A 57,539-nucleotide genomic window follows, 5' to 3' on the forward strand; every position below is an offset into this window, starting at 1 on the left:
AAGCCGCACGTACGGATCTGTGAGGGGCTAAGATTGAGAGGTCTTAGTCTACTCGACTGGAGAATTGAAAAAACGGAATTTACCTATTAAGACATATAAACTGTTGACAATAAAGCTCCTATATAGTATGTTTTAATAAACTACTATATAGGAGCTTTTGTATGGAAATGAATGGAGGATTTCTTGTTACCAAAATAAAACAGCTTGGAGACCGGATTTTCGAGAAGATTCTCAGTGAAAAGAATATTGATGCGTTTAATGGAGCCCAAGGGCGTATTCTTTATGTGCTGTGGCAGAAGGATGGTATTTCAATCAGGTCACTCTCGACTAAATGCGGATTAGCGATAACATCTCTTACTACGATGCTGGAAAGAATGGAAAATCAAGGGCTGATAAGCCGTGTTCAGTCTGAAACGGACAAAAGGAAAACACTCCTGTTTCTGACTGAGAAAGCACATGCCTTAAAGGGCGAGTACGATTCTGTATCTGATGAGATGGGCAGTATTTACTACAAAGGTTTTTCAGAGGAAGAAATTACCCGGTTTGAGGAATGTCTCGACCGCATCAGAAAGAATCTTGAGGAGTGGCAGAAGTCATGAGTATTTGTATCAAAGATCAGATTCAGAACATGAATATCGTCATTGGCTGCACAGTGGGGTGTACATATTGCTATGCCCGCAACAACGTGAAACGCTGGCATGTGATTGATGACTTCGCTGACCCTGAATTCTTTCCGGGTAAGCTCAAGATGATGGAAAAGAAACGTCCGCAGAACTTTCTTCTTACCGGCATGAGCGATCTCTCCGGATGGAAGCTGGAATGGGCATGGTCTCTGACGGACCAGGCACATAAGCTCGGCATTCCGGTGTTTATGAAGGAAGACCTTGTCCCTATCATAGGGGATGAAAATATGATTCAGGAAATGCCGGAAGAATTTAATAAAGTGTTAGAGGTACAGAAATCATGGCAGAAGTAATAAATGGAATCCTCATTCGTGAGGTGGAAACAAAGAACATCATGACTAAGTCTAGTCTGCCGGTAGGCGGTTACTCGGTCAATCCCTATGTGGGCTGTACACATGCCTGCAAGTATTGCTATGCTTCTTTTATGAAGCGCTTTACCGGGCACAAGGAGGAATGGGGTACTTTCCTTGATGTGAAGCATTGGCCGGAAATTAAAAATCCGAAGAAATATGCCGGACAGCGGGTGGTCATCGGTTCTGTGACAGATGGCTACAATCCACAGGAGGAGCAATTCGGGAATACCAGAAAACTTCTGGAACAGCTGATCGGCAGTGACGCAGATATTCTGATCTGCACAAAGTCGGATCTTGTGGTACGGGATATTGATCTGCTGAAGAAGCTTGGACATGTAACCGTTTCATGGTCGATTAACACACTAGATGAAAATTTCAAGAACGATATGGATTCTGCTTCGAGCATTGAGCACCGTATCTCTGCTATGAAGCAGGTATATGAAGCAGGTATCCGTACAGTCTGTTTCGTATCCCCGGTATTCCCCGGTATCACGGATTTTGAAGCAATCTTTGAGCGGGTAAAGGATCAGTGCGATCTGTTCTGGCTCGAAAATCTCAATCTTCGAGGCGGTTTCAAAAAGACAATTATGGATTATATCGCCGGAAAATATCCTGATCTTGTACCACTTTACGACGAGATCTATAACAAGCATAACCGCAGCTACTTTGAAGCACTTGAAGTAAAAGCTGAGAAAATGGCTAAGAAGTATGATTGTGCCTTTGTGGATAATGAAATGCCTTATGGCAGAGTCCCGCAGGGACATCCGGTGATCGTAGATTATTTCTATCATGAGGAAATCCGTGGGACAGAGAATACCGGAAAAAGAAATCGCTAACTTCAAGTTGTATATTTCATCAAAAGTTGCATATTTAAATAAACAAGGGGAGATGATAAAATGAAAGCTCATGAATATTGGTTCAGTCACTATGGTGTCAGGAGAAATCCGGGCATCTTTTTTATGTTTTTTTGCACTTCAAAAAATAATTTCTAAAATCATGTCCGATTTTGTCTCTCCCAATACAGAGTATATGCAGCTTTTTCTTTTCATTCTTCGGCGAGTTTTTCTTTGAGATTTTCTTCACGCTTATCGTCGAATACAACGGCTGCATTATTCAAAAATTCTTTCTTCCATACTGATTTTAGTATATCAGATTCATTATAATCCGTCCGAAAAAGTGTCTAAATTTATGAGACCATTATAGGAGAGTAAAGATAAAAAAAGGTGGTTTATTAGTCTGATAATCGGTATAATAATGATTACAGGGGTTGTTTTGGATATTTGCAATATGAGCATGACATAGATGTGTATGGTTCAGCTATGATCAGTCGGTTCCGAATGCATTATATATGACTGTGTATGCATCAAAGTGGCAGACGAAAAAAGGAACACAGCTAATGATACACAATACTATTATGATGTGAAAAACGAAAAAGTACTCATGATTTTTGACGGTATGGTTGATGGTGAAGATAATCCAGAGCTTATTGAAAAAATCGAAAATGCAATTCAAAATTATTTTTGGAGTGGAGCAGGTATGATAGAAGTAAGAAAATATTTGACATAGTTATCCTGCTCTCGGCATCATAAATATGGATACAAAATCAAGTGTACAGAATTTGTGGGGAGATACGCATGAAATTTCAGGAGGAACAATGAAAAGTAAAAAGATTGGGATGCAGGCACTAAAAATTGCGATAGGAAGCAGTCTGGCGATTTACATAGCCAATCTGTGTGGACTGAAGTATTCACTGGCTGCAGGAAGTGTTGCACTTCTTACAATGGTGACTACAAAGTGGAAAACTGTCAAATTATCGGTAGCGAGGGTTGTAACATTTATAATTTCAGTACTTATGGCACTTATTATATTCTCAGCAGTAAAATCAGAATGGATGGCATATGGTATTTATGTGTTTTTTGTGGTTATTATCGCAGAGATGCTTGGATGGGGAGCAACGATTTCCGTAAATGCACTGATCGGAATGCATTTTCTGGAAGTCAGAGATTTTGAATTTGATTTTATTGCAAATGAATTTATGCTGGTATTGATCGGAATTACGATGGCACTGGTCCTGAACTTGTTTTATGATTATGGAAGTCAGCGCAAGGCGTTGGTCGAAAATATGCGATATACGGAAGAGCGTCTGCAGATGATACTTGGAGAGATTTCGGCATATCTGGCGAATAAGGAAATGCAGAGAAATGTATGGGATGATATCTGTGCGTTGGAAAAAGAGGTTCAGGGCTTTATCCAGGATGCCTATGAATATCAGGATAATACGTTTCACTCACATCCGGGATACTATATCGATTATTTTGAAATGCGTATGAAGCAGTGCAACGTGATCCATAACTTACATTATGAGATGAAGAAAATCAGGCATATGCCAGATGAGGCAATGATCATTTCGAGTTATGTGTTTGATATGCTGGTATGTGTGAAGGAACATACAGTTCCGACAGCTCAGTTGGATGAACTACATGAACTTTTTGCGATTATCAGAAAAAATCCACTTCCAAAGACCAGAGAGGAATTTGAGAGCCGTGCGATGCTGTACCATATCCTGATGGATCTGGAAGAATTCCTTGTATTTAAAAGAAGGTTTGTGGATGGACTGGATGATAAAAAGCGAAAATTATACTGGGATAATTAAGCTCTCATTTGTCAAAAAGAATGTGTTATGGCACATTCTTTTTGACACTTTCAGATCATCAAATTCCTGATAATAAAAAATCAGGAACCGGATGGGATACGGATAATAAGTTTTTCACCGTCTTTTGTAACAGAAGTAAGAACCGGGATATGCTTTTTGCGAAGCTGATGCACGACCGGGTAAAGAGAAAACATATCTCCATCGACATAGACAGCTTCCGGTTTCGTTTTCAGCATATCTTTTACCAGATCTTTGATATATTTTTTCCACTCTGTTTTTTCCATTTCTACCTCAGCATAAATTCCATTGATATCTAAAGCAGGGAGATCAGGCAGAGGTTTGTGGATAATTTTTACATGCGTGAGTTCTGGCAGCTTCATTAAAAGTGTGTTTGTAGAAGTGTCGGAACTGAGATTTACAAGGGTAATCTCGTCAGTAAAGGTATCCAGACTGATCTGACATGCTTTTCGTGCATCTTCTAAAGTAGCTGTAGTCATTAAAAAGCCGCCCTTGTGACAGAAAGAAGCACTCGAAAGACCGGTTTCTTTCTGGAGTTCTTCATTTTCCAGACCGAGCCATTCAGATGGAAAACTGCATTTATAATTCAGGGAATATTCTTTTTTCTGAGGCTGGATACAGTAACCACCGCGGTTGGATGGAAAAATAACGAAAGCGATATCTGTTTCGGAAAGACGTTTCTGGCATGGAATGAATTCAGGAAGGACCAGAATACGGGAATCAGCTTCAGGATTTTGTACTTCGAGAATTTCTTCGATCCGCTTGTCAGCACGTTCATTTCCAAGGTAACGGGCAAATTTATTGTCAAGGATCATTCCGGCAACACTGACTGCACGGAAAAAGGCTTCATCGGTTCCGCCATCTTCGTCCCAGGAAGGATTGAAGCTTCCAATCAGTGAAGCCAGTTCATTTTTTTCACCGGTATTATCATTATTATCCAGTGGCTGGACAAAAGCTTCGTCAAACTTAGCAGCAAGCTCTTCCCCCAGGATTTCGGTACCAAGTTCTTCCCAGAGAAGGCCGAATGCCGCGTAAGGGATGCCATTTTCACGGATGCGGCTGTCTTTCTGGTGATGGTCATATCTGCCGCGCCCAATGTCGAATATGATGCCGTCAAAGTCTTCGGGTACTTTATTACCACGAAGGATTGTAATTTCCGGATTTAAATATAATAACAATGCAGAGGAAAATACATCATCTGCGTGGAATTTTCCACTATGTGTAAATGCAGAAGCATCTTTTAGGCGGATCTTTTTTAATAATTCATTCATCTTAATCTCTCCAAATAAAAATAGTTTTGCTAATGTAATAATGTATAAGCAGAAAAGGAAAATGTCAAGTGTGGAAAATAGTAGAATTCCGGGCTGTTTCGCAGAGAGGATGGGGAGTTTTGTCAGGATGTGATAATAATCCGGATCATAATGTGCCATCACGCTATGAAAAGATTTATGGATTTTTAGAACTCCCGGATACGCCGGAGGAAAAAGTGGGTTCTCTCCGGCATCCGGGGGAAAAGTCACATGGATATGCAGCTGAGGTGATCGTAAGCTATCTGGAAGAACAGCTTATCTGTCAAAAATAGATTCCAGGATTCTGACAAAGTGTTCCAGCCCTTCCTGATCTTCTTCATCAAAACGGGCGAGAACAGGGCTGTCGATATCCAGAACGCCAACGATTTCATTTCCTTTATGAAGCGGAATCACGATCTCGGAATTAGAGGCGCTGTCGCAGGCGATATGTCCCGGGAACTGGTGGACATCCTTTACCAGCATAACCTGATCGTTTGCCACAGCGGTTCCGCAGACACCTTTACCGATTTCAATTTCAATACAGGCAGGTTTGCCCTGGAAAGGACCAAGGACGAGCCTGCCTTCTCTCATCAGATAAAAACCAACCCAGTTGATGTTCAGAAGCGCATCACCGAGAAGGGCCGATGCATTTGCCAGATTTGAGATCTGGTGAGGGATTCCGTCAATCAGACCGCGGAGGCGGATTGAAAGCAGGGAATACAGTGGCTTTTTATCAACTGGCCATTCAAAATTCGAAGTATTCATAAAAAATCTCCTTAAATATTTCCGTTTAACACATCTTCCAATGTAATCTCGTAGAAGAAATCATGTACCATTCCATCAAATTTCTTCCACAGAGGGAGTGTAATGCACTGTTCTTCACGGCTGCAGACCTCGGCACCTGGAACCAGGCAGGCGACTGTAGCAAGATTGCCTTCCGCAAGTTCAAGAATCTCGCCGATAGTGTATTCAGAAGGTTCCCTGGTAAGCTGGTATCCGCCCCCTTTGCCACGGCGTCCTTTTAAGAGTTTCTTCTTTACAAGAATTTTCAGGACAATTTCCAGGTATTTTTCGGAAATTTCCTGGCGGATTGCGATCTCGTTAAGCGGAACATATTCTTCGTCCTTATGCTGGGCGAGATCAATCATCACGCGGAGTGCGTAACGTCCTTTTGTAGAAATCATAATTAGTTTTCCCCCATTTTTTTATATGTACAATAGCAGCACCAGAGAGTTTATGAACCCTGGTGCCTTTTTACCTATTATACCGTAGGGTTATATGTGTTTCAAGGAAAAAACAAAAAAATAAAATAACCTATTGACTTAGTAGGTAATAGATGGTATTATACCAACTAAATTGATAGGAAATAAAGGTTATACAAAATAACAAGTACTGATAAATATGAACGGAGGAAGAAATAATGGAAGAATTTGATTATGAAGTAGTAAATGGAAGAAAGATCCGTGTACGTCCGCAGGAAGTTGTATCGGAGATAGATGAGAATGGATATTTTGTCCGCCAGCCAAATCATTTTACAGAAGGATTTGGAGAAGGCAAAAATCCGGTAGAAAAAGGCAGATACCATCTGGTATGGGCAAAGCTTTGCCACTGGTCTAACAGAGCTTCGATCGTAAGAGAACTTCTTGGACTGGAAGATGCAATCAGTGTCAACATGGTTGATCATGCAAAGCATGAGAAGAATCTTGGATGGGAATTCGTATACGACAAAGATCATATCGATCCGGTCCTTGGAATCCAGTTCTTAAGTGAAGCTTATTACAAAGCAGATGATGATTACACAGGAAGAACAACGGTAACGGCTTTGATCGATACAAAGACAGGAAAAGTTGTAAATAACGATTACACCTGGCTTACCAATTATTTTGAAGTAGATTTTAAACCGTTCCACAAAAAAGGAGCACCGGATCTTTATCCGGAAGAACTCAGAAAAGATATCGATGAGATGAATGACTGGCTCTTTGATAACATTAATAATGGAGTTTATAAAGCAACCTTTGCAAGATCAAAGGAAGCTTACTGGGATGCCTATAATTCTTTTTATGCAGCAATGGATATTCTGGAAAAACGTCTGGAAAATCAGAGATTTCTCTTTGGAGATTATGTGACAGACAGTGATGTGAGACTGTATGTGACGCTGGCGAGACTGGATATTCGTTACACCTGGCAGCTTGGACATACCAAACACCGCCTGATCGATTATCCGAATCTGTGGGGATATGCAAGAGACCTGTATCAGATTCCGGCATTCAGAAATAACACCTACTTTAAGGATTTCGCAAATCCAAACAACAAGAAGGTCGGCGCATTATTTTTTGAATCTTTCAATGCAAGATTTCTGGATGAGATTAATTTTGATGCATACTGGGGTGCACCGCATGACCGTGCACATTTAAGCAGCGATCCGGGCAATAAATTTAAGGCAGAAGAACAGTAGGAGGAACGAATTATGGCAGATTTTGAATATGTAGATGTAAATGGAAGACAGATCAGAGTAAGACCGAGAGAAACCGCACAGGAAATTGATGAATATGGAAATTTCCATCGTCAGCCCAACCGCTTCACGGAAGGTTTTGGAGAAGGGAAAAATCCAGTAGAAAAAGACAGATATATTCTTTTCTGGGCAAAAGGATGCAACTGGTCCAATCGGGCAGCGATCGCAAGAGAGCTTCTCGGACTTGAGGATGCAGTGAAAGTTGAGATCGTAGACTGGACAGACCGGGAAGAGAATCTTGGATGGGAATTTGTAAATTCCCCGGATCATATCAATCCGGAAACGGGCGCACAGTTCTTAAGTGAGCTTTACTACAATGCGGATGAAGAATACACAGGACGTACAACCGTTCCGGCATTTGTAGATTATAAGACAAAGAAAGTGGTAAATAATGATTACCACTGGCTTACAAATCATCTGGAAACAGCGTTCAGACCATTCCACAAAAAGGGAGCGCCGGATCTTTACCCGGAAGAATTAAGACCGGAGATCGATAAGCTGAACAAATGGCTCTTTGAAAATGTAAACAACGCTGTTTATCGAGCGCAGTTCGCTGAATCCTTACAGGCATTTGCCGATGGATATGAGACATTTTTCGCAGGGCTTGATGCAATGGAGGAAAGACTTGCAGACAAGAGATTCTTATTCGGAGATTATGTGACAGACAGTGATATCCGTCTTTATACAACCATCGCAAGACTGGATGTGTCTTATTCAAGAAATATCGGACCTTGCAAACACCGTCTGGTAGATTACCCGAATCTGTGGGGATATGCAAGAGATCTGTATCAGATCCCGGCATTCAGACATAACACATATTTTAAGGATTTTGCGGCATCTGTCGATCTGAATGAAGCAGATGAAGAGTATTGGGAAAATACATACTATGATATCGTGGTGCAGGAAACAGACTGGGATACTATCTGGAAGACACCGACAGGAAGAGAATCACTCAGTAAAGATCCGGCACACAAATTTAAAGCAGAAAAATAACAGACGAAAGACGAGGAAAAATATTATGAAAAAGTTGGCAAGCATTTTAGCAGTTACACTGGCAGCAGGAGTCCTGGCTACAGGATGCGGATCTTCTTCAGGAAGCGCTTCAAAGGACAGCTCTTCAGACAGTGGAAAGACAGTAATCAAAGCAGCAACCGGAGCAAACGCAAAACCATATGTCTATGTAGGCGATGATGGCAAGCCGGCAGGATACGATGTGGATGTACTGAATGCAGTTTTTGATAAACTTCCGGATTATGAACTGGAATATGAAGTGACTGATTTTGGATCTGTACTTTCCGGACTGAACAGTGGAAATTATCAGATCGGAGTTAACAACTTCTCTTACAACGAAGACCGTGGAGCAAGTTATCTTTACTCTTATCCATATGACAAGATTAGCTATGTATTCGTAACAAAGAAAGGTGGAAAAGAGATCAAATCATTTGAAGATGCAGCAGGACTTTCTTTTGAAGGTGGTACAGGAATCAGCGTATCCAATGCAGTAGAAGCATGGAATGAAAAGAATCCGGATAAAGCGATCAATATTACTTACTCGGATGCAGATACATCTGTATTTTTACAGCATGTAGCAGACGGATCGCAGGATTTTACGATCATCGATCTGGCAATGTACAACTCTTACATGGAAGAATTTAACTATGATGTGCAGAAAAATGATATTCCGGAAGATGAAGCAAAAATGATTGCAGAAAACTCTTATGCATATTATATTTTCCCACAGGATCAGAAAGATTTAAGAGAACAGGTAGACAAAGCACTGAAGGAGCTGAAGGAAGACGGAACCCTGACTGAGATCAGTAAAAAATGGTATGGTCAGGATGCCGCACCGGAGGATGATAAGTTCGAGGAGACGATTAACTAATGGGTAAATTATTTGATGGAAAACTGGTATTTACACAGATACCGCTACTTTTAAAATATCTTCCGGTCACAATGGAACTGGCTGTCACGGCAATGATCGCCAGTCTCATCCTGGGACTGCTCCTTGCACTTGTGAAGATTAAAAAGGTACCGGTACTGAAACAGCTGGTAAGTATCTATATCTCGGTCATCCGCGGAACGCCGATCCTGGTTCAGTTATATGTGACCTATTTCGGTATTCCGATGCTCCTGAAATATATCAACTTTAAATGTGGAACCAACTACAATGTCAATGGAGTCGCACCAATCGTATATGCATTCGTTGCTCTGGCACTCAATGAATCTGCATTTAACGCAGAGATCATCCGTGCCTCCCTTGAATCAGTAGATAAAGGACAGGTTGAGGCAGCAAGCGCTTTAGGAATGAATTATTTCCAGGCATTGATAAGGATCATCCTTCCAGAGGCAATCGTGGTAGCACTCCCATCCCTTGGAAATGCATTTATCGGACTGATCAAAGGAACTTCTCTTGCATTTGTCTGTTCCGTAGTGGAGATGACCGCAGAAGGAAAGATTCTTGCGGGAAGAAATTACCGTTACTTTGAAGTGTATATCTCACTGGCAATTATTTACTGGGTAATTACTTTCGTACTTGAGAGAGTGATCAGCTATCTTGAGAAAAAGCTCCGGGTACCGGAAGATGCACCGGCACTTTTAGATATCAGAGATACAGAGGTGGAATAAGGTATGATCGAAATCAAAAATATATCAAAAACATTTAAAAATAATAAGGTTCTTGATGGGATCGACCTTACCATCAATCAGGGAGATGTCGTAGCGATCATCGGACCTTCTGGAACAGGAAAATCCACATTTTTAAGATGTGTGGACAGACTGGAAAAACCGGAAACCGGAACCATAACGATTGACGGTGAGACACAGGATCTTGCACATATTCATGGCAAAGATTTGACAGAGCTTCGGAAAAAGACCGGCATGGTTTTTCAGAATTTCAATCTTTTTTCAAAGAAGACAGCACTTCAGAATGTAATGGAGGGGCTGATCGTGGTAAAGAAGATGAAAAAAGAGGAAGCAGAAAGGATTGCGAGAGAGCAGCTTAAAAATGTAGGTCTTCTGGATCACGCAAACCATTATCCGAGACATATGTCAGGTGGTCAGCAGCAGAGGGTTGCAATCGCAAGAGCACTTGCGATGGAGCCAAAGCTTTTGCTTCTGGATGAGCCGACATCTGCACTGGATCCGGAGCTTGTCGGAGAAGTTCTGGATACGATCAAAAAAGCGGCAAATGAAGGATATACAATGCTTCTGGTGTCCCATGAGATGAGCTTTGTACGAAACGTTGCAACCAGAGTGATCTTCCTGGACGGAGGAAAGATCCTGGAAGACGGAACGCCGAGAGAAGTGTTTGGAAATCCAAAGAACGAACGTGTCAAAGAGTTCTTTACAAAGATCAACCGGATGGAAGAACCGGATTATTCAATTTAAGAGAAAAAACAAAATCGGCTGAGGAATCAGTCGATTTTTTCCAACAGAATAAAAGAAGGGAGCGAAAGCAATGAGTATCAGACTGGTGACAGACAAGGAAAATGTAGATTATCAGGCAGTGGCAGATATTTTAGACCATTTTGGACTGAGTCATTTTGATGCCGCTACAGAAGAAAAAATATTTAAGAACAGCTATGCGACGGCATTTATTTACGATGGAGACCAGGTAGTTGGCTGTGCGAGGGCAATTTCCGATGGCGTGTGTCAGGCTGCAATCTACAATGTGGCACTTCTGGAAGGATACCAGGGGCAGCAGCTGGGACGAAAGCTCATTGATTCGCTTCTGGAACAGGTAAAGGGATGTAATGTTATTTTGTATACACATCCGAAGACGGTATCCATGTATGAAAAAATGGGATTCCGCAGACAGAAGACGGGCATGGCGATTTACAATGGAAATGCAGAAAGTCTGAAGTGGATGGAAGATACCGGATTTCTTCTGGAAGAAGGCTATCGTTTTGGTGACAACTATTATGAGAGAAGGCTTGCAAACCAGAGATACTTATTTGGTGACAGACTGACTGAATCTGATGTGCGTCTTTATGTGACACTGGTACGATTTGACTGTGCATATTATCCGGTATTTCGTCTGAATAAAAAGCTTCTCCGCGATTATCCGAATCTGTGGGCATATGCAAGAGATTTGTATCAGACACCGGGATTTGGCGACACAACGAATTTTGCGGCGATCAAGAAGCATTATCATATCGATTGCTGCCCGTCCAATGAATTTGCAATCGTGCCAAATGGACCGGATGAATCCTTATGGCTGACACCACACGGAAGAGAAAAATTATCCGGAAAATAAAGAAAGCGGGGAATGAATGATGAAAGCAGTCAGAGTGACAGAAGAATGGCAGAGAGCCGGCGTACACTATGTGCGGACACAGGCAATGTGCCTGGGATTTAAGATCCCGCTTGAGGGAGAATTTTCAGATGACACACCGGAAGATGAATATATTCTGGTGATGGACGGAATTTATCCGGTATCCACCTGCAGGCTGCATTATCTGGATGAACATACCGGAAAAATTGAGCGCGTGGCAACACTGGAATCCTATAGGGGAAGACATTACGGACAGGCAGGGATCATTGAGGCGGAAAACTGGATGCGCGAAAAAGGTGTGACAAAAATCTATATCAATTCCAGAAAAGCGGCACTTGGATTCTATGAAAAGCTCGGCTATACCGCAGATTTTTCACAGGTAAGCGGCTCCGGAGAGTTTGAATGTGTGATGACGGAGAAAGAACTTGCGTAAATTTATGAAAAGAAAACTGGATTTTGGCAGAAAGATATTGTACAGTAAATAGCAACATTGATTTATAGAAACAGGAGAGATAGACAAGAATGAAGTACGGAATTGATACACGATGTCAGCATCTGGCTGACGATAATAAGGATGAAATATATGGGGCGATCAGTTATCCAATCTATCAGTCTGCAACATTTGCAAGAGACAGAGTAGGCGGAGGAAGTGGTTATGACTATTCCAGATTACAGAATCCGACGAGAGAACATCTTGAGAAGATCGTAGCATCGCTGGAAGAAGGGATCGATGCACTGGCATTTTCGACAGGAATGGCAGCAATCACAGCTCTGATGGAGATTTTCAAACCGGGCGATCACATCATCATTGATGAGGATCTTTATGGAGGAAGCGTCCGTCTGTTCCACAGCATCAATGTGAAAAATGGACTGACATTTACCAGCGTGGATTTAAGCAGTGTGGATGTAGAGGATTATATTCAGGATAACACAAAAGCAATTTATGCAGAGACACCGACCAATCCGATGATGCGTGTATCCGATCTGGAAGAACTTTCAAAGAAAGCAAAAAAACATGAACTTCTTCTGATCGTGGACAATACCTTTTTATCACCATATTTCCAGAATCCGCTGAAGCTTGGTGCTGACATTGTTGTGCATAGCGGGACAAAATATCTGGGTGGACATAATGACACACTTGCAGGTTTTCTGATAACAAACCGCGAGGACATTCAGGAACAGCTTCGTTTTATCATCAAGACGACAGGAGCAACCCTTGCACCGATGGACAGCTGGCTGATCCTCAGAGGGATCAAGACGCTTGGAGTCCGTATGGAGAGGGCACAGGAAAATGCACTGAAGATCGCACATTTTCTGGAGAAGCAGGAGTATGTGACAAGGGTGCTTTATCCGGGGCTTGAATCACATCCGGGTTACGAACTGATGAAAAAGCAGGCAAGAGGATTTGGTTCGATCCTGACCTTTGAAGTAGATTCCAAAGAGAGAGCATATCACATTCTGGAAAATGTAAAACTGATCCAGTTTGCGGAAAGCCTAGGAGGAACTGAGACTCTGATCACTTATCCGATCACCCAGACGCATGCGGATCTTTCCAAAGAAGAGCTTGACCGGAACGGAATTACAGACAGGATTCTGAGATTGTCTGTTGGAATTGAGGGAGCAGAGGATCTGATCGCAGATCTGGAAGCTGTATTAAAATAAATCAAATAGAATTGTGTATAAAGCGGAAGATATCTGTGACCGAAGGTGTATTAGCGGACAGATAGCCGGCAGATGGAATATGACCGTGCAGATAAGGAAGTGGCAGAAATGAGTAAAATAAAGGTAAATGAACAGCGGGCAGTCGATGAATTTCAGGAACTGACTGCGATCGATGCACCAAGCTTTGGGGAGCGTCAGATGGCAGACCGGCTGATCGTGAAATTAAAAGAACTTGGTTTTGAAGTAGAGGAAGACAATGCCGGAGAACATTTCGGAGGAAATGCCGGAAACTTATATGCATATCTTCCGGGAGATCTTCCGGGAGATCCGGTCCTTTTGTCCGGCCATATGGATACGGTTGAGCCGTCCAAAGGCAAGAAAGGGATCATCGGAGAAGACGGTGTGATCCGTTCCGCAGGAAAAGCAGTTCTTGGAGCTGATGATGTGGCAGGACTTGTGGAGATTCTGGAAGGAATCCGCAGTGTAAAAGAAGCGGGAGTACCACACCGGGATATCGAGATTCTTTTTGCAATTGCAGAAGAGCTTTATATCAAGGGCAGCAGCGTATTTGATTTTTCAAAGGTTCGTGCAAAAGAAGCCTATGTACTGGATATCAGCGGACCGGTTGGAAGCGCGGCATATAAAGCACCGTCTCTGATTTCTTATCAGGTGGTAGTAACCGGGAAGGCATCCCACGCCGGATTTGATCCGGAGCACGGCGTTCATGCGATCGCTATTGCATCCGAAGCGATCACGCAGATCAGTCAGGGACATGTGGATGAAGAGACAACCTGCAATATCGGATTGATCGAAGGTGGGAGCGGAACGAACATTGTTCCGGAAAAATGTATTGTAAAGGGAGAAATCCGGAGCTATTCTCATGAAAAAGCGACTCATTGTGTAGAAGAAGTGGGAAATACCTTCAAAAAGGTGGCTGAAAAACATGGAGCTGAATCAGAACTTACCTGCGAAGTTCATCTGATCGCTTATGAGACAGCAAAAGACAGTGTGCCGGTAAAACGGTTTGAAAGAGTAAGCAAAAAGCTGGGACTTGCAGGAAATCTTGTAGAGACATTTGGCGGAAGTGACAACAACAGCTTTGCGAAGAACGGGATTCCTGGACTGGTGCTGTCAAATGGAATGTACCAGGCACATTCGGTAAATGAATATACGACAATCAAAGATCTTGTGACAGGAGCAGAACTGATCGCCGGGCTGATCACCGATGAGCAGTAGTGGATGTTATTATACAGAAAAGACGCCAAAAGCGTCTTTTTTATATTGATAGAAGAAAAACAGATAAAACATATTGAAATTAAATGTTTTTAAAATAATTCCCTATTAACCTATTGACAAAGTAGGTAAAAGTGGATATAATGCAACTATCAAATTTGAAAGATCACTATAGAGATCACGATACATCAGACAGTAGAAAAGAGAGGTAGAAAAATATGAGCGATTATAAATTTGAAACACTTCAGCTTCACGTAGGACAGGAAGAACCAGATCCGGCATCTGATGCCAGAGCAGTACCGATTTACCAGACAACATCTTATGTATTTAAGAACTCTGCACATGCAGCAGCAAGATTCGGACTCGCAGATGCAGGTAACATTTACGGACGTCTGACAAACTCTACACAGGACGTATTTGAAAAGAGAATCGCAGCACTTGAAGGTGGTGTGGCAGCTCTTGCAACAGCATCCGGAGCAGCTGCAATTACATATACCATCGAAGCACTTGCAGCAGATGGCGGACATATCGTAGCGCAGAAGACAATCTACGGTGGAAGCTTCAACCTTCTTGAACACACACTGACACATTACGGAATCACAACTACATTTGTAGATGCACATAACTTGAAAGAAGTAGAAGATGCAATTCAGGATAACACAAGAGCCATCTATCTTGAAACTCTTGGTAATCCGAACAGTGATATCCCGGATATCGATGCAATCGCTGAAATTGCACACAAGCATGGACTTCCGCTTGTAATCGACAACACATTCGGAACACCATATTTGATCCGTCCGATCGAACACGGAGCAGACATTGTTGTACATTCTGCTACCAAATTCATCGGTGGACACGGAACAACTCTTGGTGGAATCATCGTAGATTCCGGTAAATTTGACTGGAAAGCAAGTGGAAAATACCCGGCAATCGCAGATGCAAACCCAAGCTACCACGGAGTATCTTTCGTAGATGCAGCAGGTCCGGCAGCATTTGTAACTTACATCCGTGCAATCCTTCTTCGTGATATGGGAGCAACAATTTCTCCATTTAACGCATTCCTTCTGCTGCAGGGAACAGAGACACTGTCACTTAGAATTGACCGTCATGTAGAAAATACAAAGAAAGTAGTAGAATACCTCTCTAATCATCCAATGGTAGAGCATGTGAACCATCCGTCACTGCCGAATCATCCGGATCATGCACTTTATGAAAAATATTTCCCGAATGGTGGAGCATCTATTTTCACATTCGAGATCAAAGGCGGACAGGAAGAAGCTCACAAGTTCATCGATAACCTGAAGATCTTTTCACTGCTTGCAAATGTTGCGGATGTTAAGAGCCTTGTTATCCATCCGGCAACAACAACACATTCTCAGCTGACAGAAGAAGAACTGCTTGATCAGGGAATCAAACCGAACACAATCCGTCTTTCTATCGGTACAGAACATATCGATGATATCATCGCAGATCTTGAAGGTGGATTTGCAGCGGTTCAGGGCAAATAAATATTATACATACAGGAATTTTGGACGGAGGTTTTTCGAAACCTTCGTCTTTTTCGATGTGCACAGAAAATTTTAAGGAGAAAACACTATGACAAAGGCACAGATCAGAAAAAATGCTTTTCTGAAATCCATTCCGATCATGTGCAGCTACATTTTCGTAAGCATTGCATATGGGATTATGATGGAAAATGCCGGATTTAGCTGGTACTATTCACTGTTTGTCAGTCTTGCATTTCCGAAAGGAATTGCGGCAGTCAGGAGTGTTGAAAATGCTGTGCGATAAGCGGAAATCCGGTATTTTCGGATGGATCTCCCTTTGACCAGATGAACAGATTATGCTATGATATGTACCGATACACGCGTATTTTTTATTTGACAACAATCCAGATGGAACTTTCTGTTCAATAAAGAGGATTATGTGTCAGGATACATTCTTTTTACAAGGAGAAAATCAATGAGTATAGATATTACGATCGAGGAAATGGAAACGCTTCCTGCAGAGTCCTACGAGCTTTTTGATATCCGTGGCGAGATTGAGCGCGCCCATGGAATCCTGCCGAATTCAGTGGCAAGCTCAGCAGATGCACTGATGGAGAATCCGCCGGAAGATAAGGAAAAGAAGATCATTATCTGCTGCAGCAGAGGACAGATCAGCAGGGATATCGCAGAAGAACTGCAGGATCAGGGATATGAAGCATACAGCCTGAAGGGCGGTTATGTAGGATGGCTGATGGCAGATATGAAGAAAAAGGAAGCAGATGATGTCTGTGAACATGTGGAGCTTAGTATCCGCAAGAAGTTCAAAAAGAAGATCTGGTCCAAATTTACAAAAGCTGTCAGAGAATATGAACTGGTCAAAGAAGGTGACCGGATCGCAGTATGCATTTCCGGTGGAAAAGATTCAATGCTGATGGCAAAGCTTTTCCAGGAATTAAAGCGTCACAACAAATTTAACTTTGAAGTAAAGTTCCTGGTGATGGATCCGGGATACAGTCCGGAGAACCGGAAGGTCATTGAAGAAAATGCAAGGAAGATGAAGATTCCGATCCAGATCTTTGAATCCAATATTTTTGAATCGGTATTTGAGATCGAAAAATCACCGTGTTATATCTGTGCAAGGATGAGACGTGGATATCTTTATAATTTTGCACAGCAGATGGGCTGCAACAAAATCGCACTGGGACATCATTATGATGATGTGATCGAGACGATCCTGATGGGAATGCTCTACAGTGCACAGGTGCAGACTATGATGCCGAAGCTTCACAGTACAAATTTTGAAGGGATGGAACTGATCCGCCCGATGTATCTGATCCGTGAGGATGACATCAAGGCATGGAGAGATTACAATGATCTGCATTTTATCCAGTGTGCATGTAAGTTTACCGATACCTGTACAACCTGCAACAATGAAGAAAATCAGTCAAAGCGTATGGAAATCAAAAAACTGATTGCAGAGCTTAAGAAGACGAACCCGTTTGTGGAGGGCAATATTTTCAAGAGTGTGGAAAATGTCAATCTGGATACGGTTGTCGGTTACAAGGCAAAAGGTGTAAGACACAATTTCCTGGATACTTACGATGATTAAAAATGACTGGATGTGCCGGGGCATATCTGAGATATAAAGAAGAATGAAATTCCCGCCGGACAGGTACAGGATCTGCCCGGCGGGAATTTTGAGATTAAATGACAGGAATATTGACCTGTACCAGAATTCCTGACGTTGATCAGGATAAAACGGTTTCCTGCTGGTTCTTGATATCGTGGTAAATAACAAAACGTCCACGTCCGTTGTGCTTAGCTGTGTACAGAGCATGATCAGCAAGGCGGTATAACTGGCTGAAAGATTCAGCATCCGTTGGAGCAACAGCACAGCCGATACTGCAGGAAAGTTTCCGGCCATTTAGTTCCGGGATATCTACATTTTGAAGATTTGTATAGAGCTTTTGCAAATGCAGATGGATACTGTAATCCAGACGTACATTTTTCATCAGGATCATAAATTCGTCACCACCGACACGACCGATGATATCGGTTGTCCGAAACTGTTCTTTCAGAAATCCGGCAAATATTTTCAGTACCTGGTCACCGGTTGCATGTCCATAAGTATCATTGATCTGCTTGAAATAATCCATGTCGATCATCATTAAAGCCTGTAAATCTTCAAAATCTTTTTCGCGCAGCCATTCGGAAATCGTGTGTTCTGCATAAACTTTGTTCAGAAGTCCGGTCAGAGCATCTGTATGCGCCTGGCGAAGAAGCGAAGTCTGATTCTTCTGGTTGATCTTCCAGAGTGCGAAGATCAGAAGCAGCACAATGCAGATAAAAAAGGCGAACAGAATGATTTCAAAGTTGTTGATAAAAGCAAAGTGCTGACGGGCTTCGACAGCAGGAACGATATAGCAGAGCATCCAGTCGTTGTACTTTAGTGGCTGGTAGGAAATATAGCGTGCATGTGATAAATCTGCTGTAATCTTGCGGCAGTTTGCGTGTCCTTGCTTAAAATCTTCCTGAAGGGTAGCGCCATCTTCCGAGGTCTGAAATACCCAGTCAGAGGAAGAAGTAAAAAAGTTCTCCCGGATTTCGTTGTGAGTAGATTCAATGGAAATAATGTTGCCGTCCGAGTCTGTGATAAATGAGTAGCCGGAACCGGAATACAGATCCTCAAAGAGCATGGTAGTCAGTTTCGCGACATCGATGGAACCTCCAAAAACACCGATAATATTCTGATCTTTGTCATAAACAGGAACTGTGAGGACAACGAGGGTTTCGTTGTCTACGCTACTTGACAGAGGAGAACTAAGGACGCGTCTGCCTTCCAATGTCTTTTGAAAATAGTCCCGTGAACTTGCATCGGTATTCTTTCCATCGCTGGAGTGTCCGATACCGTCTGTAGAAAAAAGCATAAGCCGGTGAAAGGAGCTGGAAGAAGCCAGTTCAGCAAGAAGCTGAAGATTATCGCTACTGAACAGATCGGAAGTTGTTCCGAAGTATGCAGCAGGACTCTCCAGGAATTCATATTCTTTTTCCAGAACCAGTTCCAGGTGATCCTTTTGCTGCAGTGTGTTTTTTTGGATAACGTTCTGTACACTTTTATCAACGCTCTGTTGTACAAACCAGAAAAAAATCAGAAGTGTGAACGTCATTACAATCAGGAACGAAATGACAGCCGTTCCATATTGCATCAGTTCATGACGTGATATTTTTTTCATGTAAGACCCCCCTTATTTTGTACGTTAACAGATGAATTATCATTTTTTTAATTATAGCATGGATTTAACGAAATGTCATTTGAGAAATGTACAAAATGTATAAAACTTAAATAAAAAAAGGAATGAATAATGTAAGATATTAACAAATACATTACATTATTCATTCCAATTCTATTTTGCGAGTCTGTAAATGGCGTCCAGATAAATCTTCATCCAGATATCAAGCTTGTCAAGTTCCAGATATTCATTGGTCTGGTGCATCAGATCCGGCTGATCCGGTAAAAGTGCTCCGAAAGCAACACAGTTATCCAGTGCGCGAGCATATGAGCAGGCTCCGTCAACCAGAGGCATAGCAGATGAATCGCCAACAACGGTACGGTAGGATTCCAACAATGCTTGTACAAGGAAAGAATCTTTTGGGATATGAATCGATTCTGTGGCATTTGGATTTTCAAAACGGAATCCGGAGCCGCTTAAATGCTTCTGGATAAGCTCCTGTACCTGCATGCAGCGGTAAGTGACAGGAACACGATTGTCAATAGAAAAGATGACTTTATAATCCTGTACTTCGACCTTTCCTACATTAAAACTTAATTTACCGGAAATTTCATCGGAAAGATCAATTCCCAGTCCTTTGCCGGTCAGATCAAAACCGATGTACTTCATATAGAAGGCAGCGATTCTGGAAAGCTCATTTTGAAGTGGTAATTCAGAAACAGCTTTCATAAGTCCGCTGATCGCATTGATTCCGGTAGAAGGATGGGCGGCATGTGCGGCAACACCTTCTGCAGTCAGGCGAAGAGACGAGTCCATTCTGTCCAGTCGGAAATGGCAATTCGTCTGTGTCTCCCAGGAGAGAAGACTCTTACGGATCACAGCTTCCATTTCTTCGGGAAGCAGAACAGATGCGTGATCTGCAACTGCATTAAAAGCGTTTCCGCCGGATAGAACAAGCTCTTCCGTGATATCTGTTACAAGTTGATATTGGAAGACACCCTTCTCGGCATAAATAAGTGGAAATACAGCATCCGGTGTAAAAGACATCTGTGGAGCAGGGATTTCCTTTTGATTGAAATAATAATCCATGCATTTCCAGTCGGTTTCTTCATTGGCGCCAACGATGAAGCGAATTCTCTTTTGCAGAGGAAGTCCCATTGCTTTCAGAATCTTTACTGCGTGCAGGCAGGCGAGAAGAGGACCTTTGTCGTCAAGAACACCGCGCCCGTAAAGCTTTCCGTCTATGATTTCCGGTTTGAAAGGATCACAGATCCAGTTTCCGCTGCAGGGAACGACATCTACATGCCCAAGGATTCCCAGAATTTCATCCTGTTCTCCATAATCGGCATGTCCTGCGTAGTTGTCAAAATTTTCAACTGTAAGTCCCATTGAATTTGCTATTTCAAGAAAACAATCGAGAGCCTTTGCAGGACCTGCACCGAAAGGCATTCCTGCCTCCGGTGCTGCTTCCACACTGTTGATCGATACCAGTTTTATGATATCCTGGATCAGACTTTCCCGATCCGCTTTTATTTGTTTTTCAAAATCCATAACTGGCTTCCTCCTGTCTGGATAAGGTATTTATACATATAATTGAATGATTAGCATGATCGCACTGAATACGGTTGTCATACCCATAAGAGGCATGATAAATTTCAGCCATTTGTCATAGGTAACATCAACCATTGCAAGGGATGCAAGGATCAGTCCGGTCGGTGTGATGAAGGAAATCAGTCCAAGACCGTATGCGTATGCTGAAACGATGACGGATCTTGATACCCCAACGGTGTCGGCGAGCGGTGCCATGATCGGAATGGACAGAACCGCAAGACCGGAGGAAGAGGAAATGAAGAATCCAAGTACGATAAATACCAGCATCATAAGGATGATGAACAGGATCGGATTCATGCCGCTGATCGCTTTTGAGAAGAATTCAAGGATCGTATCAGAAATCATACCATCTTCCAGAATGACATTGATACCACGGGCAACACCGACAACCAGGGCAACACTCATCAGATCGGCAGCACCACCGATAAACTGATCCATAAAGTTCTTCTCGCCGATGCCGGAGGTAAAGGCGAGCAGGACCGCGCAGGCAAGGAAGAGAGCGGTCATATTATCAAACCACCATCCCTGTGCGACAAGTCCCCATACAAGTACACCAAAGGATACACCGAATACAAGGAGCGAAAGTTTCATTTTACCTGTAAATTCCGGAACCTCTCCCTGATGACCGTATTTCTGTAAATGGTATTCATACTGGTCATAGCAGATAGATTTAGACGGATCATCCTTTACCTTCTTTGCGTAACGAAGAATATAGATTAAGGTGATGATAATTCCGAGCACCAGTGCGATACCACGGATTCCCATTCCGTCAGCAAGGCTGATTCCGGCTGCGTTTGATGCATTTCCTACGGAAAACGGGTTAATGGTAGGGAACATGGTTCCGATGGAAGAACCCATATAAATGGCAGCGATACAGACCATAACATCGTATCCGGCCGCAAGGAATACCGGAACAAGGATCGGATACAGAGCAATGGTTTCTTCGGCAAGACCAAAGGTTGTTCCACCTGCCGCAATAATAATGGTGATCAAAATAATCAGGATATATTCTTTCCCTTTTGTGACTTTGGAAAGAGCGGCAATTGCTGCATTGAATGCGCCCATATAATTCAGGACACCGATACATCCGCCCAGAATGAATACGAAGAGGATGATATCAATGGTATCATATACACCTTTGATGGCAGCGAGAAGGATTTTGAATACTCCCTGTGGCTGTTGTTCTACTTTTTGATAAGTTCCCGGAACGGCAATTGGTTTGCTGATGCTTCCATCCAAAAATTTGTTCAGATTACCGGTGACACCAAGTTCATCCAGCGTTTCCTGAGTGGGAGCCATTTCTGTAACGTCACCATCCGGTGTAGTGATTTCAAATACATCATGATCTGCGTTGTAGGTTAATTTGGAATAAAGTCCTGCCGGTACGATTGCGGTTAAAATAGCGGCAAAAATAAGGACGATAAATAATACGGTAAGCGCAGAAGGGAAAGAGATTTTTTTCTTTTTCATAATCGGTACCTCTGTTTTCTATTCGTTTGCAAATATTTTTACAAGTTCTACGATCACACGGACAGCAGCTTCCATGCCTTCTATGGTTACATGCTCTAATGGTCCGTGATAGCCATGACCTCCGGTGCCAAGGTTTGGACAAGGAAGTCCTTTGAAAGACAGCTTGCAGCCATCTGTGCCGCCTCTGATCGGAGAAATATCTTCCGGGACATTTGCGTTTGCACAAGCCTGTCTTGCGTAATCGATCAGATACATATGCTCTTTAATAATACATTCCATATTCTTATATTCGTCTGTCAGAGTCAAAGCAACTGTTCCCGCTCCCCAGAACTCATTTAAGGTTTTCTCGATATGGCGGAGTGTATTTTTTCGAGCCTCAAAGCTGTCTGTATCATGATCGCGGATAATATATTCAGCGATGGCATATCCTTCGTCGCCGTGAATACTCAGAAGATGGTAAAATCCTTCGTACTCTTCGGTATATCTCGGAATCTCATATCTTGGAAGCATATTGTTGATATCTGCTGCGATGAGAACCGCATTGATCATGACATTTTTTGCAGATCCGGGATGAACATTCTTCCCGTTGATTTCAAATTTTGCTTCACAGGCATTGAAATTCTGGTATTGGATCTCGCCTTCTCCATCTCCGTCCATTGTATAGGCAACTTCAGCATCAAAAGCTTCAAAATCGAAATGAGCAGCACCGCTTCCGCATTCTTCATCCGGTGTAAATGCTACACTGATCTGACCATGAGGAATCTGCTCTGTCTGCAGGATTTCCAGCAGCTGCATGATTTCTGCAATACCGGCTTTGTCGTCTACTCCGAGGATGGTATTTCCGTCAGAGGTAATTAAGGTACGTCCCTTTAAAGCTTTTAAATGTGGGAAATCCTTTGTGGTAAGAATTCTTCCACTGTCTCCAAGGACGAGATCTTCACCATTATAATCTGGTGTACAGACAGGATGAATTTCTCCTTCGCAGAATTCCTGAACGGTATCCATGTGTGCAATAAATCCCAGTTTTTTTCTGGTCTCATAACCGGGAGTAGCCGGGAGAATTCCATAGACAAAACACTTGTCATCCAGAATCACTTTGGTAAGTCCGAGATCTTTTAATTCATCGGCAAGGATTTTCGCAAGATTAAACTGACATGATGTAGTTGGAACCTTATCACTGTTTTCGTCACAAGGTGTTTTGATGGAAATGTATTTTAGTAATCTTTCTTCAACTTCCATTTGTAATCCCCTTTCATTTCTTCCTTGATTTTTGGTTACATAAATTTATGAGTTGGTTGTGTTTGATAACCTCATTTTATGCGGATTAAACCAAAATGACAAAAGAGGTGTGTTTTATTGACAGGAAAAAAATGAACGTGTTATTATTGAAATAATAGAAAAAACATGCTGCAAAATGCAAATTTGGGAAAATGCGACAAAATTTATGCACATGTCATAAAAAAATTGATTTAAAGGAAAGAAAATTGGTATGAATGTAGATGAAAGAGTAGGTCAGAATATCAGAAAATACCGTATGGCGTATAATATGACCTTAAAAGAACTGGCGGTACTGTTACATAAGAGTGTGTCGACAGTTTCTAAATACGAAAAAGGAGATATTTCATTGGATATGTCGACATTTGTGGAGCTGTCACGGATCCTGAAAGTATCTCCGCTGGCAATTATTGGGGATGAGACTGCAAAAGAAGAGGAAGAATGCCGTTATGCAGAGAAGATCGAAAAATTGTATATGTATAGCTATGATGCAATCGGGAAGGTGATCATCAAAAGTGTGATCGAACAGCAGGTAGTTGAAGGAAATGGGAATCGATATAAAGTACATCTTTTTAATGATGTAAGTGAGATTCGGGAACCGGGAGATTGCAGTGGACTTTATACAGGAGAATATGAGAAAGAAGGCTTTATCGGAACCTATATGCTGCATAATCAGGCATTAAAGTCGGAGCATATCATGATTTCCTGTGTTAATAATCTGGTAAATCCCGGGCAGCAGCTTGCACTGGTATCGGGGCTGTCGAATTATACGATGCTTCCGATTACCTTTAAAGCAGTAATTTCAGAAAAAGAGATCGTGAATAAAGAAAAGCTGATGAATCTGCTTACCTTCAATAAAGACGATATCAAACAGATGAAACAGATTAATTATCTTACAATACAGAATATGAAGTAAAGAGGAGTAGAAAATGACGAAAAAACAAAGGACATTGGAAGTAATCGAACGCCTCCGAAAAGAGTATCCGGATGCAGACTGTACTCTGGATTATGATCAGGCATGGAAACTTCTGGTCAGTGTGCGTCTTGCGGCACAGTGTACGGATGCAAGGGTAAATGTAGTCGTAGAAGGTTTATTTGCAAAATATCCGACAGTAGAGGCACTTGCAGAAGCAGATGTAAATGATATCGAAGAGATTGTGCGTCCTTGCGGGCTTGGAAAAAGTAAGGCACGGGATATCAGTGCCTGTATGAAGATGCTTCGGGATGAGTATGGCGGAAAGATTCCGAAGGATTTTAATGCGATCTTAAAGCTGCCAGGTGTTGGGAGAAAGAGCGCGAACCTGATCATGGGAGATGTATTTGGTGAGCCTGCGATCGTAACGGATACCCATTGTATCCGTCTGGTGAACCGTATTGGACTGGTAGACGGGATTAAGGATCCGAAGAAAGTAGAGATGGAACTCTGGAAGCTGGTTCCGCCGGAGGAAGGAAGCGATTTCTGTCACAGACTGGTGTACCACGGAAGAGAAGTCTGTACGGCAAGGACGAAGCCGCACTGCGACAGATGCTGTCTGGCGGATATCTGTAAGAAGGTCGGGGTAGAAAAATAAATGCAATATACAATTCCGGATTATTATAAAGAGTTCACCTGCATCGCAGACAAATGTGAAGATACCTGTTGTGCAGGGTGGAAGATTGTAATTGACAAAAAATCACTGAATAAATATAAGCATGTGAAAGGAAAATTCTGGTTTACGATGTTGAAATCCGTGGACTGGATCCGTGGCATTTTCAGGCAGGATAAAGAAAAGCGATGTGCATTTTTAAATGACTGTAATCTGTGTGAGATGTATGCGAATTTCGGAGAGAAAAGTCTGTGTAAAACCTGCCGCCTGTATCCGAGACATGTCGAGGAGTTTGAGGATGTACGGGAGATTACCCTGTCGGTATCCTGTCCAGAGGTGGCAAGGATTTTGATGGAGAAGAAAGAGCCGGTCCGTTTTCTTACTTATGAAAAAGAAGGAGAAGAGGAATACGAGGAATTTGATCCGTTTCTGTATTCTATGCTTGTAGATGCGAGAGATGCAATGCTTGGAATTCTGCAGGACCGGGAACATTCATTAAAAATAAGAGTGGGACTGATTCTTGGAATGGCGCATGATCTGCAGGGCAGATTTAACCGGGAACAGTTATTTTCCTGCGAGGAAGTCATTGAACGTTATCAGACAAAGAGTGCCAGAAAGTTTGTACGGAAACTTTGGAAAGAAGAAAAGCTGTCTGTGCAGGAAAGATGGGAGATGGCGCATAAGATGTTCCGGGAACTTTATGAATTGGAACTTCTGCGTGAGGACTGGGATATGCTTCTGATGGAGAGCGAAGAACTTCTGTATTCACATGGAGCAGATGCGTATAAAGGAATCTCGTCTGACTTTAAGCGGTGGGCGAAGGAAGAGAGCAATATCCAGATCCAGGCAGAGCAGCTGCTGGTGTATTTCATTTTCACTTATTTCTGTGGCGCAGTTTATGATGGAAGGATTTATGCGAAGGTGCAGATGGCAGTAATAAGTACTTTCCATATTTATGAGCTGTGGAAAGCACGGTGGATAAAAAATGAAGGAGAGCTTACACCAGAAGAGATCGTAGAGCTGGTGTACCGGTATTCGCGGGAGATTGAGCATTCGGATAAGAATCTGGAGCGGATGGAAAAGATGATGCTGCGGGACAGGCTGCCGTGGTATAGGGGATAATAAATAGATGCGTGGTGTATATAATTAGAATAAGGGAGTTTTACTTTATAACTGATTTCAGTGATAGAGCAAAACTCCCTTATAATTTTAGTCTCTATGCATAGAGAACTTATCCATATCGTAATTCTTTAGATTATCAAGAATTCCACGATCGTCAGCCTGAGAGATCAAGGCATCACGGTTCTTCTTGGAAGCCATCTGGTCATTGAATGAACTTGGACCGCCGACACATCCGCCGTCACATGCCATGCCTTCGATGAAGTCTTCCGGAAGACGTCCAACCTTCATGAGAAGGAGGGCTTTCTTACATTCCTGAGAACCATTTGCACGACAGACTTTCGCATCGATGCAGTTGTCAGATTCTTTCAGACTTTCCAGAACAGCTGCTGTTACACCGCCGGAATTTGCAAAGCGTTTTCCGAAGGTAGAAGCGGTCTGGTTGTCGTTCGGACAGGCCTCGAGTTCAACGTCTTTTGCTTTCATGATCGCACGGATCTCGCTGTATGTAAGAACATAATCTGCATTTCCTTCGATCTGCTGATCGACAACTTCGGATTTCTTAGCAAGGCAAGGTCCGATAAATACAGTGATCGCTTCCGGATCCTGTGCTTTGATCATACGGGAAATTGCACACATCGGAGAAACAGTTGTTGAGATATTGTCAGCAAGCTGTGGGTAATGCAGGCGAACCATATTTACAAATGCAGGGCAGCAGGAGGTTACTTTTTTCTGTCCTTCTTTGTAAGCTTCAGCCCATTCTTCAGCTTCGTAAGCAGCAGTCATATCTCCACCGAGTCCTACATCGTAGAAATCTACGAATCCGAGCTCTTTCATTGCTTTGCGCCAGCTTTCCATGGTAATGTCAGCACCAAACTGACCTTCTGTGGCAGGAGCAGCCATTGCGTAGATGTGTTTTCCTTCTCTTAAAGCATTGATTACCGGAACAATAAATGTTTTGGAAGCAATTGCACCGAATGGACAGCTGTGGATACATTTACCGCAGCGGATACATTTGTTTTTGTCGATTATGGAAATGCCATGCTCGTCGTAGGTGATCGCATCGACCGGACAACTGAATTTACACGGACGTTTTAAATGTGCAATGGCATTGTACGGACAGGCTTTGGCACACTGACCACATTCTTTACATTTGGATGCGTCAATGTGGGAACGGTAATGTCCCGGTTCAATTGCCCCAAACTTACAGGCATTGATACATGCCTTTCCAAGACAGTTCTGACAGTTCTCTGTTACTGTGTAGCTGGAGATCGGACAGTCTTCGCAGGCAGAAGAAATAACCTGGATGATATTGCCATCATCTTCCGGTCCCGGAGCTTTGCCTTCTGCGAGGCGGATTCTCTGGCGGATGATCTCACGCTCTTTGTAGATACAGCAGCGGAACTGCGGGGTCGGTCCCGGAATAAGCTTCAGCGGGAGGTGATCACGCTGTTCTTCAAGTTCACCTGCAAAAGCAAGCTTTGCTATTTCGAACAGTACGTCATGTTTGATTTTGATTACGTTTCCATCAGCATTCATAATTAACCCTCTCTTCTCTAATTGTTAAAAAATTCACTCTTCCTTTATTATAATTGAAACTACTATAAATGGAAAGAAGATTTCATGTTTTTAATGAGAAACATAGCGTAGAAGTTTGATGAGAAGTATGTTATGATGAATGTGCTATGTTGGGAAATATAGTGTGTCGCATATTTGGGGAAATAAGAGGCACCGGTATGAAAGAGAGGAAAGAAAATTGAAAGAGAAGAACAAAGCAAAAAACATATTGAAAGAGTATGCAACGATCACGGTAGGAATGTTTATTGTATCGGCATCAGTGTATTATCTGATGATGCCGAATTCCTTTGTTGTGGGAAGTATTTCGGGACTTGTCATGGTTCTGGCAAATTTTATTCCGCTGAAGGTTTCGACGATGACGATGATTCTAAATGTAGCACTTCTGATCATAGGGATTGTGTTTGTCGGAAAAGAATTCGGAGGTAAGACGGTCATTACATCTTTAATGCTCCCGGTTTATCTGCGTATTTTTGAAACAGTGACACCAGATGTTCCGCCGCTCACGGATGATATGTTTATCAATATGCTGTGCCATATTCTGGTGATCAGCATTGGACAGGCGATTTTGTTTAATGTCAATGCATCTTCTGGTGGGCTTGATGTTGTTGCAAAAGTTTTAAATAAATATTTGCATTTTGAAATTGGAAAGAGTCTTACGATCGCAGGATTTGTGACCGCTGCGACGTCTATCCTTGTCTACGACAGAAAGACACTGGTAGTGAGCCTTCTGGGAACTTATCTTTATGGGATTGTTCTGGATAATTTTATCGATGGTTTCAGTATCCGTAAGAGGGTGTGTATCCTGTCAAAGAAATATCCGGAGATCCAGCAGTTTGTTGTACATGAGCTGCACAGAGGGGCGACTCTTTATCCGGCAGTCGGAGGACTGGGCAATCAGGAACAGACAGAAGTGGTTACAATTCTGGAAAAGAGTGAATATGCAAAGCTTCTTGCATTTATCCATGAGACAGACCAGAGTGCGTTTGTTACGGTATCAACTGTCAGTGAGGTAATCGGAGAGTGGAATAAACATAAAAAGAACCGTTTGAGAAAAGCGGAGTAGTCGAGGAAATTTATGAGAGAAACAGTATTATTATTTAATATAAAAGATAAGAAGCGTGCGCAGGAGCTACAGATGATCTGTATGTCACTCAGGATTCGGGTGCGACTGATAAAAAAAGAAGAGTATTTTCAGACGGTTGGTGTACTTGCCGGAATGAAAGAAGCGTCAGAGACAGACAGGATTTATGAGGGTGAAGAGCTGGCAGATGAGATGATGGTATTTGCCGGAGTGACAGGCAGCCATCTGGATCAGATTTTATTTATGATGCGAAAGAAGGGTATGAAACGTATTGATTATAAAGCGGTTCTGACAGACACAAACAGTCAGTGGACTGTGCCGGAACTTTTTAAAGAGTTGGAAAAGGAGCATGCGGCGATGCACCAGCTTTAATTTCACAATTCCGGTTATGTAAGCAGTGCACAGGATCTGGATGAAAATTACGTGATCGACAGTGGATTTGCAGGGACTTTTGCAGAGTATGATGCAGCCCATAACTTGCTGGCATCTTATACGATGGACGTGGAAAAATTTATCTACAGAGTATATAAATATTCTTTTGACGGGTATTATTTTGAGTAGCGAAAGCATTTGAAGAAAGCTGTCTGTGATAGAAAATGCAGGCAGTAAAAAGGAGCTGGAACAGGCATGTTGGTTTTGCCGAAGTCAGCTCCTTTTCTTAGGTTGCTTTTCAAAAGTTTACGGGTTATAATGGTCAGAGAATGGAAAAATTAAAGGAGGTTTTTTAAAATGTCTACAATACCGGAAAGACTTGAAAAATTGCGTGCAAAAATGCAGGAAAAGGGAATAGATATTTATATTATTCCGACTGCAGATTTTCATCAGAGCGAATATGTGGGGGAGCATTTTAAAGCAAGAGAGTATATTACCGGATTTACGGGATCTGCAGGAACAGCAGTGGTTTCAAAGACAGAAGCACGCCTGTGGACAGACGGAAGATACTTTATCCAAGCGGCAAAGCAGCTAGAGGGAACAACAGTAGAACTGATGAAGATGGGACAGCCGGGCGTTCCGAAGATTGGGGAATATTTGGAAACAGCTCTGGCAGAAGGCGAAAATGTAGGATTTGATGGACGTGTTGTTTCTGTAACAGAAGGAGAAGAATACGAGAAGATCGCATCTGAGAAGAACGGAAAGGTCGTATATGCATATGATCTGATCGATGAAGTATGGGAAGACCGTCCGATTCTTTCAGAAGAGCCGGTATTTGAACTGGAACAGAAATACACAGGAGAGACTGTGGAGAGCAAGCTTGCACGTACACGTGCAGCAATGAAAGAAGCAGGTGCGACAGCACACGTTCTTACCACACTGGATGACATCTGCTGGACATTGAACATTCGTGGAAATGACGTAGAATATTTTCCGTTGGTTCTGACCTATGCAGTGATCAGAATGGACAAGGTGGATCTTTTTGTAAATGAGAAAAAATTAAGCGATGAGATCAAAGCACATCTTGCAGCAGACGGGGTTATTCTGCACCCATACAATGATATTTATGAGGACATCAAAAAGGTTGCAGCAGAAGAAGTCCTGATGGTAGATCCGGGAAGACTGAACTTTGCACTTTACAAGAACATTCCGGAGAATGTGAAGAAAGTGGAAGAGAGAAATCCGGCGATCTTATTCAAATGTGTAAAGAATCCGACAGAGGTCGAAAATATCCGTATCGCTGAGATCAAGGATAGCGTGGCTCATGTCAGATTTATGAAATGGCTGAAAGAAAATGTTGGCAAAGAGACGATCACAGAGATGAGCGCTTCTGACAAATTGGATGAGTTCCGTGCTGAGATGGGTGGATTTATCCGTCCAAGCTTCGGACCGATCTCTGCATTCGGGGAGCACAGTGCGATCGTACATTATTCTTCTTCACCGGAGACCGATGTAGAGCTTCATGAGGGAAGTTTCCTGATGACGGATACAGGAGCAGGATTCTACGAAGGATCTACTGATATCACCAGAACATATGCTTTTGGAGAAGTTTCACAGATCATGAAAGATCATTTTACACTGGTTGCGATCAGTAACCTGAACCTTGCAAGTCCGATCTTCAAGAAAGGCTGCTGCGGAATGAACTTTGATTATCTGGCAAGAAAGCCGTTTTGGGACAGAGGACTGGACTTTAATCACGGAACAGGACATGGGGTTGGATACCTTCTGAACATCCACGAGGGACCGGCAGGCTTCCGTTATACTTACAGAGCCGGTGAGTCTGATGCATTCCAGCCAGGTATGGTCATTACGGATGAACCGGGAATCTACATCGAAGGATCTCACGGTGTGCGTCTGGAAAATGAATTGCTTGTCTGTGAAGGAGAGAAGAATGAGTATGGAGAATTCCTGTATTTTGAACCGATTACTTATGTGCCATTTGACCTGGATGCGATCAATCCGGATATCATGAATGCAGAAGACAAGGAACGTCTGAATACTTATCATGCAACTGTATATGAGAAGGTGTCTCCTTATCTGAATGATGAAGAGAAAGAATGGCTGAAGAAGTATACGAGAGCGATCTAATAAATATGGTAATAGGAACACATATGTCGATTGCGAAAGGGATTGTGAAGACTGCAGAGAATGTGGTGAAGATGAATGCAGATACGATGCAGATTTTCAGCAGGAATCCGCGGGGATCGAATTATAAGGATCCGACGGTGAAGGAAGCGGAGGAGTTTCAGAGGATCAGGAGAGAGGCCGGTTTTGGAGCGATTCTGGCGCATGCACCTTATACGATGAATCTGGCGAGTGCGAAGCCGGAGGTGTATGAATTCGCCTGCACGGTGATCCGGGAAGATGTGACGCGGATGGACAGACTGGGGATTGAGAATCTGGTGTTTCATCCGGGAAGCCATACCGGAATTGGCGCAGAAGCAGGAATTCAAAATATCATTGCGGGGCTTGACCAGGCGATTACCGGAAAAGAGAATATTACGGTTCTGCTTGAGACAATGAGCGGAAAAGGGACAGAGATTGGCTGGAGATTTGAAGAGCTGAAAGCAATCCGCGACGGGGTATCACATCCGGAGCGGATCGGAATCTGTCTGGATACCTGTCATGTGTTTGCAGCAGGATATGATATTGTAAATAATCTGGACGGGGTGCTGGAAGAGTTTGACAAAGTACTTGGACTTGAGCTTTTGAGAGCGATTCATTTAAATGACAGTATGATGCCATTTGGTTCAAGAAAAGACCGGCATGCGGTGATCGGCGGCGGAGAGATCGGGATAGAGGCGCTTTTAAATGTCATGCGTCACCCGAAATTAAAAGATCTGCCGTTTTATCTGGAAACGCCACTGGATGATGCGGGGCATAAAGAAGAAATTGCAAGGCTTCGGGATCTTGCCTAGGTGGTCAGACAGATGGAAAAGAGTTGTTAAGGCGGTATCTGCAGGCTATAGATTGTACAGAAGATAAGTTTTATCACAGATACAGCGCGAGAAATCAAAACAGGAGGGTATGATTTAATATGAGTCATACCCTCCTGTTTTAAGAACAGCTTTTTTGCTATAATGCATATCGCAAAAGAACGACGTATATACCTATGATTCCAGTGCATCCGGATCAGCAGAAAGATCGGCAGATGCAATCCGGCGAACCGGGTTGGACTTATCAATATCTTCTGCAAATTTCTGCGCTTTTAACAGCATTTCTGATATCTCTTCCTCTTCCTCAGGAACAAAGCATCTTGCACTTTCATCCGGAAACAGATGATTTTTTAATTTGAAAGCCATCAAAAAGGCTTCCAGTTCCTGATTGAGTGCATCTTTGTAAAATTCAAAATAAAAACGAATTTCAGTTTTCTCAAAATCGGTACATATGCATCCGCACTGGGTTCCGCGTGTACGGCTTGTCCGGCGGAAATATTCGGGATCTCCGGTCACCATGTAAAAAATCTGGACCAGAAGATTTTCCTCGATATCTGTCTCATATGTAAACCAGTGCTTGCTGAGCTTGTCTTTTTGTAATGCTTTTTCATCAATATCATACTTCTTCAGAAGCTTATGATACATTTTGATGGCGGCCTCTTTCTCGCCACCTTCTCCCCGTTCGGCAAGCGCTTTAATCTTCAGCAGTTTTGCTTCTAATTTGTTGTCATCCAATTTTTTAATCCCCTTATGATTATAACACTTTTTTACATACTGAATTATTATAGCACATTTGCTATATAATGGAAGTAGAAAAATGGAAGTTAGATAAGAGTTTTTTATAGCGGTGAATGTTAAGATTTGTTTACATTTTCGGATGAACTGTTGAAATTTGCTGACAATATCGGTAAAATAAATTTATAGAAAAACAGTAATTGATAAGAAAAGGGGGATTTACTATGACAGAAGATTTGATCAAAAAATTAAAAGATGTCAAGCAGGCACTGGTCAGCAAAGATATGACCGGCGAAGAGTGGGAAGAACGTGAAGAAATTCTGGAAAAACTGGAAGACGTAACCACGTATTTAAAAGATGCCCTCGGAAAGGGAATTGAATTCTGATGAAGGTAGAAGCACTGGTATTTGATATGGACGGACTGCTCCTTGATTCGGAACGTGTTGTGCAGAGATCCTGGAATTATGCAGGAGAGAAGCTCGGATACGGACGGATCGGGGAGCATATTTATCATACGCTGGGATTCAATGTAGTCCGCAGAGAAGCATATTTTAAAAGTGTATATGGCGAAGATTTTCCGATGGATAAGTTTAATGAGCTGACACGGGAGAAGTATTACGGCATTTGTGACAAAGAAGGGATCGGCGTAAAAGAGGGAGCAAGGGAACTTCTTATCTATGCGAAGGAACACGGATACAAGGTCGGACTTGCGACGTCCTCCAGAGAGATCCACGCAAAGGCATCTCTTGAGAAAGTCGGTTTGTGGAAATATTTTGATGGCGGGGTTTTTGGCGATTCGGTGAAACATGCAAAGCCGGATCCGGAAATTTACCTCAAAGCGTGCGAGGCGATCGGAGCCGAGCCGGTACATAGTATTGCGCTTGAAGATGCACCGGCAGGAATCCGCTCGGCTTCGGCTGCGGGTATGATCCCGGTGATGATCCCGGATCTTGCACAGCCGGATGAAGAAGTGAGAGGATTATGCCGGTATGTGTATCCTACACTTCTGGATGTGATTAAGATGCTTGATCGTGAAAATGCCGAAGCTGGTCGGTAAGAGACTGGATATCAGCATCGGAAAGTGCTTCGACAAGAGCGGTCTGGTACTGAAGGATCTTTGCCGGATTGTATGGAATGTCCAGGGCAAATTCACTGTAGGCACGCAGCTTCTGAAAATAAAGGGCTGCGTTTGCCTGTTCTTTTGCCTGGATGCACATTTCATACATGGCATGGCAGTCTGTAACGGCTTCGTCTGTGCATGGCTTGCAGATCCATTTTCCTATATAATAGTAATCAGTCCCGATTCGGTAGACGAATCCGGGATTTTTTTTGAATTCTTCTAATAAGTTCATTTTTTGTATTCTCCATTCTAATCTGCTTTTGTTTCCAACTGTTCCCAGTTACATGGGACTTCAAATTCCATACGTTTTCCGGTGGTCGGATGGCAGAAAGAAAGCCGGAAAGCCCGCAGTGCAATCGGGAAATATCCTCTTTTATTTACAAATTCCGGGTTATATTTGTTGTCACCCCAGAGTGGTGCGCCTACACCTGCCATCTGGACACGGATCTGGTGATGGCGTCCGGTTCCGAGATGGATCTGAACAACGGATAAGTCAGTCACTTCGGAAGTTTCCAGTATTTCATACGAAAGGACAGCTTTTTTGGCACCGGGTGTATTTTTACTGCAGATGCGGGAGGTGTTGGTGCGGCCGTCCTTTATCAGATAATTGGTCAGAGTGCCGGAGTCCGGAAGGGCTCCACATACTACAGCCTGGTAGTATTTTTCAAATTGATTGTTCTGTAACTGCTGGTTCAGATTTTTCGCAGCCGCAGGTGTGCGGGCAAAAACCAGGATGCCGGAAACCGGTTGATCCAGTCTGTGGATCACGGCAAGATAAGGTGGCTTATGTCCGGCATGATGTGGAGAATGGATGAACAGATAATTTTTCAGAATGCTCTCCATGTCCTGTGTACCGATCTTTTTTGTCTGCACGGGAACACCGGCAGGTTTGTGGCAGACCAGAATCTGGTCGTCTTCATATAGAATTTCAGGTGTTTGCAAAATAATTCCTCCCCATATGCGAAAATTTTGTTTCTTTGATTAAAACATAACGGAAAGGGCTTGTCAATTGGGTTGACAAATCCGAAAATCTCAATTAAACTCTATAGTAAATCGAAGAGATTTGACGATGAAGAGGACTAGTATATGATGAAAGTGGCACAGAGAGGCTTCTGGCTGGTGGGAGGAAGCTGCATGGAAATTATAGAACCGACCTTGGAGTTCCGCATGAAAAGTGTGGCGTATGCCTGGCGTTAACGGGTAATGAAGTGAATCGTAATACGATTAATTAGGGTGGTACCGCCGAATTTTCGGTCCCTTGTCAGGGGCATGAAGATTTGGTGTTTTTTATTTTACGGGCAAAGCATGTCTGATCTGAATCCCCTGCATCCGGCAGAGGCTGCAGAGAGCAGCATCTTCTGGTTTTATGATAACCTTATTTATAAAATCAAAAATGAAGAGAAGGAGAACTTTATCAATGGCTAAGGAAAAGAAATTTGTACAGGCGATTACCTCTCGTGATGAAGATTTCGCACAGTGGTATACCGACGTTGTAAGAGAAGCAAAGCTTTGTGATTATTCAAGTGTAAAAGGATGTCTTAATTATCTTCCAAATGGATATGCAATCTGGGAGAAGATCCAGGCAGACCTTGACAAGAGATTTAAAGAGACAGGTGTTGAAAACGTATACCTGCCAATGCTGATCCCGGAGAACCTTCTTCAGAAGGAAAGCGATCATATCGAAGGATTTGCACCGGAAGTTGCATGGGTAACAAAAGGTGGTCTTGAGACTCTTCAGGAGCCAATGTGCATCCGTCCGACATCGGAGACTCTGTTCTGCGACCTGTGGGCAAGAACCGTACAGTCTTACCGTGACCTTCCGAAAGTATGGAATCAGTGGTGTTCGGTACTTCGCTGGGAGAAGACAACCAGACCGTTCCTTCGTTCCAGAGAATTCTTATGGCAGGAAGGACACACCATTCATGCAACTTATGAAGAAGCAGAACAGAGAACACTGACCATGCTTCGTGTATATCAGGAACTGATCCGTGATTCCCTTGCAATCCCGTTCGTATCAGGTCCGAAGACAGAGAGCGAGAAGTTCGCAGGTGCACAGGACACTTACACCGTAGAAGCTCTGATGCATGACGGAAAAGCACTTCAGTCTGCAACCAGCCATTTCTTCGGAAATGCGTTCCCGGATGCATTTGACATCAAATATCTGGATAAGAACAATGAACTTCACAGCGTATATGAGACTTCATGGGGACTGTCTACACGTATCATCGGAGCCCTGATCATGGTTCACGGTGATGACAGCGGACTTGTTCTTCCACCGAGAATCGCACCGGTTCAAACAAGAGTCATTCCGATCGCACAGCACAAAGAAGGCGTTCTTGAAAAAGCAAATGAACTGACAGAGAGACTGAAAAAAGCTGGCTACAGCGTGAAGATCGACGATTCTGAGAAGAGCCCTGGATGGAAATTCAGTGAGCAGGAAATGCTTGGTATCCCGACACGTATCGAGATCGGACCAAAGGATATCGAACAGAACCAGGTTGTTGTTGTACGTCGTGATACAAGAGAAAAGATCGTTGTTTCTTTAGATGAGATCGAGACAAAACTTGGCGAGATCCTTGAAACAATCCAGAAGGATATGTATGACCGTGCAAAAGCATTTCTTGACAGCCACATTGATTTTGCTGAAACCATGGATGAAATGAATGAAAAATTCAACACCAAACGTGGATTTATCAAAGCAAAATGGTGTGGAAGCGCAGAATGTGAAGATGAGATCAAGGCAGCAACAGGTGGAGCAACCACCCGCTGTATCTGCAAAGAGGATCAGGTAAAAGACGGAGATACCTGTATTTTCTGTGGCAAACAGGCTAAACATGTTGTTTATTTTGGAAAAGCATACTAGGAGCGAATGTATATGAAAATTCAGTTACCTGAAAAGGTGAATCGAATTATAACTACATTACAAAAACATGGCTTTGAGGCATATGCAGTCGGCGGCTGCGTCCGGGATTCTTTTCTCGGACGTGTGCCGGGTGACTGGGATATCACAACATCGGCAGCGCCGGAAGAGACGAAGTCATTATTTGCCAGAACTTTTGACACCGGAATCGAGCATGGAACGATTACGGTGCTTTTAAATGGAGAAGGATTTGAAGTGACGACATACCGGATTGACGGGAAATACGAAGACAACCGGCATCCGAGTAAAGTGCAGTTTACCAGAAGTCTGTCAGAGGATCTGCTGCGCAGAGATTTTACGATCAATGCGATGGCGTACAATGAACAGGATGGACTGGTGGATCTGTTTCATGGGATGGAGGATCTGAAAAAAGGTGTGATCCGTTGTGTGGGAAATGCTGAGGCACGTTTTTCGGAGGATGCCCTGCGGATTTTGAGGGCGATCCGTTTTTCGGCGCAGCTTGGATTTGAGATTGAGAAAGAGACCAGACAGGCAATCCGAAAACTTGCACCAAATCTTTCCTATATCAGTGCAGAACGTATTCAGACAGAGCTTGTAAAGCTTCTGGTCTCCGATCATCCGGAAAAGATCCTGGATGCATATGAGCTTGGGATCACAAAGGTGATCCTCCCGGAATTCGATGCAATGATGGAAACAACACAGGAAACTCCGCATCACTGTTATAATGTAGGTGAGCATACGATCCATGCGCTGATGAATATTCCGGCAGATAAAGTGCTGCGTCTTACAATGCTGTTTCACGATACGGGGAAACCGGCACGAAAGACGGTCGATCCGGATGGGACGGCACATTTTAAAGGGCATGCATACGTCAGCGAAGAACTCACAAAGTCGATCATGCATCGCTTGAAATTCGATAATGATACGCTGCGTAAGGTGTCAAAGCTGGTGCTGTATCATGATGACCGGATGCCTGCAACGATGAAGCATGTACGCCGCGCAATGAACCGGATCAGTGCGGAACTGTTCCCGTATTATATGAAGGTACGGATGGCTGATACGTTGGCACAGAGTGATTATCAGCGTGATAAGAAGCTGGAAAATCTGGCTGGTATCGAGAAGTGCTACCAGGAGATTCTGGAGAAAAAGCAATGTGTTTCTTTAAAAGAACTAAAAGTAAACGGTCAGGATCTGATCGCGGCAGGTATTGAAAAAGGACCGAAAATTGGTCAGACACTCCAGACACTTTTACAGGAAGTGATCGAGGAACCGGAGAAAAATACACGGGAATATTTACTTGCCAGAATAAAAGAATTGGAATAATCAAAAATCATGCATGACTTAAGTCTCCCCCTGCATACATTAGAAAGACCGGTAAAACAAAGCGGCAGGGGGAAGCCATGAAAGATTATGGAATCAGTGTATTGACACAATATCAGATGGAAGTATTCGGCACCCACAAAGTAAGGGGTGCTATTTTATGCGATACAGATAAGGGGCTGCTCCTCTTGAAGGAGACGCGCATGGAGGAGAGCCGGATCTGCGCGCTTGCAAAAATATATGAGCAGTTAAATGCGAATGGATTTGAATGGGTAGATACGCCTCTGCTTAATAAAGAGGATGCTTATGTCAGTAAAGCCGAGGATGGAACAGGCTATATCTTAAAGAAATGGTTTCAGGGACGTGAGTGTGATGTCAGACGTGAAAATGAACTGATCGCCGGTGCGGAAAATCTTGCCCGGATCCATCTATGCATGCGTCTGGCTGGGGAAGAAAACGGATTTGCAGGAAGAGAAGAAAATCCGGTGATCAAGGAGTACGCAAGGCATAACAGAGAACTCAGAAAGGTTCGGGAATTTGTCTGCAGAAGAAGTGTGAAAAGCCCGTTTGAGATCGCATTTTTAAAGGGATATGACCAGATGTATTTTTGGGCAGACAGAGTGCTGGAAATACTGGAAAATATGGATCTGGACAGTGTTTTTAAAGAAGCGGAGGCAGAAAATCATATGGTCCACGGAGACTATAATTATCATAATCTTCTGGTCTGTCAGGAAGGCATGGCGGTGACTGGATTTGAACATGCACACCGGGATGTTCAGATGGAAGATCTGTATTATTTCCTGCGCAAATGTATGGAAAAGCATCATTATGATGAACGGCTTGGATATCGGATGATGAGAGCGTATGATTCGGTGAATAATCTTGGGAAAAAAGAACGGGATTACCTTGCAATCCGTCTTGCTTATCCGGAAAAATTCTGGAAGATCACCAATTCGTATTACCACTCAGGAAAGGCATGGATTCCTGCAAAAAATGTCGAAAAACTTTCACTTTCTGTCGCACAGACAGAAGAAAAAAAGCGTTTTTTGCGGAATCTGTTTGCGTTTCAGGTATAGCGTTCGGTTTTCTTAGATTTTAAGGGTTTAGACTTGACAAAGAAGGTAAAAACTTATATAACATATGTAGGGTAAGGGGCGTGTCAGACCGCATGGATACGCAGAATAAACCTAGCAAAAAGACAAAATGCCGGGGTGTTCCGGGAGTATATTTTACAGGAGGACGTAAGTCATGAACAAGACAGAATTAGTAGCTGCAGTTGCAGAACAGGCAGATATTTCAAAGAAAGATGCAGAAAAAGCATTAAAAGCATTTGTTGATGTTGTTACAGAAGAAATGAAAAAAGGTGAAAAAGTTCAGTTAGTAGGATTCGGAACTTTCGAAGTAAGCGAAAGAGCTGCAAGAGAAGGAAGAAATCCACAGACTGGAAAAACTATGAAGATCGAAGCTTGCAAGGCTCCGAAATTCAAAGCAGGAAAAGCTTTAAAAGATGCTGTTAATGCATAATTTGTAAAACATTTTTGAAAAATGGCGCAGTCTGAAAAGGGCTGCGCTTTATTCGTATTACGGGAAGGAAAAATCAAAATGAGACTTGATAAATTTTTAAAGGTGTCCCGCCTGATCAAACGGCGCACCGTTGCAAATGAAGCCTGTGATGCAGGAAGAGTCCTGATCAACGGGGCGGTGGCGAAGGCTTCCACGAAAGTAAAAAAAGGTGATATCATTGAGATCCAGTTTGGAACCAAGACTGTAAAGGCAGAGGTTCTGGATCTGCGAGATACGACTAAAAAAGAAGAGGCGGCAGATTTATTCCGTTATCTTTAAAACTCCGGAACATCAGAAAAGATGTGGTTTGAGATCATTCCGGCAGCGGATCCGAGGCATATTTACCAGATGTTATTCATACAATAACTAGAAAGACAGTATAGGAAAGGTTGGGATTTGTATGGAAGAGAGACAGCTGGTAAAACCTCAGAATCACAGGCTGGTTATCAATAACCGGAAGACAGGTACAGTAACGGGAGTGCTGGACGTTCTTTCTTTTGATTTAAATGAGATCCTGCTTGAGACAGAGCAGGGAATGCTGATGGTAAAAGGTACGGACATGCATGTAAACCGGCTGAATCTTGAAAAAGGGGAGGTCGACCTGGCAGGCAATATTGACAATATTTCTTATTCGGATATCCATTCTGGAGTAAAAGCCGGAGAAAATCTGTTGTCAAAACTGTTTCGGTAGGAGGAGAAAAAATGTCTGGTATCGGAACAGAGATCAGGGTTTTCTGTTATGCAATCCTGACCGGTGTCCTGATTGTGGCAGTCTATCTGTGGATCAGGGTTTTGCGCAGACTGGTTGCTCACAGACTGTGGCTGATCAATCTGGAGGATGCCTGTTACTGGGCGGGAATTTCCGTTTATACTTTTGTGCAGATCTATCATACGAGTGATGGTGTTCTGCGGTGGTATATCGGACTGGGGATTGCGTTCGGATCAATCGGGATGGCGCTGCTTTCAGCTGTCTTTGTAAGAGCTTACAAAAAGATTTCTACACGAATTTGTGAAAAAAGAGTAAAAAGAGTTGATAAATCTGATTAAAAACGGTACACTGTAGAAGACTAAATGGGTTTGGTAGTAAGAAGCTATACAAGATCAACTGATAGCGAAAGGTGAATAGATTAGATGGGAAGCTTAAAGAAGAACCGGAAAAAGCGTCCGGGGAGCGGGCTTCAGAAGCACAAAAGAAGTATTGTTGCGATTACCGCAGTTATTATATTATTATGCGGCATGGTTATTGTACATGGGATGGCGCTCAAAAAGAGCAATGATGCATATAAGGTGCAGGAAGAAGAACTGCAGACACAGATCGATGCGGAAAAAGAACGCTCAGAAGAAATTAATAAACTGAAAAAATATGTAGGAACAGATGAATACATCGAGGAAGTCGCCAGAGAGAAGCTGGGACTTGTAAAGGAGAATGAGATTCTGTTCCGTGCACAGCAGTAACATAAGAAAAGCTTTGGGAAGAAAATGTCCCGAAGCTTTTTTCATTCATAGAAATTTAGAGGGTGGTGGCAAATGGAGGTTAAATACAGAGAGGAGCAAGTGATCACAAGTCCATATGTAACGCAGGCAGATAAAATGGCAGTGTCGCTTCGGCATCTGGCAGACAGGTTTCTGAAAATGGAGCCGAAAAAGCAGTGTTTTACACCCGAAGAAATGACAGAAATGTATGATCGGATTACGGAAAAGGTGTGCAGAGGATGCAGCAGGAAATCGGAGTGTCTGGAGAGAAAGAAGGCAGAACACTGGCAGCTTTTTTATGATCTTTTGTGTACGATTGAAGGATATGGTGCAGAACTGAATAAAGAGATGAAACAGCATCTTCAGAGGGAGTGTATTCAGGCACCACGGTTTTTACGAGAATCACTGGAAACTTTCCAGGAGGCAAAAAGGATTCTGGTGTGGAATAATAAGATGGTACAGAGCCGTGAGGGATGTGCGGCACAGCTGGATTCTTTTGCGGACATGCTCTGCTATGTGACGAGAGATCTGGATGCGAGTATTTTTACGGATCCGCCGCTTGCAAAAAAGGTTGCGCAGCATTTCAAAAAGGCAGGGATCCGGATGCTGAGTTCCGTTTTTTTTGTGGATGAGCATGGCAGATATGAAATTCATGTAACGGTAAAAAGTGAGAAGGGAAACTGTATCCCAACCAGAAAAGCGGCAGAGCTTTTATCAGTATGTACTAAGAGAAGGATGTGCCCGGCTCAGAACGAGAGGCAGGTTCTGGGACAGGAGTATGAAACTATTGTATGTGTGGAAGGACCGGGATATTATGTGCTGCAGGGTGTGGCAAAAATGGGAAAAAACGGACAAAAGATATCTGGTGACAGTTTTCTTATGAAGACACTTCCGGGTGGAAAAGAGGCGGCAATCTTGTCAGACGGAATGGGATCTGGTGAGAGAGCGCTACAGGAAAGCGGGATGCTGATAGAAATGCTGGAAGAGCTTCTTGGAGCAGGATTTCCTGTGGAAACTGCACTTTCCATGATCAATACGGCTCTTGTTATGGGACGGGAAGAGGTTCGCTTTTCTACGGTTGATATGAGCATTTTTGATCTCTATAATGGAAAATGTGAGTTTGTAAAAGCAGGAGCGGCAGTGACATTTCTGCGGACTAAAGACGGGGTGGAGCATATCCGTTCGGAAAGTCTTCCGCTGGGGGTAATCCAGAGACAGCAAAGTGAAAAGGAAACCAGACAGTTGGAATCCGGAGATGTGGTGGTCATGGTATCGGACGGGATCCTGGATGCGCTTCCGGCAGGAGAGCAGGAGCATTTACTGGATCTGATGATTGGGGGAAGTCCGCTGGAGAATCCGGAGGAACTGGCGAATTATATTCTGGATAAGGTGCTGGAGCTGGCGGCCGGAAAAGCAGGAGATGATATGACAGTCCTTGTGGCGGGAATCTGGAAGATGTGTTACAGTAGATAAAAGACGAGAGGAATTTACCATGTTAAAAAAAGTAGAGAACTATATCAGGCAGTGGAAGATGCTTGAAAAAGGAGATAAAGTTGTCGTTGGTCTTTCCGGAGGGGCAGATTCTGTATGCCTTTTTCTGATACTGGAAGAGCTGCGAAAAAAGATCGGATTTGGGATGCTTGCGGTACACGTGAATCACGGGATCCGTGGGGAAGAGGCAAAAGCTGATGAAGAATTTGTAAAGACACTGTGTGAGAAAAAAGAAATCCCATGCAGGAGTGTATCGGTGGATATTCCGAAAATGGCAGTGGAATACAGGATGTCAGAAGAAGAGGCGGGAAGGACTGCACGAAGGAAAATATTTGAGCAGGCAGCGGAAGAATGGGGAGGAACCAGGATCGCACTGGCACATCATCAGGATGACAATGCAGAGACATTTTTCCTGCATCTTGCCCGCGGCAGCGGACTTCGGGGGCTCGGCGGTATATATCCGGTAAACGGGATGTATATACGGCCGCTTCTTTGCGTGGGGAGAAAAGAGATTGAGGATTATCTGAAGGGACGGGAGATGCCTTACTGCATTGATGCGACAAATATGGAAGATGCATATATGCGAAATCGCATTCGTAACCATGTGATTCCGTATTTTAAAGAAAATATCAATGAAAAAACTGTGGAGCATATGAATCGGTCTATGGATCAGCTAAGGGAGATCTGGGATTATATGGAACGGCAGACGGAAAGTGCATATCAGATCTGTTCTGCCCAAAATGGAGAAAAGATCGGCATCCATGCAGAGGTATATCACAGACAGGAACGGCTAATACGGAAAATGATTCTCCGGAAAGCATTGGCACTGGTAGCAGGACATGAAAAAGATCTGGAGCAGATTCATATAGAAAAGTTGGAGGGACTGTTTGAAAAACAGGTTGGAAAAAGACTGGATCTTCCTTATGGAGTCTGCGCATGCAGAACCTATGAAGGGATTGAACTGAAGAGGAAAAAGAAGAGTCCGGAATTGGCAGAAGAAGAGAAAAATCTGGATCTACAGCAGGTTTCGGGAAAGATAACTTACGGGAAATGGGAAATTTCCTACCGTATTTTTGGAAAAGAAGAATGCAGATGCCAGATCCCGAAAAAAACGTACACGAAATGGTTTGATTATGGTATAATAAAGCAGAGTGTCGCTGTACGCACCAGAAGGGCTGGCGATTTTATTGTAATTGATGAAAGCGGAGGAAGGCAGAAGCTGAAATCTTATTTTATCAATAAAAAAATACCAGCGGCAGAACGTGCCGGAATTCCTCTGATCGCAGAGGGAAGCGAGATTTTATGGATTGTGGGCTGCCGGCAGAGCAAGGCATACCAGGTGACAGAGCAGACAACGAAAATATTAGAAATTACGATAAATGGAGGTACTTTAAATGGCCGAGAAAGTGAAAATGTTAATTCCGGAAGAAGAAGTAAATGCTAGAATTGAAGAACTTGGAAAAAAGATCAGTGAAGAATATGCGGGAAAGCAGGTTCATCTGATCTGTGTTTTAAAGGGTGGAGTGTTCTTTATGTGTGAGCTGGCAAAAAGGATTACAGTGCCGGTAACAATGGACTTTATGAGCGTCAGCAGCTATGGTGACGGAACTCAGTCCAGTGGAATCGTTAAGATTGCAAAAGATCTGGATGAGTCTCTGGAGGGGAAAGATGTAATTGTTGTTGAGGATATCGTAGATTCAGGACGTACTCTTTATTATCTGCTTGACATCCTTCGGAAGAGAGGACCGAAGAGCATGAAGCTTTGTACACTTCTTGACAAACCGGATCGTCGTGTGCGCGACGTACATGTAGATTATGTCGGATTTAATATTCCGGATGAATTTGTGGTAGGATTCGGTCTGGACTATGCACAAAAATATAGAAACTTACCGTACATCGGAATTGTAGAGATGTAACAGGTGGAAGGAGCAGGTTTTGAATAATAATAAGACAAGAGGAATCAGTGGTCTTTCGATTCTGCTCTGTGTTCTGGTGCTGGCAGGTGTGTACTGGTTTATGAGCCAGTCGGGTGTGCAGCAGACAGCATACACGTATCAGGATTTTCAGAAAGATCTGAAAAAAGAGAAGGTAGAAAGTGTAGAGATCAAGCAGAACAAAGTCGCACCGACCGGGACATTGAAGATCCGGTTGAAGAATGATGACATCGAACAGCTTCATGTATCCGATGTCAACAGTGCAGAGGATCTGCTTGAATCTTATGACATTTCCTACAGTGTGGACAACGTCCCGCAGGATAGCTGGATGTCAACAACACTGGTTCCGATCATATTGATGGCAGGCATCATGGTATTTGTTGTGATGATGATGAATCGTCAGGGCGGATCGAATGCAAAAGCGATGAATTTCGGAAAGAGCAGGGCAAAGATGAGCACGCAGGAAGAAAACCATGTGACGTTTGCACAGGTTGCCGGACTGCAGGAAGAAAAGGAAGAGCTTGCAGAGATCGTGGATTTCCTCAAGAGTCCTGGAAAATATACGCAGGTAGGAGCCAGAATCCCGAAAGGTGTTCTTCTTGAAGGACCTCCGGGAACAGGTAAGACACTTCTTGCAAGAGCAATTGCGGGAGAAGCAGGTGTCCCGTTCTTTACTATTTCAGGTTCTGATTTTGTGGAGATGTTTGTCGGTGTCGGAGCATCTCGTGTAAGAGATCTTTTCGAGGATGCCAAGAAAAATGCACCTTGTATTATTTTTATCGATGAGATCGATGCCGTGGCAAGACGTCGTGGAACCGGTATGGGCGGCGGACATGATGAGAGAGAACAGACGCTGAACCAGCTCCTCGTAGAGATGGATGGTTTTGGCGCGAACGAAGGAATCATTGTGCTTGCAGCAACCAACCGTGTCGATATTCTTGATCCGGCGATCTTAAGACCGGGACGTTTTGACCGTAAAGTCATGGTTGGCAGACCGGATGTAAAGGGACGTCTGGAAATCCTTCAGGTTCATGCCAAGGGCAAACCGCTCGGGGATGATGTGGATCTGGAACAGGTTGCAAGAACAACGGCAGGATTTACCGGAGCTGATCTGGAAAATCTTCTGAATGAGGCTGCGATCCTTGCGGCGAAGGATGGAAGAGTGTATCTGCAGCAGGAGGATATCCGCAGAGCATTTGTAAAAGTCGGAATCGGTGCAGAGAAGAAGAGCCGTGTGATTTCGGATAAAGAGAAGAAGATCACTGCATTCCATGAAGCAGGACATGCCATCTTATTCCATGTACTTCCGGATGTAGGACCGGTGTACAGTGTGTCGATCATTCCTACCGGTGTGGGGGCAGCCGGATATACGATGCCGCTTCCTGAAAAGGATGAGATGTTCAATACCAAAGGAAAGATGTTGCAGGATATTACCGTATCACTTGGTGGACGTGTGGCAGAAGAGCTGATCTTTGATGATATTACAACTGGGGCATCCCAGGATATCAAGCAGGCAACAGCATACGCCAAATCCATGGTAACGAAGTTCGGTATGTCGGAAACACTTGGTCTTGTAAGCTATGGAGATGATAATGATGAAGTATTTATCGGAAGAGATTTTGGTCATACCTCCAGAGGTTATGGTGAACAGGTTGCCACAACGATCGACAGTGAAGTGAAGCGGATCATTGATGAATGTTATGACCGTGCAAAGATCATTATTAAAGAACATGAAGCTGTTCTTTATAAATGTGCAGATCTACTTCTTGAAAAAGAGAAGATTACAAGAGAAGAATTTGAAGCATTATTTGAAGAATAGAGGCTAGATTATGAAAAAAGAAGCATTGTTTTGTGATGGAACAGAGGCGTATGTGAGTCCGCCGGAACCGGAGGCAGGAGATGAACTTCAGTTATGGTTCCGTACAGCAGCTCACGACGTAGATGAAGTCTATCTGGAAAACCGCGAACTATGCATTCCAATGAACAAAGTAATCTCAAATAAGGCGTTTGACTTTTATGAAGTGAAATACAAATTAGAAGATAAACCATTCCGGTATCATTTTAAGATCAGATCAGGAAATGAGATCTGCTACTATAACAAGTGGGGAGCAGAGAGCAAACTTGTGGATTATTATGATTTTAAGATCGTGCCGGGCTTTACGGCACCGGATTGGGCAAAAGGAGCGGTCATGTATCAGATTTATACAGACCGCTTCTGTAACGGCGACCCGGATAATGATGTACAGACGGGAGAGTACTTTTACATTGGAGAGCAGGTTCATCATGTAGATGACTGGTACCGGGATCCGCAGCCAATGGATGTACGGGAATTTTACGGAGGAGATATCCAGGGGATCATTGATAAACTGGATTACCTGCATGGACTTGGAGTAGAAGTTGTCTATTGTAATCCACTATTTGTATCACCATCTAATCATAAATATGACACACAGGATTACGATTATATTGATCCGCATGTCGGTAAAATTGAAGTCGATGAAGGACGGCTCCTGGACCCGGGAGAAAATAGCAATATCCATGCGGACCGTTACCGGATAAGAACCACCAGAAAAGAGAATCTGGAAGCAAGTAACCGGCTGTTCATCAAGCTGGTAGAAGAACTCCATAAGAGGGGGATGCGAATCATCATTGACGGCGTATTCAACCATTGTGGTTCTTTCAATAAATGGCTGGACAGAGAGCTGATCTACGAGAGCGCCGATGGTTACGAAGTAGGTGCTTTTGTGTCACCGAAGAGTCCGTACCGGAATTATTTTCTATTCCACCGCACCGGGGAGAATGAATGGCCGGGCAATGGAAGCTATGACGGTTGGTGGGGACACGATACGCTGCCAAAGCTGAATTATGAAGATTCAAAAGAGCTGGAAGAGTATGTTCTTGGTATCGCAAAGAAATGGGTTTCACCGCCGTATAATGTAGACGGATGGAGACTGGATGTTGCAGCAGACCTTGGAAGAAGCAATGAGTACAATCATGAATTCTGGAAGAAATTCCGTAAGGCAGTAAAAGAAGCAAATCCACACGCACTGATCCTTGCCGAGCACTATGGAGATCCGAGTGACTGGCTACAGGGCGATGAATGGGACAGCGTTATGAATTACGATGCATTTATGGAGCCGGTCACCTGGTTCCTGACCGGGATGGAGAAGCACAGTGATGAATATCGCGGCGATCTTCTCGGAAATGCAGACAATTTTGTGAATGCTATGAAACATCATATGGCAAATATGATGACACCGTCACTTCAGACGGCGATGAATCAGTTGTCAAACCATGACCATTCCCGTTTCCTGACGCGTACCAACCACAAGGTTGGTCGTGTGGGACAGCTTGGATCGCGTGCGGCAGAAGAAGGGGTAAGCCTTGCCGTTATGCGGGAAGCAATCATCATGCAGATGACCTGGCCGGGAGCGCCGACCCTTTATTATGGAGACGAAGCAGGACTTTGTGGTTTCACGGATCCGGATAACCGGAGAACTTATCCGTGGGGAAGAGAAAAACGGGATCTGATCAATTTCTACCGTGAGATGATCCAGATCCACAGAAAGTCTCTGGCTCTCAGAAAGGGGTCAATCAAGATGCTGAAAGCAGAACCGGATCTTCTGGCCTATGGAAGATTCTGGGGGAATGAGCAGATCGTGGTTATTATCAATAATTCCGATCATCTGAAGGAAGTAAGGGTTCCGGTCTGGCAGGCAGAAGTTGCCGAAGGACATAATATGGCGCGAGTGATGTATTCTTATGAAGATGGGTATATTGGAGAATTCGAAGAGTATATCGTGAAAGAGGGAAATATTTCACTGATGATGGGTAAGAAATCGGCGATCGTGCTGAAGAATAAGAAGTGGTAGAATGATAAAGGTAGTTCAAGATGTCCGCCGGGCGAACCTCGGAAAGTCTGATGACTTTCCTCAGTCGCGTAGCCGCTCACTAAGAAAAAAAGATATAGCCACTGAAATGCGAGCATTCCAGTGACTATATCTTTTTTTCTTACTTCGCCCGGCTATAAACGGAAGTTAAAGTCTGCATATGCTGAGCAGCCGTGTTCGTGGATATCGAGACCGTCGAGTTCTTCTTCTTTGGTGACGCGGAGGCCTACGGTTTTATCGATGATGGTGAATACGATGATCGCCATTACGAGGACGTAGGCTACGGTTGAAAGGACACCGATCACCTGGGTTTTGAGGGTGTATTCCGGGGAGAAGACTCCGACGAGGATACTGCCTGTGAAACCGCATACGCCGTGGACACTGATCGCACCTACCGGGTCATCGATCTTGGCTACTTTGTCGAAGAATTCTACAGAGAATACGACGAGGATACCAGCGATCAGTCCGATGATGATTGTAGAGTAGTTGCTGACGGTGTCGCATCCGGCGGTGATTGCTACGAGTCCGGCGAGGGAACCGTTGAATGTCATGGATACATCTGGTTTTCCATAGCGGATCCAGGTTACAACAAGGGTTGCAAGTGTTGCGGCAGCAGCGGCAAGATTGGTTGTCATTGCGATATCACCGAGGTTTGTGGAAGCTGCTGTGGTAGAGCCGCAGTTGAAACCGAACCAGCAGAACCAGAGAATAAATACGCCAAGAGCTGCAATGGAAAGGTTGTGTCCGGGAATCGCACGGGCATTCCCTTCTTTATCATATTTTCCAATACGAGGTCCGAGGATTTTGGCACCAACAAGTGCACAGATACCGCCGACCATATGGACTGCTGTGGAACCTGCAAAATCGTGGAATCCCATCTGAGCGAGCCATCCACCGCCCCAGATCCAGTGGCCGGTTACCGGGTAAATAAAAATACTGATTGCTGCACTATATAATAAGTAAGCAAGGAATTTTGTACGTTCTGCCATAGAACCGGATACGATAGTAGCGGATGTGGCGCAGAATACTGTATGGAAAATAAGGAAGACTCCGATTGGCAGTCCGTTGAAAAGTCCGTCGGCATCGGCAAGTGTTGTAGGATTGAAGAACCCTTTTATACCGATGATACCATTCCAGTCGGTTCCGTGCATGATCGCAAATCCGAAGATGAAAAAGAACAAACTTCCAAGTACAAAGTCCATCATATTTTTCATCAGTATATTTCCAGTATTTTTTGCTCTGGTAAATCCGGCTTCACACATTGCAAATCCAGCCTGCATAAAGTAAACAAGAGTTGCACCGACAATTGTCCAGACAACATTAAGCAGTAGTTCAGTGGCGGCGGTTGCATCCATTCCGCCCGCAATTAAATCAGATAATCCCATATTTAACATCCTCCATTTCAAATAAAAAGGATAGCTACAATGAATGATCTACAGGCAGTTCATTTGTAGTTATCCTCTTTGATAACGATATTCAACACTATTCTAATTCACATATATTTTTTAGCTAAAGAGCAGCAGAGCCACGTTCGCCGGTACGGATTCTTACAGCATCCTGTACTTCGTAAACAAAAATTTTACCATCGCCGTACGCACCGGTTTTGATCTCTTCGACAATTTTCCGGATCAGAGGTTCTGCAACTTCCGGTTCAACAACAGTTTCTACTTTGATCTTAGGAAGAAGATTTACGCTGTATTCAGCACCGCGATAAAATTGTTTGTGTCCTTTCTGATTACCATATCCCATAATGTTACTGATCATAATACCGCTGACATTGGAAGCATCCAGGATTGCTTTCAGAGCCTCCAGTTTTTCCGGCTGGATAATGATTTCTAGTTTTTTCATAACTGATTCCCTCCTTCTCGATTTAAAAGAAAGAACAAAAAAGGCGTTCCCCGGATAATAGGGAACGCCATCGTTCTTGATACGCTTTATTATAGTGACTGATTTTGATTTGTCAAATTATTTTTTGAAAAAATACAAAAAATTCGCGCATTTATTAGGTGTTGACGGATAAAATGTCATTTGCTAGAATAAAAGATAAGTGAAAAAGATTCCTTTATCAAGAAAGTTTTAAGTTAACAAAGCAATAAGTCTGTATTTAGAAAGAAGATATATTTATACGGGGAGAAAAGGAGGAAAAATACATGATTAATCTCACATTCGGGGAGCAGGTAAAAATTGTCTTAAGCAGAAAAGATATGACAATTAAAGAGCTTGCAGAAGAAATCGAAGCAAGAACCGGGAAAAAGATGTCCCGTCAGAATCTGACACAGCGGCTTGGCAGAGATAATTTTCAGGAGCAGGATATGCGTATGATCGCAGATATTCTTGGATGCCCGTTCCAGCTCAGCATTCTGGGTAATGCGGATTCGGAAAAGGAAGCTTTGGATGAAGAAGAGATGCCGACGGGAAGAGAACTTGAGAAGCTTACCGCGAAAAAAGAAAGAAAGGCAGCAAGAGAAGAAGCAAAAAAGAATGTAGAACGTGATATTACAGTTGGAGAGATTGTAGATATACTTGAAGAGACCACAGCAGAACCGGAGGAAGAAGCTGTACAGATGGAACTGGAACTGGATGCGGCAGAGCCGGTTGCGGAAGAAGCAGAGACTCAGGAAGTATATGAAGAATCTGAAGAGGCAGAAGATGCTGCAGATTCAGAAGATACTGTGGCGACAGAAGCTTTGGAAGAGGAGGTTCTGACAGAAGAAGCAGAGCCATACACAGAACCGAAAGAAGTTCTTGAAGTAGCTGAAGAAATAATTCCAGAAGAGGTTTCCGAACCAGTTTATACAGAAGAAACTGCAGATATAGCGGAAGTGCAGGCAGACGATACTGTATATGAGGAACAGCCAGCTTGTACAGAACAGCCAGTGGATGCGGAAGCAGCATATCAGGAGCAGCCGGCGGATGAAGAGAACCAGGCAGAAGCTGACCAGACAGAAGAACCGGCAGCGGAAGAGATTCACGAGGAGAAGCATTCTCCGTTTTCGAAGCTTACAAAGCTGATTACTCCGAAAAAGGAAAAGAAATCTTCCGGATGGCCGCAGGATTTCCAGCCGATCAAGCGTCGGGAGGATATTGATGAAGATCTGGTAAATGGAGATGTGAACCCATATACCGGACATGAGTATCGGACAAACAGTGTGCGTATGCATCCACACAGAATCGGTTATGTACAGGTATATGACCGAAAAGATCACAAGTGGACAGACATGACAGAGTGGGCGTTCCTTGGGGTGGAAGAGCGAAAGAAAGCTACGATGGGAAAAGACTACGAGCCACCGATTTATCTGGATTAATCAACGAGTTATTTGTCAGAGCGGAAGATTCCGCTCTGATTTTTTAAAAATGGTAATTTTTACCGGAAAGTCAGAATAGTTTAGAACAGGCAGTTAGAAGGAAGGTGCAGGTGCTAGATTATGAAAAGCTTTATCCGGTATTTATATGAATATCAGAATGGAAAAAGGACAAGAAATACAGGTTTTGTAAAGGTTCTTGAGCAGGAAGAGGCGACCGTGGTCCAGATTTATGGGAGAGGATTTCCCGTAGCGGGAGGTCGTACACTGGAAATTTATCTGTTTTATGAAGAGGATGGACAGTGCATAGGGATCTTAATGGGAGAGATCAGAGGGGCGCAGGCAGCATTTGGTTATAAGCTGAGCTATACGACAGACGATGTGGGAGGAGATGGACAGTTTGGCAGGATTGGTGGAATGATCCTTCGGGCTGGAAACGGAGCGGATGCAGGATATTATGGAGCAGTCTGGGATGAGGCGAGACCGGTAGATGTTAGCAGGATGATTACGGAAGAAGAATGGAAGCTAAACAAATCGGGGAAAAATAAAAAAATTGCAAATGGCGGAGACGTGCTAAGCAATGAAAAATACGAGAAGCCAGGAAATGAGAAAATACTTGAGGAGAAAACAAGCCAGAGAAAATCTGAGAATATAGAAGAACAGGATACCTCAGAACAATCTAAAAACACAGATGCAGTTAGGAAATCGAAAAGCAACCCAAATGTGCCGGAAGAAAGAAATTCTCAGAACGCAAATTCAGATTTACCACCAAAAACCACAAAGGATATCATCTATAAGATCACCCGTCAGGAGCTTGCCGGACTTCCGCGAAAGGAATGGAAGCTTGCGAATAATCATTTTCTACTCCATGGATATTATAATTACCATCATCTGGTATCATTTGAAAAAGAAGGGAAATGCTGGATTGGGGTTCCGGGACTTTATTTTCCTGGTGAGCAGCGGGCGGCAGGAGCATTTGGATTCAGTCAGTTCATGAAGCCATCTGATGGTGAACTGGATCTGGAAGAATATGAGATTGAAGATGAGGAACATTTCGGTTACTGGTGCAGACCGGTAGGGGCAGTGATTCGAAAAGAAGTAAAGGAGAAGGAAGATGCGGCAGATATTGACCGAAGACGAAAAATACATGAAGGAAGCGATCCGTCAGGCGAAAAAAGCATGGAAGATTGAGGAAGTACCGATTGGTTGTGTGATCGTATATCAGGGGAAAATTATCGGACGAGGATACAACAGGCGGACAACGGATAAGAATCCCCTTGCACATGCAGAAATTTCTGCAATCAAAAAGGCAAGTAAGGTAATGGGTGACTGGCGGCTGGAAGAATGCACCTTATATGTAACGCTGGAACCATGTCAGATGTGTTCCGGAGCCATTGTACAGGCAAGGATTCCACGAGTGGTTGTTGGATGTATGAATCCGAAAGCCGGATGCGCCGGTTCCATCCTGAATCTTCTACAGGTGGAAGCGTTTAATCATCAGGCAGAGCTTACGACAGGAGTTCTGGAAGAAGAATGCTCACAGATGATGAAGAGCTTTTTCAAGGAACTGCGCAAGAAGCAGAAGATGAAAAAGAAAGAACAGGAATCAGCAAATATGCCGGAAGAAAATCCTTAATCGAAGAACCTGTCAAAGGCAGGCTTTTTTGCATGAAAAAAGCTACGGAAGCAAAATCCGTAGCTTTTATAATTTCTTTTTTCTGTGCGCTGTGCGTCGAACTAAAGCCTACCAAACGTTACTCTGGCTGTAAACTCAACCCAGGCTACCTTACGGCACCCGAGAGGTTCTGCTTAGTGCTGCTTCGTTCCCGACCTGACACGGTTCACAGAGTCCCGCCGCGTAAGACCCAAATCTCAACGCCACAAACCAGAGGCAGCTTTGACAAGTAAAGCCCTCGGCACAGCATCACCCCCACTATAGCGGATTGTAGGTACAGGGTACCGCTAGCACCCCGGCTGCACAGAACATTATTTTACCGTGTTTTTGTAAAAATGTCAATGTATCTGAGGAGATTTTATTTTATCATTTTGGTTTACGCCAATCTGAAAATGGAGTATGATACTAAAGATAAAACTTTTTGGAAACGGAAAGGAAACGATATGAAAGTACTTTTAGGTGCAGTCAATGCGAAATATATACATTCCAATCTGGCAGTCTACTGTCTGAAAGCATATGCGGAAAAGTATGGTGATACATCAGATGAGATCAGTATTGGAGAATATACGATCAATCAGCAGCTCGATGAGATTCTGCGGGATATCTACAAAAGGAAGCCGGACATGCTCTGTCTGTCCTGCTATATCTGGAATCTTACTTATATTGAAGAGATCTGCAGGGAGATCAAGAAAGTGATGCCGCAGATCATCATCTGGATAGGCGGACCGGAGGTATCTTATGATGGAGTAAAGGTGCTGGAGCGTCTGCCAGAAGTGGATGGCGTCATGAAAGGAGAAGGGGAGCAGACTTTCTGCGATCTTTTACACTTTTATCAGGACAAGACAGCGGACGGACTTCAGAATATGAAAGGAATCGTATACCGGGAACAGACCGGGCAGATTGTGGAAAATGAATGGCGCAAGACCATGGATCTGAGTAAGGTTCCGTTTGTATATGAGAACATGGAGCTTTTTGAACATAAGATTATTTATTATGAGACAAGCCGTGGATGTCCGTTTTCGTGCAGTTATTGTCTTTCTTCTATAGATAAGTGTCTGCGGTTCCGTGATCTGGAACTGGTAAAAAAAGAACTGCAATTTTTTATCGATCATAAAGTACCTCAGGTTAAATTTGTAGACCGTACATTTAACTGCAAACATGATCACGCCATGACAGTCTGGCGTTATATCAAAGAGCATGATAACGGCATTACCAATTTCCATTTTGAGGTTGCGGCAGACCTTTTGAATGAAGAAGAAATGGAATTGATAAAAACCATGCGACCGGGGCTGATCCAGCTGGAAATCGGTGTGCAGTCTACCAACCTGGATACGATACGTGAGATTCACCGGACAATGAAATTTGAACAGATTGCAGAAGTGGTAAGGAGAATCAATTCTTATGGTAATGTACATCAGCACCTGGATCTGATCGCAGGATTGCCGTATGAAGATTATGAAAGCTTTGGGAAATCCTTTGATGATGTTTATGCACTGGAACCGGAGCAGCTGCAGCTTGGTTTTCTGAAAGTACTGAAGGGTTCTTATATGGAAGAGAAGAAAGACGATTACGGACTGGTTTATAAAGGAATGCCACCGTATGAAGTTTTGTATACAAAGTGGCTTCCATATGAGGATACCCTGCGCCTGAAAGGGATCGAGGAAATGGTGGAGACCTACTATAACAGCAGGCAGTTCTGTTACACGCTTCCTTATCTGATCCGACACTTTAAAAGACCATTTACGCTTTTTGAAAAGCTGGCAGAGTATTATGAAGAAAATGGGTTGGATACTTTAAGTCATGCACGCACGGCAAGATATGAGATCCTGTATGATTTTGCAAGATTTTATGATGCAGAAAGATGTGAGGCGTATAAGCAGCTTCTGACACTGGACTTTTATCTGAGGGAGAATGCAAAGAGCCGTCCGTTATTTGCAGGCGATGAGCGGATTTCCAAAGAAGAGTTCCGCCTGTTCTATGACCGTGAGGATGAAGAGAGGCGTTATCTGGAAAATTATGAAAATATGGAGAAGCGGCAGCTTAGAAAAATGACGCACATTGAGAGGTTTTCTTATGATGTTCTGGGGGATATGAAAGAGGAAGAATGTGTGCTTCTGTTTGACTACCAGAACCGGAACCCACTGGATCATCAGGCAAAGGTATTTTGTGTTACAGAAGAAATCCGGGAATTATGCAAACAGTAACATCTGACAGTAGTAATGGATATCTTGAAAAAAGAAATGAAAGAGTATAGAATGAAAACAAATGTGTGATTTGAGGTGAAAAAAAGTGTTTAATCCAAAACAGACACGGAAGATAGCGGCAGTGATTATTCTTGTTGTTATTGTTGCAATGGTAGCAACATCAATTATTCCATATATCATATAAAATCAGGAGGATTTTTTTGATGGCGGCACGAAAGAAAAAGAGAGAGTTAAGTGAAAAGGCACAAAAGCGTATCCGGCAGAGAAATCTGCATGTGGGGATTACGGTTATTGCAGCCATCGTGATTATTTTCTCCGTGATTCAGTTCACATTATGGCGGTATGTGAGCAAGGTAGATGAGGAGCATATCTGCAAAAATGTTTTTATAGGGAAGACAGATGTATCCGGAATGACCAAGGAAGAAGCAGTGAAAGCGGTAAATAATACACTTGGAGATTATCGGAACAAGCAACTTGTACTGAAGGTAAAAGATCAGGGCGCAGATGTGTCAATCGAGGAAATGGGAGCGGAAGTAGAAAATATTGATAAGCTTGCAAAAAAGGCGGTCGGATACGGAAAAAATGGAAGCATCTGGAGCCGCTATCAGAAGATACATAATTTAGATAAGAAGAAATATGTCATAGATGAAAGCTTTAAAGTTGATGAAGCAAAACTCAGAGAGCTGATCCAGGAACGTGCGGTTCCGCTGGAACAGAAAGCGGTCAATGCATCGGCATCCTATAACGGAAGCGGATTCGATCTGACAGATGAAGCAGAAGGTTATACGGTTGATGTAGATAAATCTGTGAAGAAGATTAAGAATTTCATGAACAAAAAATGGAATTACGAGGACGCAGAAGTCGAGTTAAAGCTGGATACGGAAGAGCCGACAATCAAAAAGGCAGATCTGGAATCCCTGCAGGATGAGCTTGGCTCTTATACGACAAACGCCGGATGGGGGGACCGCGTGCAGAACATCAGGCGAGCAACGGAGCTGATCAACGGAACTGTTGTTATGCCGGGAGAAGAATTTTCAGTGGAACAGGCCACACTTCCTTACACAGAAGAGAATGGCTATGTGGCAGGAAGTGCCTATGAGAACGGACAGATTGTAGAGAGTATCGGAGGTGGTCTGTGTCAGGTATCTACGACGCTTTATAATGCGGTTCTTTATGCGGAACTGGAGGTCACCCGGCGTGCACCGCATTCCATGAGTGTCAGCTATGTAGAACCATCAAGGGATGCAATGATAGCGGAAGGAATCAGTGATTTTAAATTTGTCAATAATTACGATACACCGATCCTGATTGAAGGATATATCGATGGCAATAACCAGCTTGGTTTTTATATTTACGGAAAAGATACCAGAGCTGCAGGACATTCCGTGGAATTTGAAAGTGAGACTCTGGAGACAACAGAGTATACGAAAAAGTATGTAGAAGATACGGAAAGTGCGGTCGGCTCACAGG

The 57,539-nt window shown here is 43.3% G+C and carries 59 protein-coding genes, 1 other RNA gene and 1 other annotated feature (1 of these 61 running past the window's edge); of the genes, 46 read left to right on the forward strand and 14 right to left on the reverse strand.

What is annotated here, in order from left to right:
- The first annotated feature begins 161 nt into the window (after positions 1-161).
- The 5 genes from PGU50_RS12355 to PGU50_RS12375 all read left to right on the forward strand — a co-directional run bounded on the left by PGU50_RS12355 (position 162) and on the right by PGU50_RS12375 (position 3,689).
- Entirely contained in the window at positions 162-599 is a 438-nt protein-coding gene (locus PGU50_RS12355) for a radical SAM mobile pair system MarR family transcriptional regulator (protein WP_004844961.1), read from the forward strand.
- Positions 596-976 (forward strand): hypothetical protein, encoded by a 381-nt coding sequence (locus PGU50_RS12360; RefSeq protein ID WP_270247110.1) that lies wholly within the window; start codon positions 596-598, stop codon positions 974-976. Before PGU50_RS12355 ends, PGU50_RS12360 begins: the two co-directional genes overlap by 4 nt.
- Positions 964-1,872: a radical SAM mobile pair protein B gene (locus PGU50_RS12365; protein ID WP_270247111.1), complete on the forward strand. Its 909-nt coding sequence runs from the start codon at positions 964-966 to the stop codon at positions 1,870-1,872. Before PGU50_RS12360 ends, PGU50_RS12365 begins: the two co-directional genes overlap by 13 nt.
- Before the next feature lie 532 nt (positions 1,873-2,404).
- On the forward strand, positions 2,405-2,602 hold the full coding sequence (locus PGU50_RS12370; protein WP_117557584.1) for a hypothetical protein: 198 nt from the start codon (positions 2,405-2,407) through the stop codon (positions 2,600-2,602).
- 88 nt (positions 2,603-2,690) lie between these two features.
- Positions 2,691-3,689: an aromatic acid exporter family protein gene (locus PGU50_RS12375; protein WP_270247113.1), complete on the forward strand. Its 999-nt coding sequence runs from the start codon at positions 2,691-2,693 to the stop codon at positions 3,687-3,689.
- 80 nt (positions 3,690-3,769) lie between these two features.
- Here the strand turns inward: PGU50_RS12375 and PGU50_RS12380 are convergent, their stop codons facing one another.
- Entirely contained in the window at positions 3,770-4,978 is a 1,209-nt protein-coding gene (locus PGU50_RS12380; protein WP_270247114.1) for an MYG1 family protein, read from the reverse strand.
- Between the two features lie 68 nt (positions 4,979-5,046).
- On the opposite strand from PGU50_RS12380, the gene PGU50_RS12385 reads away from it, so the two are divergent.
- Positions 5,047-5,289 (forward strand): hypothetical protein, encoded by a 243-nt coding sequence (locus PGU50_RS12385; protein WP_022220014.1) that lies wholly within the window; start codon positions 5,047-5,049, stop codon positions 5,287-5,289.
- On the opposite strand, the gene PGU50_RS12390 is transcribed toward PGU50_RS12385, so the two are convergent.
- Positions 5,273-5,761 (reverse strand): GAF domain-containing protein, encoded by a 489-nt coding sequence (locus tag PGU50_RS12390; protein ID WP_055158593.1) that lies wholly within the window; start codon positions 5,759-5,761, stop codon positions 5,273-5,275. The two genes, PGU50_RS12385 and PGU50_RS12390, sit on opposite strands and share 17 nt — an antisense overlap.
- An 11-nt stretch (positions 5,762-5,772) precedes the next feature.
- Positions 5,773-6,180 (reverse strand): RrF2 family transcriptional regulator, encoded by a 408-nt coding sequence (locus PGU50_RS12395; protein WP_055158591.1) that lies wholly within the window; start codon positions 6,178-6,180, stop codon positions 5,773-5,775.
- Positions 6,181-6,416: 236 nt separating this feature from the next.
- Between PGU50_RS12395 and PGU50_RS12400 the strand changes: the two genes are divergently transcribed.
- From PGU50_RS12400 to PGU50_RS12455, 12 genes are all read left to right on the forward strand, one after another.
- Positions 6,417-7,451, forward strand: coding sequence for a glutathione S-transferase C-terminal domain-containing protein (locus tag PGU50_RS12400; protein WP_270247115.1), 1,035 nt, complete (start codon positions 6,417-6,419; stop codon positions 7,449-7,451).
- A 12-nt stretch (positions 7,452-7,463) separates the two neighbouring features.
- Positions 7,464-8,501: a glutathione S-transferase C-terminal domain-containing protein gene (locus tag PGU50_RS12405; RefSeq protein WP_008369934.1), complete on the forward strand. Its 1,038-nt coding sequence runs from the start codon at positions 7,464-7,466 to the stop codon at positions 8,499-8,501.
- Between the two features lie 25 nt (positions 8,502-8,526).
- Complete coding sequence (locus tag PGU50_RS12410; protein ID WP_117835104.1) at positions 8,527-9,390, forward strand: transporter substrate-binding domain-containing protein; 864 nt, start codon at positions 8,527-8,529, stop codon at positions 9,388-9,390.
- Entirely contained in the window at positions 9,390-10,133 is a 744-nt protein-coding gene (locus tag PGU50_RS12415; RefSeq protein ID WP_008369937.1) for an amino acid ABC transporter permease, read from the forward strand. The genes PGU50_RS12410 and PGU50_RS12415 overlap by 1 nt, the downstream gene beginning before the upstream one ends.
- Before the next feature lie 3 nt (positions 10,134-10,136).
- Positions 10,137-10,895 carry an amino acid ABC transporter ATP-binding protein gene (locus tag PGU50_RS12420; RefSeq protein WP_055249387.1) on the forward strand — a complete coding sequence of 253 codons (759 nt, stop codon included), beginning with the start codon at positions 10,137-10,139 and terminating at the stop codon, positions 10,893-10,895.
- Positions 10,896-10,965: 70 nt separating this feature from the next.
- Positions 10,966-11,763 carry a GNAT family N-acetyltransferase gene (locus PGU50_RS12425; RefSeq protein ID WP_243000017.1) on the forward strand — a complete coding sequence of 266 codons (798 nt, stop codon included), beginning with the start codon at positions 10,966-10,968 and terminating at the stop codon, positions 11,761-11,763.
- 16 nt (positions 11,764-11,779) lie between these two features.
- A complete protein-coding gene (locus PGU50_RS12430; RefSeq protein ID WP_172676616.1) occupies positions 11,780-12,214 on the forward strand; it encodes a GNAT family N-acetyltransferase in 435 nt (144 codons plus the stop codon).
- A gap of 89 nt (positions 12,215-12,303) precedes the next feature.
- A complete protein-coding gene (locus tag PGU50_RS12435) occupies positions 12,304-13,443 on the forward strand; it encodes a trans-sulfuration enzyme family protein (RefSeq protein WP_117835103.1) in 1,140 nt (379 codons plus the stop codon).
- Positions 13,444-13,551: 108 nt separating this feature from the next.
- The gene (locus tag PGU50_RS12440; protein WP_270247117.1) at positions 13,552-14,679 is read left to right on the forward strand and encodes a M20/M25/M40 family metallo-hydrolase; all 1,128 of its coding nucleotides are present in this window, start codon (positions 13,552-13,554) and stop codon (positions 14,677-14,679) included.
- 215 nt (positions 14,680-14,894) lie between these two features.
- Positions 14,895-16,184, forward strand: a complete 1,290-nt coding sequence (locus PGU50_RS12445; protein WP_008369949.1) for an O-acetylhomoserine aminocarboxypropyltransferase/cysteine synthase family protein — start codon at positions 14,895-14,897, stop codon at positions 16,182-16,184.
- Between the two features lie 88 nt (positions 16,185-16,272).
- Positions 16,273-16,467 (forward strand): hypothetical protein, encoded by a 195-nt coding sequence (locus PGU50_RS12450; protein WP_270247118.1) that lies wholly within the window; start codon positions 16,273-16,275, stop codon positions 16,465-16,467.
- 171 nt (positions 16,468-16,638) lie between these two features.
- Complete coding sequence (locus tag PGU50_RS12455) at positions 16,639-17,772, forward strand: ATP-binding protein (protein WP_173826121.1); 1,134 nt, start codon at positions 16,639-16,641, stop codon at positions 17,770-17,772.
- A gap of 139 nt (positions 17,773-17,911) precedes the next feature.
- Here PGU50_RS12455 and PGU50_RS12460 read toward each other — a convergent pair whose 3' ends face one another.
- From PGU50_RS12460 to pepT, 4 genes are all read right to left on the reverse strand, one after another.
- On the reverse strand, positions 17,912-19,396 hold the full coding sequence (locus PGU50_RS12460; protein WP_117835100.1) for a sensor domain-containing diguanylate cyclase: 1,485 nt from the start codon (positions 19,394-19,396) through the stop codon (positions 17,912-17,914).
- 171 nt (positions 19,397-19,567) lie between these two features.
- Positions 19,568-20,944 (reverse strand): dipeptidase PepV, encoded by a 1,377-nt coding sequence (gene pepV, locus PGU50_RS12465; protein ID WP_173826120.1) that lies wholly within the window; start codon positions 20,942-20,944, stop codon positions 19,568-19,570.
- Positions 20,945-20,974: 30 nt separating this feature from the next.
- Entirely contained in the window at positions 20,975-22,474 is a 1,500-nt protein-coding gene (locus PGU50_RS12470) for a YfcC family protein (protein ID WP_118198897.1), read from the reverse strand.
- Between the two features lie 18 nt (positions 22,475-22,492).
- A complete protein-coding gene (gene pepT, locus PGU50_RS12475) occupies positions 22,493-23,713 on the reverse strand; it encodes a peptidase T (protein WP_118198896.1) in 1,221 nt (406 codons plus the stop codon).
- A 250-nt stretch (positions 23,714-23,963) separates the two neighbouring features.
- Here pepT and PGU50_RS12480 point away from each other — a divergent pair, with 250 nt between their 5' ends.
- From PGU50_RS12480 to fliB, 3 genes are read left to right on the forward strand one after another with little or no spacing between them, the layout of a single operon-like run.
- Positions 23,964-24,665, forward strand: coding sequence for a helix-turn-helix domain-containing protein (locus tag PGU50_RS12480; RefSeq protein WP_117557557.1), 702 nt, complete (start codon positions 23,964-23,966; stop codon positions 24,663-24,665).
- A 13-nt stretch (positions 24,666-24,678) separates the two neighbouring features.
- Positions 24,679-25,320 carry an endonuclease III domain-containing protein gene (locus tag PGU50_RS12485; RefSeq protein ID WP_117557555.1) on the forward strand — a complete coding sequence of 214 codons (642 nt, stop codon included), beginning with the start codon at positions 24,679-24,681 and terminating at the stop codon, positions 25,318-25,320.
- Positions 25,321-26,457 (forward strand): flagellin lysine-N-methylase, encoded by a 1,137-nt coding sequence (gene fliB / locus PGU50_RS12490; RefSeq protein ID WP_118198895.1) that lies wholly within the window; start codon positions 25,321-25,323, stop codon positions 26,455-26,457.
- A gap of 87 nt (positions 26,458-26,544) precedes the next feature.
- Here the strand turns inward: fliB and PGU50_RS12495 are convergent, their stop codons facing one another.
- Positions 26,545-27,993 (reverse strand): 4Fe-4S dicluster domain-containing protein, encoded by a 1,449-nt coding sequence (locus tag PGU50_RS12495; RefSeq protein WP_117824086.1) that lies wholly within the window; start codon positions 27,991-27,993, stop codon positions 26,545-26,547.
- 217 nt (positions 27,994-28,210) lie between these two features.
- On the opposite strand from PGU50_RS12495, the gene PGU50_RS12500 reads away from it, so the two are divergent.
- The 5 genes from PGU50_RS12500 (at position 28,211) to PGU50_RS12520 (ending at position 32,463) form a co-directional block, all read left to right on the forward strand.
- Positions 28,211-29,095: a YitT family protein gene (locus PGU50_RS12500; RefSeq protein ID WP_082424298.1), complete on the forward strand. Its 885-nt coding sequence runs from the start codon at positions 28,211-28,213 to the stop codon at positions 29,093-29,095.
- A gap of 12 nt (positions 29,096-29,107) precedes the next feature.
- Positions 29,108-29,485, forward strand: coding sequence for a DUF3783 domain-containing protein (locus PGU50_RS12505; RefSeq protein WP_270247119.1), 378 nt, complete (start codon positions 29,108-29,110; stop codon positions 29,483-29,485).
- Between the two features lie 51 nt (positions 29,486-29,536).
- Positions 29,537-29,674, forward strand: coding sequence for a hypothetical protein (locus tag PGU50_RS12510; protein WP_243000015.1), 138 nt, complete (start codon positions 29,537-29,539; stop codon positions 29,672-29,674).
- A 168-nt stretch (positions 29,675-29,842) separates the two neighbouring features.
- Positions 29,843-31,633 (forward strand): aminopeptidase P family N-terminal domain-containing protein, encoded by a 1,791-nt coding sequence (locus PGU50_RS12515; protein ID WP_117557547.1) that lies wholly within the window; start codon positions 29,843-29,845, stop codon positions 31,631-31,633.
- A complete protein-coding gene (locus PGU50_RS12520; RefSeq protein ID WP_117557546.1) occupies positions 31,603-32,463 on the forward strand; it encodes a deoxyribonuclease IV in 861 nt (286 codons plus the stop codon). The genes PGU50_RS12515 and PGU50_RS12520 overlap by 31 nt, the downstream gene beginning before the upstream one ends.
- A 192-nt stretch (positions 32,464-32,655) precedes the next feature.
- Here the strand turns inward: PGU50_RS12520 and PGU50_RS12525 are convergent, their stop codons facing one another.
- Positions 32,656-33,216: a hypothetical protein gene (locus tag PGU50_RS12525; protein WP_022220216.1), complete on the reverse strand. Its 561-nt coding sequence runs from the start codon at positions 33,214-33,216 to the stop codon at positions 32,656-32,658.
- A 224-nt stretch (positions 33,217-33,440) separates the two neighbouring features.
- Between PGU50_RS12525 and PGU50_RS12530 the strand changes: the two genes are divergently transcribed.
- Positions 33,441-33,602, forward strand: a complete 162-nt coding sequence (locus PGU50_RS12530) for a hypothetical protein (protein WP_008369991.1) — start codon at positions 33,441-33,443, stop codon at positions 33,600-33,602.
- Positions 33,602-34,273: an HAD family hydrolase gene (locus PGU50_RS12535; RefSeq protein WP_270247121.1), complete on the forward strand. Its 672-nt coding sequence runs from the start codon at positions 33,602-33,604 to the stop codon at positions 34,271-34,273. Before PGU50_RS12530 ends, PGU50_RS12535 begins: the two co-directional genes overlap by 1 nt.
- Here PGU50_RS12535 and PGU50_RS12540 read toward each other — a convergent pair.
- The gene (locus tag PGU50_RS12540; protein WP_022220217.1) at positions 34,233-34,568 is read right to left on the reverse strand and encodes a hypothetical protein; all 336 of its coding nucleotides are present in this window, start codon (positions 34,566-34,568) and stop codon (positions 34,233-34,235) included. The two genes, PGU50_RS12535 and PGU50_RS12540, sit on opposite strands and share 41 nt — an antisense overlap.
- A gap of 17 nt (positions 34,569-34,585) precedes the next feature.
- Complete coding sequence (locus PGU50_RS12545) at positions 34,586-35,278, reverse strand: RluA family pseudouridine synthase (RefSeq protein ID WP_330428612.1); 693 nt, start codon at positions 35,276-35,278, stop codon at positions 34,586-34,588.
- A 118-nt stretch (positions 35,279-35,396) separates the two neighbouring features.
- Positions 35,397-35,598: a binding site (T-box leader), on the forward strand.
- 155 nt (positions 35,599-35,753) lie between these two features.
- Here PGU50_RS12545 and proS point away from each other — a divergent pair.
- The 13 genes from proS to PGU50_RS12610 all read left to right on the forward strand — a co-directional run bounded on the left by proS (position 35,754) and on the right by PGU50_RS12610 (position 48,870).
- Positions 35,754-37,199: a proline--tRNA ligase gene (gene proS, locus PGU50_RS12550; protein WP_008370004.1), complete on the forward strand. Its 1,446-nt coding sequence runs from the start codon at positions 35,754-35,756 to the stop codon at positions 37,197-37,199.
- Positions 37,200-37,211: 12 nt separating this feature from the next.
- On the forward strand, positions 37,212-38,540 hold the full coding sequence (locus PGU50_RS12555) for a CCA tRNA nucleotidyltransferase (protein WP_118198892.1): 1,329 nt from the start codon (positions 37,212-37,214) through the stop codon (positions 38,538-38,540).
- Between the two features lie 77 nt (positions 38,541-38,617).
- Positions 38,618-39,613: a CotS family spore coat protein gene (locus PGU50_RS12560; RefSeq protein WP_118198891.1), complete on the forward strand. Its 996-nt coding sequence runs from the start codon at positions 38,618-38,620 to the stop codon at positions 39,611-39,613.
- Positions 39,614-39,785: 172 nt separating this feature from the next.
- Positions 39,786-40,061: an HU family DNA-binding protein gene (locus PGU50_RS12565; RefSeq protein WP_117557536.1), complete on the forward strand. Its 276-nt coding sequence runs from the start codon at positions 39,786-39,788 to the stop codon at positions 40,059-40,061.
- Positions 40,062-40,139: 78 nt separating this feature from the next.
- Positions 40,140-40,379: an RNA-binding S4 domain-containing protein gene (locus PGU50_RS12570; protein ID WP_022220222.1), complete on the forward strand. Its 240-nt coding sequence runs from the start codon at positions 40,140-40,142 to the stop codon at positions 40,377-40,379.
- Between the two features lie 121 nt (positions 40,380-40,500).
- The gene (yabP, locus tag PGU50_RS12575) at positions 40,501-40,791 is read left to right on the forward strand and encodes a sporulation protein YabP (protein WP_117557534.1); all 291 of its coding nucleotides are present in this window, start codon (positions 40,501-40,503) and stop codon (positions 40,789-40,791) included.
- A gap of 11 nt (positions 40,792-40,802) precedes the next feature.
- Entirely contained in the window at positions 40,803-41,147 is a 345-nt protein-coding gene (gene yabQ / locus PGU50_RS12580) for a spore cortex biosynthesis protein YabQ (protein WP_118198890.1), read from the forward strand.
- An 84-nt stretch (positions 41,148-41,231) separates the two neighbouring features.
- On the forward strand, positions 41,232-41,555 hold the full coding sequence (locus PGU50_RS12585; protein WP_008370019.1) for an FtsB family cell division protein: 324 nt from the start codon (positions 41,232-41,234) through the stop codon (positions 41,553-41,555).
- A gap of 72 nt (positions 41,556-41,627) precedes the next feature.
- Entirely contained in the window at positions 41,628-43,046 is a 1,419-nt protein-coding gene (locus PGU50_RS12590; protein WP_117557530.1) for a SpoIIE family protein phosphatase, read from the forward strand.
- A gap of 19 nt (positions 43,047-43,065) precedes the next feature.
- Positions 43,066-44,508 (forward strand): tRNA lysidine(34) synthetase TilS, encoded by a 1,443-nt coding sequence (tilS, locus tag PGU50_RS12595; RefSeq protein ID WP_118198889.1) that lies wholly within the window; start codon positions 43,066-43,068, stop codon positions 44,506-44,508.
- Positions 44,459-44,980, forward strand: coding sequence for a hypoxanthine phosphoribosyltransferase (gene hpt / locus PGU50_RS12600; RefSeq protein ID WP_117557526.1), 522 nt, complete (start codon positions 44,459-44,461; stop codon positions 44,978-44,980). Before tilS ends, hpt begins: the two co-directional genes overlap by 50 nt.
- Positions 44,981-44,999: 19 nt before the next feature.
- Positions 45,000-46,817 (forward strand): ATP-dependent zinc metalloprotease FtsH, encoded by a 1,818-nt coding sequence (ftsH, locus tag PGU50_RS12605; RefSeq protein WP_118198888.1) that lies wholly within the window; start codon positions 45,000-45,002, stop codon positions 46,815-46,817.
- A 10-nt stretch (positions 46,818-46,827) separates the two neighbouring features.
- A complete protein-coding gene (locus PGU50_RS12610; RefSeq protein WP_118198887.1) occupies positions 46,828-48,870 on the forward strand; it encodes a glycoside hydrolase family 13 protein in 2,043 nt (680 codons plus the stop codon).
- A 152-nt stretch (positions 48,871-49,022) separates the two neighbouring features.
- On the opposite strand, the gene PGU50_RS12615 is transcribed toward PGU50_RS12610, so the two are convergent.
- The gene (locus tag PGU50_RS12615) at positions 49,023-50,273 is read right to left on the reverse strand and encodes an ammonium transporter (protein ID WP_118198886.1); all 1,251 of its coding nucleotides are present in this window, start codon (positions 50,271-50,273) and stop codon (positions 49,023-49,025) included.
- Between the two features lie 124 nt (positions 50,274-50,397).
- A complete protein-coding gene (locus tag PGU50_RS12620) occupies positions 50,398-50,736 on the reverse strand; it encodes a P-II family nitrogen regulator (RefSeq protein WP_008370035.1) in 339 nt (112 codons plus the stop codon).
- Between the two features lie 302 nt (positions 50,737-51,038).
- Between PGU50_RS12620 and PGU50_RS12625 the strand changes: the two genes are divergently transcribed.
- The 3 genes from PGU50_RS12625 to tadA all read left to right on the forward strand — a co-directional run bounded on the left by PGU50_RS12625 (position 51,039) and on the right by tadA (position 53,826).
- Positions 51,039-52,193, forward strand: coding sequence for a hypothetical protein (locus PGU50_RS12625; protein WP_118198885.1), 1,155 nt, complete (start codon positions 51,039-51,041; stop codon positions 52,191-52,193).
- Between the two features lie 120 nt (positions 52,194-52,313).
- Complete coding sequence (locus tag PGU50_RS12630) at positions 52,314-53,381, forward strand: hypothetical protein (protein WP_118198884.1); 1,068 nt, start codon at positions 52,314-52,316, stop codon at positions 53,379-53,381.
- A complete protein-coding gene (gene tadA, locus PGU50_RS12635; protein WP_172676465.1) occupies positions 53,305-53,826 on the forward strand; it encodes a tRNA adenosine(34) deaminase TadA in 522 nt (173 codons plus the stop codon). Before PGU50_RS12630 ends, tadA begins: the two co-directional genes overlap by 77 nt.
- A gap of 82 nt (positions 53,827-53,908) precedes the next feature.
- Here the strand turns inward: tadA and ffs are convergent.
- Positions 53,909-54,172: signal recognition particle sRNA large type (ffs, locus tag PGU50_RS12640), an RNA gene on the reverse strand.
- Positions 54,173-54,308: 136 nt separating this feature from the next.
- Here ffs and PGU50_RS12645 point away from each other — a divergent pair.
- Together PGU50_RS12645 and PGU50_RS12650 are read left to right on the forward strand one after the other, a co-directional pair.
- A complete protein-coding gene (locus PGU50_RS12645; RefSeq protein ID WP_118198913.1) occupies positions 54,309-56,069 on the forward strand; it encodes a B12-binding domain-containing radical SAM protein in 1,761 nt (586 codons plus the stop codon).
- Between the two features lie 203 nt (positions 56,070-56,272).
- A protein-coding gene (locus PGU50_RS12650) for a VanW family protein (protein WP_117557512.1) crosses the window boundary here: on the forward strand, positions 56,273-57,539 show its 5' portion. The gene runs 242 nt beyond the window's last position; only the first 1,267 of its 1,509 coding nucleotides appear in the window; its start codon is at positions 56,273-56,275; its stop codon lies off the right edge, out of view.

This window comes from Coprococcus sp. AM11-30B, assembly GCF_027674365.1.
In the GTDB taxonomy this organism is placed as follows: domain Bacteria; phylum Bacillota; class Clostridia; order Lachnospirales; family Lachnospiraceae; genus Allocoprococcus; species Allocoprococcus comes.

Bases quoted from the DNA above. Each gene is read 5' to 3' on its own strand.
- PGU50_RS12355 (WP_004844961.1), top strand. From the start codon at position 162: ATGGAAATGAATGGAGGATTTCTTGTTACCAAAATAAAACAGCTTGGA.
- PGU50_RS12360 (WP_270247110.1), top strand. From the start codon at position 596: ATGAGTATTTGTATCAAAGATCAGATTCAGAACATGAATATCGTCATT.
- PGU50_RS12365 (WP_270247111.1), top strand. From the start codon at position 964: ATGGCAGAAGTAATAAATGGAATCCTCATTCGTGAGGTGGAAACAAAG.
- PGU50_RS12375 (WP_270247113.1), top strand. From the start codon at position 2,691: ATGAAAAGTAAAAAGATTGGGATGCAGGCACTAAAAATTGCGATAGGA.
- PGU50_RS12380 (WP_270247114.1), bottom strand. From the start codon at position 4,978: ATGAATGAATTATTAAAAAAGATCCGCCTAAAAGATGCTTCTGCATTT.
- PGU50_RS12390 (WP_055158593.1), bottom strand. From the start codon at position 5,761: ATGAATACTTCGAATTTTGAATGGCCAGTTGATAAAAAGCCACTGTAT.
- PGU50_RS12395 (WP_055158591.1), bottom strand. From the start codon at position 6,180: ATGATTTCTACAAAAGGACGTTACGCACTCCGCGTGATGATTGATCTC.
- PGU50_RS12400 (WP_270247115.1), top strand. From the start codon at position 6,417: ATGGAAGAATTTGATTATGAAGTAGTAAATGGAAGAAAGATCCGTGTA.
- PGU50_RS12405 (WP_008369934.1), top strand. From the start codon at position 7,464: ATGGCAGATTTTGAATATGTAGATGTAAATGGAAGACAGATCAGAGTA.
- PGU50_RS12410 (WP_117835104.1), top strand. From the start codon at position 8,527: ATGAAAAAGTTGGCAAGCATTTTAGCAGTTACACTGGCAGCAGGAGTC.
- PGU50_RS12415 (WP_008369937.1), top strand. From the start codon at position 9,390: ATGGGTAAATTATTTGATGGAAAACTGGTATTTACACAGATACCGCTA.
- PGU50_RS12420 (WP_055249387.1), top strand. From the start codon at position 10,137: ATGATCGAAATCAAAAATATATCAAAAACATTTAAAAATAATAAGGTT.
- PGU50_RS12425 (WP_243000017.1), top strand. From the start codon at position 10,966: ATGAGTATCAGACTGGTGACAGACAAGGAAAATGTAGATTATCAGGCA.
- PGU50_RS12430 (WP_172676616.1), top strand. From the start codon at position 11,780: ATGATGAAAGCAGTCAGAGTGACAGAAGAATGGCAGAGAGCCGGCGTA.
- PGU50_RS12435 (WP_117835103.1), top strand. From the start codon at position 12,304: ATGAAGTACGGAATTGATACACGATGTCAGCATCTGGCTGACGATAAT.
- PGU50_RS12440 (WP_270247117.1), top strand. From the start codon at position 13,552: ATGAGTAAAATAAAGGTAAATGAACAGCGGGCAGTCGATGAATTTCAG.
- PGU50_RS12445 (WP_008369949.1), top strand. From the start codon at position 14,895: ATGAGCGATTATAAATTTGAAACACTTCAGCTTCACGTAGGACAGGAA.
- PGU50_RS12450 (WP_270247118.1), top strand. From the start codon at position 16,273: ATGACAAAGGCACAGATCAGAAAAAATGCTTTTCTGAAATCCATTCCG.
- PGU50_RS12455 (WP_173826121.1), top strand. From the start codon at position 16,639: ATGAGTATAGATATTACGATCGAGGAAATGGAAACGCTTCCTGCAGAG.
- PGU50_RS12460 (WP_117835100.1), bottom strand. From the start codon at position 19,396: ATGAAAAAAATATCACGTCATGAACTGATGCAATATGGAACGGCTGTC.
- pepV (WP_173826120.1), bottom strand. From the start codon at position 20,944: ATGGATTTTGAAAAACAAATAAAAGCGGATCGGGAAAGTCTGATCCAG.
- PGU50_RS12470 (WP_118198897.1), bottom strand. From the start codon at position 22,474: ATGAAAAAGAAAAAAATCTCTTTCCCTTCTGCGCTTACCGTATTATTT.
- pepT (WP_118198896.1), bottom strand. From the start codon at position 23,713: ATGGAAGTTGAAGAAAGATTACTAAAATACATTTCCATCAAAACACCT.
- PGU50_RS12480 (WP_117557557.1), top strand. From the start codon at position 23,964: ATGAATGTAGATGAAAGAGTAGGTCAGAATATCAGAAAATACCGTATG.
- PGU50_RS12485 (WP_117557555.1), top strand. From the start codon at position 24,679: ATGACGAAAAAACAAAGGACATTGGAAGTAATCGAACGCCTCCGAAAA.
- fliB (WP_118198895.1), top strand. From the start codon at position 25,321: ATGCAATATACAATTCCGGATTATTATAAAGAGTTCACCTGCATCGCA.
- PGU50_RS12495 (WP_117824086.1), bottom strand. From the start codon at position 27,993: ATGAATGCTGATGGAAACGTAATCAAAATCAAACATGACGTACTGTTC.
- PGU50_RS12505 (WP_270247119.1), top strand. From the start codon at position 29,108: ATGAGAGAAACAGTATTATTATTTAATATAAAAGATAAGAAGCGTGCG.
- PGU50_RS12515 (WP_117557547.1), top strand. From the start codon at position 29,843: ATGTCTACAATACCGGAAAGACTTGAAAAATTGCGTGCAAAAATGCAG.
- PGU50_RS12520 (WP_117557546.1), top strand. From the start codon at position 31,603: ATGGCTGAAGAAGTATACGAGAGCGATCTAATAAATATGGTAATAGGA.
- PGU50_RS12530 (WP_008369991.1), top strand. From the start codon at position 33,441: ATGACAGAAGATTTGATCAAAAAATTAAAAGATGTCAAGCAGGCACTG.
- PGU50_RS12535 (WP_270247121.1), top strand. From the start codon at position 33,602: ATGAAGGTAGAAGCACTGGTATTTGATATGGACGGACTGCTCCTTGAT.
- PGU50_RS12540 (WP_022220217.1), bottom strand. From the start codon at position 34,568: ATGAACTTATTAGAAGAATTCAAAAAAAATCCCGGATTCGTCTACCGA.
- proS (WP_008370004.1), top strand. From the start codon at position 35,754: ATGGCTAAGGAAAAGAAATTTGTACAGGCGATTACCTCTCGTGATGAA.
- PGU50_RS12555 (WP_118198892.1), top strand. From the start codon at position 37,212: ATGAAAATTCAGTTACCTGAAAAGGTGAATCGAATTATAACTACATTA.
- PGU50_RS12560 (WP_118198891.1), top strand. From the start codon at position 38,618: ATGAAAGATTATGGAATCAGTGTATTGACACAATATCAGATGGAAGTA.
- PGU50_RS12565 (WP_117557536.1), top strand. From the start codon at position 39,786: ATGAACAAGACAGAATTAGTAGCTGCAGTTGCAGAACAGGCAGATATT.
- PGU50_RS12570 (WP_022220222.1), top strand. From the start codon at position 40,140: ATGAGACTTGATAAATTTTTAAAGGTGTCCCGCCTGATCAAACGGCGC.
- yabP (WP_117557534.1), top strand. From the start codon at position 40,501: ATGGAAGAGAGACAGCTGGTAAAACCTCAGAATCACAGGCTGGTTATC.
- yabQ (WP_118198890.1), top strand. From the start codon at position 40,803: ATGTCTGGTATCGGAACAGAGATCAGGGTTTTCTGTTATGCAATCCTG.
- PGU50_RS12585 (WP_008370019.1), top strand. From the start codon at position 41,232: ATGGGAAGCTTAAAGAAGAACCGGAAAAAGCGTCCGGGGAGCGGGCTT.
- PGU50_RS12590 (WP_117557530.1), top strand. From the start codon at position 41,628: ATGGAGGTTAAATACAGAGAGGAGCAAGTGATCACAAGTCCATATGTA.
- tilS (WP_118198889.1), top strand. From the start codon at position 43,066: ATGTTAAAAAAAGTAGAGAACTATATCAGGCAGTGGAAGATGCTTGAA.
- hpt (WP_117557526.1), top strand. From the start codon at position 44,459: ATGGCCGAGAAAGTGAAAATGTTAATTCCGGAAGAAGAAGTAAATGCT.
- PGU50_RS12610 (WP_118198887.1), top strand. From the start codon at position 46,828: ATGAAAAAAGAAGCATTGTTTTGTGATGGAACAGAGGCGTATGTGAGT.
- PGU50_RS12615 (WP_118198886.1), bottom strand. From the start codon at position 50,273: ATGGGATTATCTGATTTAATTGCGGGCGGAATGGATGCAACCGCCGCC.
- PGU50_RS12620 (WP_008370035.1), bottom strand. From the start codon at position 50,736: ATGAAAAAACTAGAAATCATTATCCAGCCGGAAAAACTGGAGGCTCTG.
- PGU50_RS12625 (WP_118198885.1), top strand. From the start codon at position 51,039: ATGATTAATCTCACATTCGGGGAGCAGGTAAAAATTGTCTTAAGCAGA.
- PGU50_RS12630 (WP_118198884.1), top strand. From the start codon at position 52,314: ATGAAAAGCTTTATCCGGTATTTATATGAATATCAGAATGGAAAAAGG.
- tadA (WP_172676465.1), top strand. From the start codon at position 53,305: ATGCGGCAGATATTGACCGAAGACGAAAAATACATGAAGGAAGCGATC.
- PGU50_RS12645 (WP_118198913.1), top strand. From the start codon at position 54,309: ATGAAAGTACTTTTAGGTGCAGTCAATGCGAAATATATACATTCCAAT.